This is a genomic window from Sphingobacterium paludis, from assembly GCF_004364125.1.
Taxonomy (GTDB): Bacteria; Bacteroidota; Bacteroidia; order Sphingobacteriales; family Sphingobacteriaceae; genus Sphingobacterium; species Sphingobacterium paludis.
In genome coordinates this window covers 1-57,671 of the sequence record NZ_SNZV01000012.1, presented here as the reverse complement: position 1 = coordinate 57,671, position 57,671 = coordinate 1, and the positions used below count along the sequence as shown (strand labels likewise).

Annotated in this window: 45 protein-coding genes and 3 tRNA genes (1 of these 48 running past the window's edge); 35 read left to right on the top strand and 13 right to left on the bottom strand. The window is 44.0% G+C overall.

The annotated features are described in order from the left end of the window. Positions 1 to 12: the 5' end (the start) of an NAD-dependent epimerase/dehydratase family protein gene (locus B0I21_RS18390; protein WP_133641957.1), read on the bottom strand. The gene continues 945 nt to the left of window position 1, outside the view; the window shows 12 of its 957 coding nt (coding positions 1-12); it begins with the start codon at positions 10 to 12; its stop codon lies off the left edge, out of view. A 434-nt stretch (positions 13 to 446) separates the two neighbouring features. Here B0I21_RS18390 and B0I21_RS18385 point away from each other — a divergent pair, with 434 nt between their 5' ends. Next, positions 447 to 1,436, top strand: a complete 990-nt coding sequence (locus B0I21_RS18385) for an aspartate-semialdehyde dehydrogenase (protein WP_133641956.1) — start codon at positions 447 to 449, stop codon at positions 1,434 to 1,436. A 242-nt stretch (positions 1,437 to 1,678) separates the two neighbouring features. On the opposite strand, the gene B0I21_RS18380 is transcribed toward B0I21_RS18385, so the two are convergent. Together B0I21_RS18380 and B0I21_RS18375 are read right to left on the bottom strand one after the other, a co-directional pair. Further along, entirely contained in the window at positions 1,679 to 2,680 is a 1,002-nt protein-coding gene (locus tag B0I21_RS18380) for a Kelch repeat-containing protein (RefSeq protein WP_133641955.1), read from the bottom strand. A 3-nt stretch (positions 2,681 to 2,683) separates the two neighbouring features. Beyond that, entirely contained in the window at positions 2,684 to 4,105 is a 1,422-nt protein-coding gene (locus B0I21_RS18375) for a DUF4270 family protein (RefSeq protein WP_133641954.1), read from the bottom strand. A 223-nt stretch (positions 4,106 to 4,328) separates the two neighbouring features. On the opposite strand from B0I21_RS18375, the gene B0I21_RS18370 reads away from it, so the two are divergent. The 6 genes from B0I21_RS18370 to B0I21_RS18345 all read left to right on the top strand — a co-directional run bounded on the left by B0I21_RS18370 (position 4,329) and on the right by B0I21_RS18345 (position 11,632). After that, positions 4,329 to 5,753 (top strand): sensor histidine kinase, encoded by a 1,425-nt coding sequence (locus tag B0I21_RS18370; protein ID WP_133641953.1) that lies wholly within the window; start codon positions 4,329 to 4,331, stop codon positions 5,751 to 5,753. 4 nt (positions 5,754 to 5,757) lie between these two features. Beyond that, positions 5,758 to 6,432: a response regulator transcription factor gene (locus B0I21_RS18365; protein ID WP_133641952.1), complete on the top strand. Its 675-nt coding sequence runs from the start codon at positions 5,758 to 5,760 to the stop codon at positions 6,430 to 6,432. A 207-nt stretch (positions 6,433 to 6,639) separates the two neighbouring features. Continuing rightward, positions 6,640 to 7,182, top strand: a complete 543-nt coding sequence (locus tag B0I21_RS18360; protein WP_133641951.1) for a TetR/AcrR family transcriptional regulator — start codon at positions 6,640 to 6,642, stop codon at positions 7,180 to 7,182. Positions 7,183 to 7,270: 88 nt separating this feature from the next. After that, positions 7,271 to 8,974 (top strand): glycoside hydrolase family 3 protein, encoded by a 1,704-nt coding sequence (locus B0I21_RS18355; RefSeq protein WP_133641950.1) that lies wholly within the window; start codon positions 7,271 to 7,273, stop codon positions 8,972 to 8,974. A 277-nt stretch (positions 8,975 to 9,251) separates the two neighbouring features. Further along, positions 9,252 to 10,679, top strand: coding sequence for an L-serine ammonia-lyase (locus tag B0I21_RS18350; protein WP_133641949.1), 1,428 nt, complete (start codon positions 9,252 to 9,254; stop codon positions 10,677 to 10,679). 104 nt (positions 10,680 to 10,783) lie between these two features. Next, positions 10,784 to 11,632, top strand: a complete 849-nt coding sequence (locus tag B0I21_RS18345; protein WP_133641948.1) for an MBL fold metallo-hydrolase — start codon at positions 10,784 to 10,786, stop codon at positions 11,630 to 11,632. Between the two features lie 25 nt (positions 11,633 to 11,657). On the opposite strand, the gene lipB is transcribed toward B0I21_RS18345, so the two are convergent. Further along, complete coding sequence (lipB, locus tag B0I21_RS18340) at positions 11,658 to 12,356, bottom strand: lipoyl(octanoyl) transferase LipB (RefSeq protein ID WP_133641947.1); 699 nt, start codon at positions 12,354 to 12,356, stop codon at positions 11,658 to 11,660. 219 nt (positions 12,357 to 12,575) lie between these two features. On the opposite strand from lipB, the gene hflX reads away from it, so the two are divergent. Then, positions 12,576 to 13,766 (top strand): GTPase HflX, encoded by a 1,191-nt coding sequence (gene hflX, locus B0I21_RS18335; protein WP_133641946.1) that lies wholly within the window; start codon positions 12,576 to 12,578, stop codon positions 13,764 to 13,766. Positions 13,767 to 13,824: 58 nt separating this feature from the next. On the opposite strand, the gene recG is transcribed toward hflX, so the two are convergent. Both recG and B0I21_RS18325 read right to left on the bottom strand, forming a co-directional pair. Next, on the bottom strand, positions 13,825 to 15,930 hold the full coding sequence (gene recG, locus B0I21_RS18330) for an ATP-dependent DNA helicase RecG (protein WP_133641945.1): 2,106 nt from the start codon (positions 15,928 to 15,930) through the stop codon (positions 13,825 to 13,827). 122 nt (positions 15,931 to 16,052) lie between these two features. Then, positions 16,053 to 16,514: a hypothetical protein gene (locus B0I21_RS18325; RefSeq protein WP_133641944.1), complete on the bottom strand. Its 462-nt coding sequence runs from the start codon at positions 16,512 to 16,514 to the stop codon at positions 16,053 to 16,055. Between the two features lie 200 nt (positions 16,515 to 16,714). On the opposite strand from B0I21_RS18325, the gene B0I21_RS18320 reads away from it, so the two are divergent. Further along, positions 16,715 to 16,954 carry a VF530 family protein gene (locus B0I21_RS18320; protein ID WP_208292393.1) on the top strand — a complete coding sequence of 80 codons (240 nt, stop codon included), beginning with the start codon at positions 16,715 to 16,717 and terminating at the stop codon, positions 16,952 to 16,954. Positions 16,955 to 17,153: 199 nt separating this feature from the next. On the opposite strand, the gene B0I21_RS18315 is transcribed toward B0I21_RS18320, so the two are convergent. The 3 genes from B0I21_RS18315 to B0I21_RS20505 all read right to left on the bottom strand — a co-directional run bounded on the left by B0I21_RS18315 (position 17,154) and on the right by B0I21_RS20505 (position 18,700). Further along, positions 17,154 to 18,068: an EamA family transporter gene (locus B0I21_RS18315; protein ID WP_133641943.1), complete on the bottom strand. Its 915-nt coding sequence runs from the start codon at positions 18,066 to 18,068 to the stop codon at positions 17,154 to 17,156. A gap of 2 nt (positions 18,069 to 18,070) precedes the next feature. Then, positions 18,071 to 18,457, bottom strand: a complete 387-nt coding sequence (locus B0I21_RS18310) for a RidA family protein (RefSeq protein ID WP_133641942.1) — start codon at positions 18,455 to 18,457, stop codon at positions 18,071 to 18,073. A gap of 108 nt (positions 18,458 to 18,565) precedes the next feature. Then, entirely contained in the window at positions 18,566 to 18,700 is a 135-nt protein-coding gene (locus B0I21_RS20505) for a DUF6728 family protein (RefSeq protein WP_317130199.1), read from the bottom strand. A 154-nt stretch (positions 18,701 to 18,854) separates the two neighbouring features. Here B0I21_RS20505 and nagA point away from each other — a divergent pair, with 154 nt between their 5' ends. The 17 genes from nagA to B0I21_RS18225 all read left to right on the top strand — a co-directional run bounded on the left by nagA (position 18,855) and on the right by B0I21_RS18225 (position 44,450). Further along, positions 18,855 to 19,970, top strand: a complete 1,116-nt coding sequence (nagA, locus tag B0I21_RS18305; RefSeq protein WP_133641941.1) for an N-acetylglucosamine-6-phosphate deacetylase — start codon at positions 18,855 to 18,857, stop codon at positions 19,968 to 19,970. Positions 19,971 to 20,043: 73 nt separating this feature from the next. Next, positions 20,044 to 21,681 carry a glycoside hydrolase family 10 protein gene (locus tag B0I21_RS18300; protein WP_133641940.1) on the top strand — a complete coding sequence of 546 codons (1,638 nt, stop codon included), beginning with the start codon at positions 20,044 to 20,046 and terminating at the stop codon, positions 21,679 to 21,681. Positions 21,682 to 21,880: 199 nt separating this feature from the next. Next, on the top strand, positions 21,881 to 22,408 hold the full coding sequence (locus tag B0I21_RS18295; RefSeq protein WP_243836245.1) for an N-acetylmuramoyl-L-alanine amidase: 528 nt from the start codon (positions 21,881 to 21,883) through the stop codon (positions 22,406 to 22,408). A 255-nt stretch (positions 22,409 to 22,663) separates the two neighbouring features. Then, the gene (locus B0I21_RS18290) at positions 22,664 to 25,795 is read left to right on the top strand and encodes a SusC/RagA family TonB-linked outer membrane protein (protein WP_133641938.1); all 3,132 of its coding nucleotides are present in this window, start codon (positions 22,664 to 22,666) and stop codon (positions 25,793 to 25,795) included. Between the two features lie 5 nt (positions 25,796 to 25,800). After that, positions 25,801 to 27,441: a SusD/RagB family nutrient-binding outer membrane lipoprotein gene (locus tag B0I21_RS18285; protein ID WP_133641937.1), complete on the top strand. Its 1,641-nt coding sequence runs from the start codon at positions 25,801 to 25,803 to the stop codon at positions 27,439 to 27,441. Positions 27,442 to 28,037: 596 nt separating this feature from the next. Next, complete coding sequence (locus B0I21_RS18280) at positions 28,038 to 31,490, top strand: SusC/RagA family TonB-linked outer membrane protein (protein WP_133641936.1); 3,453 nt, start codon at positions 28,038 to 28,040, stop codon at positions 31,488 to 31,490. Between the two features lie 15 nt (positions 31,491 to 31,505). Then, the gene (locus tag B0I21_RS18275; protein WP_133641935.1) at positions 31,506 to 33,308 is read left to right on the top strand and encodes a RagB/SusD family nutrient uptake outer membrane protein; all 1,803 of its coding nucleotides are present in this window, start codon (positions 31,506 to 31,508) and stop codon (positions 33,306 to 33,308) included. Positions 33,309 to 33,334: 26 nt separating this feature from the next. Then, positions 33,335 to 34,771, top strand: a complete 1,437-nt coding sequence (locus B0I21_RS18270) for a DUF4623 domain-containing protein (protein ID WP_133641934.1) — start codon at positions 33,335 to 33,337, stop codon at positions 34,769 to 34,771. A gap of 72 nt (positions 34,772 to 34,843) precedes the next feature. Further along, positions 34,844 to 36,307: a glycoside hydrolase family 10 protein gene (locus B0I21_RS18265; protein WP_133641933.1), complete on the top strand. Its 1,464-nt coding sequence runs from the start codon at positions 34,844 to 34,846 to the stop codon at positions 36,305 to 36,307. 24 nt (positions 36,308 to 36,331) lie between these two features. Then, positions 36,332 to 38,206 carry an outer membrane protein assembly factor BamB family protein gene (locus tag B0I21_RS18260; protein ID WP_243836243.1) on the top strand — a complete coding sequence of 625 codons (1,875 nt, stop codon included), beginning with the start codon at positions 36,332 to 36,334 and terminating at the stop codon, positions 38,204 to 38,206. Positions 38,207 to 38,547: 341 nt separating this feature from the next. Continuing rightward, positions 38,548 to 39,363 carry an N-acetylmuramic acid 6-phosphate etherase gene (gene murQ, locus B0I21_RS18255; RefSeq protein ID WP_133641932.1) on the top strand — a complete coding sequence of 272 codons (816 nt, stop codon included), beginning with the start codon at positions 38,548 to 38,550 and terminating at the stop codon, positions 39,361 to 39,363. A gap of 48 nt (positions 39,364 to 39,411) precedes the next feature. Next, positions 39,412 to 40,899, top strand: coding sequence for a sodium:solute symporter (locus tag B0I21_RS18250; RefSeq protein ID WP_133641931.1), 1,488 nt, complete (start codon positions 39,412 to 39,414; stop codon positions 40,897 to 40,899). A 73-nt stretch (positions 40,900 to 40,972) separates the two neighbouring features. After that, a tRNA-Val gene (locus tag B0I21_RS18245) sits at positions 40,973 to 41,047 on the top strand. Between the two features lie 251 nt (positions 41,048 to 41,298). After that, on the top strand, positions 41,299 to 42,114 hold the full coding sequence (locus B0I21_RS18240) for a purine-nucleoside phosphorylase (RefSeq protein WP_133641930.1): 816 nt from the start codon (positions 41,299 to 41,301) through the stop codon (positions 42,112 to 42,114). Positions 42,115 to 42,164: 50 nt separating this feature from the next. Then, positions 42,165 to 44,165: a putative porin gene (locus tag B0I21_RS18235; RefSeq protein ID WP_133641929.1), complete on the top strand. Its 2,001-nt coding sequence runs from the start codon at positions 42,165 to 42,167 to the stop codon at positions 44,163 to 44,165. A gap of 123 nt (positions 44,166 to 44,288) precedes the next feature. Further along, a tRNA-Val gene (locus B0I21_RS18230) sits at positions 44,289 to 44,366 on the top strand. 9 nt (positions 44,367 to 44,375) lie between these two features. Continuing rightward, a tRNA-Val gene (locus B0I21_RS18225) sits at positions 44,376 to 44,450 on the top strand. Between the two features lie 64 nt (positions 44,451 to 44,514). Here the strand turns inward: B0I21_RS18225 and B0I21_RS18220 are convergent. Then, positions 44,515 to 44,973, bottom strand: a complete 459-nt coding sequence (locus B0I21_RS18220; protein WP_133641928.1) for an Lrp/AsnC family transcriptional regulator — start codon at positions 44,971 to 44,973, stop codon at positions 44,515 to 44,517. Positions 44,974 to 45,122: 149 nt separating this feature from the next. Between B0I21_RS18220 and B0I21_RS18215 the strand changes: the two genes are divergently transcribed. Further along, complete coding sequence (locus B0I21_RS18215) at positions 45,123 to 46,175, top strand: PLP-dependent cysteine synthase family protein (RefSeq protein ID WP_133641927.1); 1,053 nt, start codon at positions 45,123 to 45,125, stop codon at positions 46,173 to 46,175. Positions 46,176 to 46,351: 176 nt separating this feature from the next. Here the strand turns inward: B0I21_RS18215 and B0I21_RS18210 are convergent, their stop codons facing one another. Next, a complete protein-coding gene (locus B0I21_RS18210) occupies positions 46,352 to 47,074 on the bottom strand; it encodes a 3-keto-disaccharide hydrolase (protein WP_133641926.1) in 723 nt (240 codons plus the stop codon). 207 nt (positions 47,075 to 47,281) lie between these two features. Between B0I21_RS18210 and B0I21_RS20225 the strand changes: the two genes are divergently transcribed. Continuing rightward, a complete protein-coding gene (locus tag B0I21_RS20225) occupies positions 47,282 to 47,437 on the top strand; it encodes a hypothetical protein (protein WP_166637906.1) in 156 nt (51 codons plus the stop codon). Positions 47,438 to 47,567: 130 nt separating this feature from the next. Further along, positions 47,568 to 48,398: a UDP-2,3-diacylglucosamine diphosphatase gene (locus tag B0I21_RS18205; RefSeq protein WP_133641925.1), complete on the top strand. Its 831-nt coding sequence runs from the start codon at positions 47,568 to 47,570 to the stop codon at positions 48,396 to 48,398. Here the strand turns inward: B0I21_RS18205 and B0I21_RS18200 are convergent. Beyond that, positions 48,395 to 48,916 carry an NADPH-dependent FMN reductase gene (locus B0I21_RS18200; protein ID WP_133641924.1) on the bottom strand — a complete coding sequence of 174 codons (522 nt, stop codon included), beginning with the start codon at positions 48,914 to 48,916 and terminating at the stop codon, positions 48,395 to 48,397. The two genes, B0I21_RS18205 and B0I21_RS18200, sit on opposite strands and share 4 nt — an antisense overlap. Before the next feature lie 218 nt (positions 48,917 to 49,134). On the opposite strand from B0I21_RS18200, the gene B0I21_RS18195 reads away from it, so the two are divergent. The 6 genes from B0I21_RS18195 (at position 49,135) to lepB (B0I21_RS18170) (ending at position 55,708) form a co-directional block, all read left to right on the top strand. Then, a complete protein-coding gene (locus B0I21_RS18195; RefSeq protein WP_133641923.1) occupies positions 49,135 to 49,932 on the top strand; it encodes a ParA family protein in 798 nt (265 codons plus the stop codon). Positions 49,933 to 49,935: 3 nt separating this feature from the next. After that, on the top strand, positions 49,936 to 50,853 hold the full coding sequence (locus tag B0I21_RS18190) for a ParB/RepB/Spo0J family partition protein (protein WP_133641922.1): 918 nt from the start codon (positions 49,936 to 49,938) through the stop codon (positions 50,851 to 50,853). Beyond that, entirely contained in the window at positions 50,853 to 51,596 is a 744-nt protein-coding gene (locus B0I21_RS18185; protein ID WP_133641921.1) for a DUF5683 domain-containing protein, read from the top strand. Before B0I21_RS18190 ends, B0I21_RS18185 begins: the two co-directional genes overlap by 1 nt. A gap of 169 nt (positions 51,597 to 51,765) precedes the next feature. Further along, a complete protein-coding gene (gene dapB / locus B0I21_RS18180; RefSeq protein WP_133641920.1) occupies positions 51,766 to 52,503 on the top strand; it encodes a 4-hydroxy-tetrahydrodipicolinate reductase in 738 nt (245 codons plus the stop codon). Between the two features lie 122 nt (positions 52,504 to 52,625). Then, entirely contained in the window at positions 52,626 to 54,128 is a 1,503-nt protein-coding gene (gene lepB, locus B0I21_RS18175; RefSeq protein WP_133641919.1) for a signal peptidase I, read from the top strand. A gap of 155 nt (positions 54,129 to 54,283) precedes the next feature. Beyond that, the gene (lepB, locus tag B0I21_RS18170; protein ID WP_133641918.1) at positions 54,284 to 55,708 is read left to right on the top strand and encodes a signal peptidase I; all 1,425 of its coding nucleotides are present in this window, start codon (positions 54,284 to 54,286) and stop codon (positions 55,706 to 55,708) included. A 121-nt stretch (positions 55,709 to 55,829) separates the two neighbouring features. On the opposite strand, the gene B0I21_RS18165 is transcribed toward lepB (B0I21_RS18170), so the two are convergent. Beyond that, entirely contained in the window at positions 55,830 to 56,549 is a 720-nt protein-coding gene (locus B0I21_RS18165) for a pyridoxine 5'-phosphate synthase (RefSeq protein ID WP_133641917.1), read from the bottom strand. Positions 56,550 to 57,671 lie beyond the last annotated feature (1,122 nt).

Genomic DNA, 57,671 nt, shown 5'->3' with positions numbered 1-57,671 from the left:
ACGCTCTTTCATTGCTGCAAAGATAACTCATTTTTTGATCAAGTTGCTACACAATTTCTACCTCTTTGAAACGATTATATCTTTTATAAGAAGCTGATTATGAGTTGATAAAGACGTGTGTTTCCGACGGCATAAGTAGACACATTTTGCGGCTCTTTTTTTTGAAAATCGCCTATGGCCTATCTCGAGGATGATGAATAGAGCGACCAACCGGTCTGGGTTAGGACATCATGGTTATTATAAAAAACGAAAATAATCAGGGGTATCATTATGGTATTTTCATTCAGAACGGCGCGTCATTGATGACTTTTCAAGATTTTGAACGATCCTTTTCATAAATATTGAAAAATTAATTAGAAAAGGAGCTGCTTATTTCGTATGTTTGATGCCTTGAATAAATCTATAGAAAATTTAATAACAAGTATACAAACAAAATAAGTTTAACTATGAAAGTTGCAGTAGTAGGCGCAACAGGCCTTGTTGGGTCAGAGATCTTGACCGTTTTAGCAGAACGTAATTTCCCGGTAACAGAGTTGGTTCCTGTCGCTTCAGAAAAGAGTAAGGGTAAAGAAATCGAGTTTAAGGGAAAAAAGTATAAGGTCGTGACACCTGCCGAAGCTATTGCATTGAAGCCGCAAGTGGCGCTGTTCTCCGCAGGTGGAAGTACCTCTACGGAATTTGCTCCCTTGTATGCGGAAGCAGGAATCACTGTGGTTGATAATTCATCTGCTTGGCGTATGGATCCGACAAAGAAGCTTGTGGTTCCAGAAGTGAATGGCGATGTATTATCTGCTGATGATAAAATTATCGCTAATCCAAATTGTTCGACGATTCAGATGGTGGTGGTTTTGAAGCCTCTGCATGAAAAATACAAAATTAAGCGTGTGGTCGTTTCCACCTATCAATCGGTAACAGGAACCGGTGTGAAAGCAGTTACTCAGTTGATGGACGAACGGGCTGGTAAAGATGGTGAAAAAGCGTATCCTTATCCGATTGATTTAAACGTGATCCCTCATATCGATGTATTTCAAGACAATGGATACACGAAAGAGGAGATGAAGATGATCAAGGAAACGAATAAGATTATGGGCGATGATTCGATCCGTGTAACAGCGACTACGGTCCGTATTCCAGTTATGGGGGGTCACTCCGAATCCGTAAATATTGAGTTTGAAACTGATTTTGATCTTGATGAAGTTCGCCAACTATTGGCCGCGCAAGAAGGCGTTATCGTGGTTGATGATCCAGCAAACCTCAAATATCCAATGCCGAAAGATGCGCATGGTAAAGATGAGGTGTTGGTTGGTCGTATTCGTCGGGATGAGTCGCAGGATAATACATTGAACCTTTGGGTAGTAGCCGATAACCTTCGGAAGGGAGCTGCAACAAATGCTGTGCAAATTGCTGAGCTATTAAACAAAAAGGGATTGATTTAGCAATCCCAATTATACAACATGTGAAGGCTATTCGTTCGAATAGCCTTTTTTTCTTTATTCCTACCTAACTGATAGGCATGCCTGCGGCGCTATGAGGGTAAACGGCTCGCGTTGCCGCAGTTTTCGCTTATCGCGTCATGATGTAATCATGCGACATGCTTATTGCAGCGGAGATACAGTATATTTTGGATACAAAAAAAGGTGGCCTAGACCACCTTTTCCATTATATAGTATGTCTTTGACTAGCGTACTTGCGTAAACTGCCAAGTGTTATCAAAGTTGAATGCTCCGTTTATACCGGTGCTGATATAGCCCTTTCCATCCAACGCAAAGCCAACCGCTTTTTCGCGGGCATCAGCTGGAAGAGATTGGTGTTTATCAGTCCAAGAGTCGGAACCTGGCTCATATTTCCAAACCGTGCTCGTGATACCGGATCCATTACCTCTTCCACTTACCACATAACCTGCGTTACCAATAACAAATGAGCTAGCATTATATTTTCTAACATCATAAGTATATGCGTCGTCGCTGCGGTTCAAATCAGCTAGCGGCGCCCAGTTTGTGCCATCGAAAGCATAGAAATCTTCGGGCAATGTAGCGCTATTTGCATATCCCCCACCTACGTAAGCTTTATCGCCGATAACAAATGCAAACGCAAATGCCTTCTTGTATCGGAAAGGAACAGGAATTTCGGTCCATGTGTTTGCAACAGGGTCATAGCGGTAAAAATCACTAAATTTAGCTTCCGTTCTTGTTGAGCCTAATCCCACATAAGCATAATTTCCTAACGTAAATGCTACTGCACCGTAACGTGCTCTTCCTGGGAAAGGAGCGATTGCTGTCCAGGTATTTGTTTGTGGATCATAGCTGTAAAAATCTGCTAAATCATCGGTACCTGTAGATCCCGTTCCGATATACCCTTTTCCATTGATCGAAAAACCAACAGCCATCTGGCGAGCTTGGCCCGGGAAATCAGCAATGTCTGTCCACGTAGAGCCGTTGAAGCTAGCGCCATCATTTACCACGCCTTCATTTCTTACAAATCCTCCGACAACATAGGCTTGGTTACTTAGTGTAAAAGAAGCCGCACCATTTCTGGGATCATTTTTAAATACGATTGATCTTACCCATTCCGTTGGTCCGGTATCCGATGTATCTTCGTCGTTATTTTTCTTACAAGAGTTGAATGATGTAAAAGCAATAGCACAGGCTACGATTAGCAATAGCCAATTTTTCTTATTCATAAATTACCTAAATTTAGTGTATAATATATTCAATTTTATTTTTGGTTTCGCATTTTCTGTCGCGATAAATGCGGTATTAAATGTACTCAACGTGTTGATCCTATCTTGCTGCTGCATGACAGCATTTATCTGCGGCGGAACGACAGAACTCACATACAGTGATGTATTATCGTAGGCTGCTGAAGACTTCAAATTTTTCAAGTATAAAACCATGTCGAAGCTATACGTTCCGTTTCTACCTATTTGATTACCACCTGCATAACCAGCTATTTGTAAGCCTCCTGCTTGCTGTCCGTAAGGAACAGGTAGGAAGGATACAGGTATTCCATTGTAATCCGCGATATATACCATTAAGGCTGCAGGTGGCGGATACATCGTGTTTAGTGGTGTACTGGATTCGATGACAAGCTCTGCCTTATTTATGGAAAGATTATCATCCTGCAGAAACTCTTTTAACGATGGGATTTCTAGTTTCGCTACAACACCGGTTCCTGACTGTATATAGCTTACACCAGCTGTCGCAGTGGTGCGCAGTTCGCGGTTTGTTGCGGATAGTCCTTCAAAAGGCGTCCCTGTACGGTCGTAAGCGAAATTGTTGTACTGAAGCCCAGGATCAACAAGTGTCATTATTTTTGAGGCCGATCTTCTAAAACCATCGTTACCTGTGAAACTATAATTGACCTTAACTTGAACGGAGTCTGTGCTAAAGCCCACGACAGCGGTATTGTTCTCATCGGGCACAAGCACGAGTCCCTTAAAGTAATTTGTGAAGTTTTCGTTGGACGATGCACGTACATCATTCGTCCGGATAAGATCAAAAAAGTCTTGGCCTATAGCTTGGCTTAAGCGGATGTTAAGGCTGTCCAGTGAACGCATGTGGGGGTTGAACGTAGCAGAGCCAATTGCCGTAGGGTTGTAATCGAATGTTTGGTCATTAAAAATAGAGGCACCATTGACATAAATAGGCACCGCTGTATTTTGCATGCCTCCGGTAATTGTTTTCGTCTCCAATGCTTGGTTAAGCTGGTGAACGTTTATTTTTTGGACTTTTGTGGTGTCTCCAAAAGAATAGTTCGCGGTATTGGGTCTAATGACCAACGTCAAGGAATCAAAGACGGCATTTTCAGGAATATCATTTGTAATACTGGAAAAGCCAATTCGGAAGTAGGATGTTGATTTCACGGCTCCATAACTGGCATCAACTGCCTTTCCAACCAAAAGAGTACCTGTGCCCGCAGCGGGTAAATTATTCATTTGGACCGTGGAGGTATGTATAGTGAACGAGTCGATAAGCGATACACCGACATTGCTTGTAGCGGAATTATCTAACATCACACTCATATCCTTATCGCAGGCCCCGGCAATAATCAACAGAAAAATGGGTAATACAAAAAAGGAAATACTTCTCTTAATAAGATGATTCATATGTATTGTTTGACGAGCAAAAGTAATCAAATAGAACAGCTAACATGTGTTATATTTTGTTAAAATCCCCTCCCTTACGATGCGCTGTAAGCACCTCTACGTGCTCATGACAGGCTTCCTTGCCACGTTGGGTGCAGAGAACTGTTAATCAGTGTTATATTTTGTTAAAACTAGCCGATTACCTGTGCGAATGCAAATCTACTAATTTAAATTTGTATTAATAATGTTAAAAAAGTATAAAATCCTTCTTGCATTGATTGTGCTTACCGCTACGGGAATCACGCTGGTGCTCTCCTTTTGGCTGTATGGCAGCTATAAAAGCGAGCGGGAATTGTTTCTCGGCCGAGTCGAGCGCGGACTATTCAATGTGCTTCAGAATTATTATCAAAACGACTTTATTGCTTCCGAAAAGAAGGCGAAGAAGGATTCGTCGGACACCGAAAGGCGGCATCGGGGTTTTCTCGCTATGTTAACAAAGGTGTATCCTGATTTGGATGTGGCACCCATGCAAACGTTCCTAGACACGGCGGACTTTCGCCGAGGCCGAAACAGGCGAATGCGTGAAGATGAAGCAGGAAAAGAAGCGCCCAATGAGTTGTTGCCGTTGTATTTGCTCGAAAAAATTGATTTCAACACCCAGTTGCTCGATACATTGGAGATTCGCCTCGAAAAGGCGCTGGCCAAAAACAATATACCCACGACCTTTCAGTTATCTACAGCGATTATCCATAGAGATGACTTCGATGCATATATGCAGTATCGTCGGAAACAAGGTAATCTATATACACGCCCTATCTTAATTAATCCAGAAAGTGAACAATTTTTATTGGCCAAGTTTGATAACCCGTGGTCCTATCTGGGTGTCAGACTAAGTGGGCAACTGTTCTTGTCTTTGCTGTTGCTTACCGCCCTGTTGGGCACGTTTTTATATCTTTTTAAAACAATTAAAAGGCAGAATCAAGAAGCCGTGTTACGGAAAGCTTTTGTCAATAACATGACGCACGAGTTGAAAACCCCGGTGGCCACGGTTATGGCGGCCGTGGAGGCTATACAGCGTTTTGTTGCCAAGGATGATAAGGTGAAGATGAATAAGTATCTTGATCTGTCCAAGACGGAACTGGAGCATCTGAATAACATGATCGAACGGGTGCTGCAATTGGATGTAGATGAAACCCACCGCATTCGCATTTCCAAAAGCGAGTTTGATATGATCCCGCTGATCCACAACTGTCTAGAGTTAACGACTATCAGCGCTACCAAAAAAATAAGGACCGCATTCGATCATGCGGATGGTAAATTACTCGTTATGGCAGATGAGGCGCATCTCAAAAATGTGGTCAGCAATTTGCTTGATAACGCCATCAAATATTCGTCGGATCCAGCTGAAATACATATTGTCTTGAAAGCAGACAAGGATAAGATACATTTGTCTATTTCTGACCGTGGGAAAGGCATTGCTCCAGAGCATTTGCCCCACATCTTTGCTATGTTTTATCGTGTTCCACAAGGCACGCTGCACGAAGTTAAGGGATTTGGTTTAGGCCTTGCCTACGTAAAACATGTCGTCGAACAACACGGCGGAAACATAACCGTAGGGAGTGAGCTCGGAAAAGGAAGTATATTTACAATCGAAATTCCTAAATCGTGAAAACATGGTAGATGTATTGTATGTCGAGGACGAGTTGAGTTTAGCCCTTATTGTAGCTGATAGCTTAGAGGCGCATGGTTTTCAGGTTACACATCGTGAAAACGGCCGGGATGCTGTTATTGCCTTTAAACATAAGAAACCAGATATCGTGGTGCTTGACGTCATGATGCCCTTAATGGATGGTTTCAATGTTGCCACGGAGATCCGTAAAGTTGACTTGAGCACGCCCATTATTTTTCTGACAGCGATGACGCATACAGATGACGTGGTTAAAGGTTTTCATTTGGGTGCTAACGATTATGTGCGAAAGCCTTTTAAAATAGAAGAGTTGATTGTCCGCATAGAGTCGCTTACAAAAAGAGTAGCTGTCGCGCAAGCGATGAAGCAATATAGCATTGGAAGTTTCGTCTTGGATACGGTGAAATCTACGTTAACCTATGGGACCCAGCAGGAGAAGCTTTCTTTCCGGGAAGTGGAGCTATTACGCCGTTTGTTTGAACATAAAGATGAAGTGGTGCCTAGGGAAGAGATTATTCGTGCTTATTGGAATGACGATACTTATTTTACCGGTAGAAGTTTGGACGTTTTCATTAGCCGGATCAGGAAATATTTGTCCAAAGACGAGCGCATCAAAATTACAAATATTCGCAGTGTAGGCTACATGCTAACGATTGACTGATTTGTTCCCTTGAGCAGAACTTGCTGAACCATCCATACGAGTAATTGCCTTTGGTTCCCCAACGGGCAGGGGCAATCGCTGGTCCACTCCTTTTATCCACTTTAGCAAGGTGGTCCTACATATAATATTACGTTGTATATTGCTATCAACCCTATTGATCAGGATGCTGCTTTTGTTGAAAATCGTATCTTTGTAAAAAAGTAATGAATGAAAGATACGACGCTAAGCCGTAAGGAAAAAATAATGAAAGTAGCGCTTTCGCTTTTTGCTACGAAAGGCTACGTGGATACTTCAACCAAGGAAATTTCGATAGAAGCAGGCGTTTCCGAAGCATTGATCTTTAAACATTTTGGAAATAAAGATACCTTATTAGCTCATATCGTTAAAGCAGGATATCGGCGCGTCTTATCGCATCACCGGGGCATGATGACCTATAGAAATCCAAAAGAATTTTTGCAGAACATGATTTTCCTCCCCAGCAAGCTGGTGGCGGAAGAACCCCTTTTTTGGAAGCTGCAAGAGCGACTGTCGCACAATACGTTCTCGAAACAGCAACACGAGCAATTCATGAAACCGGTGCAGCCCATTTTAGTGAAAGCCTTTACCGAGCTTGGTTACAGGGATCCAGAGCTAGAGACACAATTTTTGTTGTTGACGATAGACATGCTTTGGAAACGAGCAGCAAGCGAAGATATTAATAACGGAGAAAACCTCTCGCAACTGTTGGAGGAAAAGTATGATCTTTCGTGATGCGTGTTTGTGCTGTTTTTACAAATATTCATGCATAAGTTTGGGTTTTTCGTTTTTTCATGTATATTAGGGCGGTAAAAAACTAAATATGATCAAGAAAATTCTCCCTGTTTTATTGCTATTGCTGGTCGGCTTATCCGTTCGTGCGCAGAAAAAGCCTGATTTTGTGAAGTTTATCAATAGCAAAAACGCGTGGGTAGACTCCGTATTCAATAAGCTTACGCCAAAGGAACGTATTGCACAGCTCTTTTTAGTTAGGGCGCATACCAATTTGGGTAAGAAATATATCGACTCTGTTGGTCAGGTTATTCAACGCGAACAACTTGGCGGCCTTGTGGTGTTTCAAGGCGGTCCGGTTCGGCATGCGCAAATGTTTAACCAATATCAAAAGCTGGCCAAGGTGCCTCTATTAATCACCTATGATGGCGAATGGGGTTTAGGTATGCGTATGCCTGATTCGACACTTTCCTACCCGTACCAGATGACGCTTGGCGCTGTACAAAACGAACATCTTATCTACGAGATGGGTAAGCAAGTGGCACGGGATTTTTTACGCATTGGCATGCACTTCAATTTTGCTCCTGTCGTAGATATCAATAATAATCCTAAAAACCCTGTCATCAATTTCCGTTCATTTGGTGATAATAAGTATAATGTAACGCGGAAGGCAAAAGCGTATATGGATGGCATGGTGGATGGCGGAATCATTGCCTCCCTTAAACATTTTCCGGGGCATGGGGATACCGAGGTCGATTCGCACCACGATTTGCCACAGCTGAATTTTACGAAGAAACGCTTGGATACATTGGAAATTTTTCCTTTTCGTGCTTTGATCAAAGCGGGCGCTCCAGCGATTATGGTGGCACACATGAATATCCCTTCGTTAGATGCCACGCCCAACATCCCTTCATCCATATCGAGAAAGGTCGTGACAGACCTCTTACGGAAAGAGTTGGGTTTCCAGGGGCTGACGGTGACAGACGCTATGGACATGAATGGGGTGAAGAAATTTTTCCCGAATGGGGAAGCAGATGTGATGGCCATTGAGGCGGGGCATGATCTGCTCGAGGTTTCTGAAAATAGCGCACGCGCCATAGACTTGGTCGCAAAAGCAGTAAAAAGCGGAAGAATAAAGCAAAGCGAACTTGACCAGCGCGTCAAGCGGGTGCTAGCCGCGAAATACTGGGTCGGACTAAATCAATGCCGGCCTGTGCCCATGCAAAACTTAATCGCCGATTTGAACAACAATGCGTCGAAGCAATTGGTACAGCGTTTGGCAGATGCCGCAGTAACCGTGCTTAAAGCCGACCGTCGGATCAAAACATTTGATCGTCGGGAACAAACTGCGATTGTCTCTGTTGGCATCTCGCAGGCGCAAGATTTTGAAAAAGAGCTTGCAGGTCAGCTTACCACGAAAACGCAGTTTTTCATCTCCGGCAAAGAGACGGAGGAGCAGCTGAAAGAGCTGTTGAAGCAAATTCGGGACTTTCGGCAAATTGTCTTGGCCATTCATGATAACCGCTCTCGCCCGCGTAGTGAGTCTGATTTGTCTGAAGCTGTTCGCACATTTGTGGATAAGGTTGCGGGCCGTCGCACCATTACGACGATGTTTACGAACCCTTATATGCTAGACAACCTCTCCATAGATCGGAGCAGCGGAATCATTATGGCTTACCAAAACGACAGCTTTATGCAAAAGGCTGCTGCGAAGGTATTGTTGGGTAAAATTAAAGCCCAAGGGAAGTTGCCGGTAGCCATCAACAAGCGATTCCAATATGGCGATGGCCTTTAACCATAAAAAGGGCGGATCAATAGCATCATCCTAAGCACGAGAATATCATACAGGGCATCCAATTTCGGCAGCGTCGATCTTTCATCATGACGCGGAAGAGGTTGGATGCCTTTTTCCTTTTTTACCTACCTACCGTTTCCCAAAATCGTAATATGATATTACTAACCAAACCTACTAACAGTTAGTAGATTGATAAATCTTTGCCCTAAAAATTAATAGTAATAATGGAGGATATTGCTGTATAAACAATATTTTTGTGAGGGCTTAAATTCTGGAAATGGCAAACGAGCGAATCTCTATTTTTGATATGTTTAAAATTGGTATCGGACCGTCAAGTTCGCATACTTTAGGGCCTTGGCGCGCAGCCCAACGTTTCGTAGCCGTTCTTAAAAACAGGGATCTGCTTAACCAGGTCGTTGGTGTAAACATATTGCTGTATGGTTCTTTAGCAAAAACAGGCATCGGACACGGTACAGATATCGCGGTACTCTTAGGTCTTAGTGGTGATGATCCTGTTTCTTTTGATGTATCGCAGGTGATGCCTAAGGTGCAGGAGATAAAGACATCCGGAAAGATTAATTTGGGAGGGGAGCAGGAAGTCGTGTTCTCGTATACTGCCGATCTTATGTTCCTCTATACCGAAAGTTTGCCCTTCCATCCTAATGCGGTTACGTTTCAGGCCTTCCTAAGCGATGGTAAGGCGGTATCCGAAACATATTATTCCATTGGTGGAGGGTTTGTTGTACAGGAGGATGATGCAGAAAGTGTATGGAGCGAAGTGGAGCTGCCGTTTCCTGTGGATACAGCGCAAGAGCTTATGGTTTGGTGCATGCGTACCGGACTGAAGATTTCGGAGTTGGTTTTAGAGAATGAATTATCTTGGCGAAGTGAAGAACAGACCAAAGAAGGAATCTTACAGATTTTCCACACGTTAAGAGATTGTATTTATAAAGGTTGCCATACGCCAGGCGTACTTCCGGGAGGATTACACGTGGAACGTCGCGCTGCGAAGATGAATAAAAGGCTGTTAGGCGGTAGGGCTTATGCAGATTACGACAGCTGGTTGCATGCCATTCGAGGCGGCGGAAAAGACTTTGGATATATACTGGATTGGGTTAGTTGCTTTGCATTAGCCGTCAATGAAGAGAATGCCTCGTTTGGTCGTGTCGTTACGGCACCTACCAATGGCGCATCCGGCGTTATCCCGGCGGTGTTGCAATATTATATCACCTTCCATGATGGTTACCGGGAAGAAAAAATCATGCAGTTTATTGCTACGGCTTCCGAAATCGGTTCGATTTTTAAAAAAGGAGCAACAATCTCGGCCGCTATGGGTGGCTGCCAGGCAGAAATAGGCGTTTCTTCCGCCATGGCGGCGGCTGCGTTAACAGAATGTTTAGGCGGGTCACAGCGACAAGTACTCATGGCCGCAGAAATTGCCATGGAGCACCACCTTGGTTTGACCTGCGACCCCATTGGCGGCTTAGTGCAAATTCCCTGTATCGAACGCAACACGATGGGCGCGGTAAAGGCGATAACCGCAGCGCAGTTAGCACTAAACTCAAATCCGGATAAAGCAAAGGTCAGCCTTGATGCGGTCGTTAGCACGATGTGGGATACCGCGCAGGATATGAATGCCAAATATAAAGAAACGGCCGATGGGGGCTTGGCTATTAAAGTGCCGTTGAGCTTGCCCGAGTGTTGATGTCAGGAGCAGGTCATGCCTCGCGGCATATTTGGAAGAAAAAAATAAAAGACATAAATTGGCGATTGCTGGATGCGCAGCAAGGGTAGCAGAAAGATCGGAACATGAAATATAGTGCTTTAGCTTCAGGGAGTAATGGAAATTGCTATTATCTAGCAAGTGGTGAAGGGGATGCGATTCTTATCGATGCAGGCATCAATACGAAGCATATCGAACTGCGTATGGCCAAACTCGGGATTGATCCGAGCCATATTTCGGCTATATTTATTACCCACGAGCATAGTGACCATATTCGTGGTCTTTCCGTTTTTTGCAAGCGTTATCAAGTGCCGGTGTACATAACGGCCGGCTCATACAAAGGTTCGCGATTAAATCTCCCTCCCGATCTGGTCCACATTATCCTGCCGAATGCAAAGGTGGAAATCGGGAGTTTATCCGTGTATGGCATTCCAAAATACCACGATGCGAAGGAGCCTTGCAGCTTTCTTGTGAGTGATGGAAAAATCAATATTGGTGTATTGACCGACCTCGGAAGGGCCTGCGACAATGTTAAACATGTCATTAAACACGCTGATGTACTGCTATTAGAAGCAAACTATGACGAAGAAATGCTCGAGAAGGGCAGATATTCGTTTTATTTAAAAAATAGAATAAGAAGCGGTTGGGGACATATTTCAAATAGATTATCGCTAGAAGTTTTTCTTGAAAATCGTAGTCCCCGTTTAAAACACCTTATTCTATCTCACCTTTCCGGGCAAAACAATACGGTGGAACTTGTAGAACAAACATTCGCACCCCACTGTGCAGATCTAACGCTTTCTGTAGCGACCCGTTATCAAGAAACCGAGCTTTTTGATGTCTACCAACTAAAAACTTCAAACGAGGTTGCGATGGCGAAACTGGAACCTACCTATACACAGCAAACCTTATTTCAGGCGGCCAGCGAGGTATAATGCCCTGCCGCGGCGAGCAGCTTATCTAAACAATCTCCATGGCAAAAAGTGCTGCGATGTGCCGTTTTAGGATATCTTTCACTTCCGCCAGATCTAATTCTCGTCCCAGCTCGCGCTGTAGCGAGGTCACATCTTTATCATCTATGCCGCAGGGAATAATATTGTTGAAATAGTCGAGGTCGGCATTCACATTAAACGCAAATCCATGCATGGTCACCCAACGCGATGCCCGTACACCCATGGCACATATTTTTCGGGCCTTTTCATTCTCGGCATCAATCCATACACCCGTGAAGCCCGCATACCTTCCTGCTTTTATCCCAAAATCGGCACAGGTAAGAATGACCGCTTCTTCCAACGTACGCAGATACAAGTGTATATCGGTGAAAAAATTGTCGAGATCTAGGATGGGGTAGCCTACGATTTGCCCCGGACCATGGTAGGTGATATCGCCGCCCCGGTTTATTTTGTAGAATGTCGCATTTTTAGCTTTCAGGCCTTCCTCATCCAGCAATAGATATTCAGGATGCCCACTTTTCCCTAGCGTGTAGACATGTGGGTGCTCTGTGAAAATCAGATGATTCGGTGTGGCGAGCTGCTTGTTTTCCGTGCGGTTTGCATTTTTAATAGCCAATGTGTCTGCAAAAACCTCTTCCTGCATCTTCCACGCATCCTGATAGTCTGTTAAACCCCAATCGACGAACTGTACTTTTTTGTTTTGCATGTGAACGATCTATAACCTCTCATCTTCTAACAAGAAGAATGTAGCATACAAATTTACGGATTTACAGGAGAAATTGTTTCATGGATTATAGAGCCGATGTCAAGAACGGATAAAAACAGCTATCTTTGTATCCTTATTATACATTGAATATCATATTAAAGGCACGAATTTTGAAAATTCAATAGTTTTTAATTTTATAGCGAATAGCTACTACAATACATGGCAAGAACAAAAATTTACGATACAGCGATAAAGCCAGAAACGGCGGTTTTGGTTTCGGTAATTACACCAGACACTACCGAAGCGAAGGCGCATGAATATTTGGAAGAACTCGCCTTTTTGGTGGAGACGGCGGGTGGCGTGAATAAAGGTATATTTACGCAAAAATTGGCCTATCCTGATCGCGCCACCTTTGTGGGCAGCGGAAAGCTGGAAGAGATAAAAGCCTATATTATTGCGGAAGAGGTGGATATGGTCGTTTTTGATGATGAGCTTTCCCCTTCGCAGCTGCGGAATATAGAGAAGGAATTCCAGATCAAAGTATTGGATCGCTCGAATTTGATTTTAGATATTTTCGCGCGACACGCGCAAACGGCACAAGCGAAAACACAGGTCGAATTGGCACAATTGCAATATGTCCTTCCGCGATTGACGCGCATGTGGACCCACTTGGAAAGGCAACGTGGGGGTATCGGTATGCGCGGGCCCGGTGAAAGTCAGATCGAATCCGATAGACGGATGATCCTCAACAAGATATCCTTGTTGAAAGATCGTTTGAAACAGATTGACAAGCAGAATGAAACGCAACGAAAAAACCGAGGTGAATTAATTCGAGCAGCTTTGGTTGGCTACACGAATGTGGGTAAATCCACGATTATGAATATGGTTTCGAAATCTGATGTGCTGATTGAGAACAAACTTTTTGCAACCTTGGATACCACGGTACGTAAAGTGGTGATCGATAATTTGCCCTTTCTCCTTTCCGACACGGTCGGTTTCATTCGCAAGCTACCGCATCATTTAGTGGAATGCTTTAAGTCTACGTTAGACGAGGTTCGTGAGGCGGATATCCTTATCCACGTCGTGGATATCTCACACCCGAACTTTGAAGATCATATCCAGGCGGTAAACGAAACGCTGAAAGAATTGGGTGCTTTGGATAAGCCCGTTATTACGGTGTTCAATAAAATTGATGCGTACAAAGCGCCAGTTTCGGAGACCGAAGAAGGCGAGGAAGTAAAAGTCACGCTTGATGATTTTCGAAACTCGTGGATGGCGAGGAATTCTGATCCAGCTATATTTATATCAGCAACCGATAAAACCAATGTGGAGGAATTTAAAGAGCGCCTGTACAGCATCGTTGTTGACCTGCATAACCAGCGTTATCCTTACAATAATTTATTGTATTAATACTATACTTTCGCTGCAAAGTCGGTTTGTAGAATTTTGCAGCGACTGCTCCCTTCGGCTACGAAATTTTATCCCAAGATATGTTTGGCCCCCGTTGCGCAAGATAGGAAACGAGTAATTTGTTTTCCTCCTGTGTAAGGGAGGGGTCTTGCTTAAAGATCTCGATGACGCTGTTTCTTGCCTCCGTCAGTATGGCCTGGTCAGACGCTAGGTTTGCAATTTTCATTTCCAAAATGCCCGACTGTTGGGTGCCTGAAATATCACCAGGGCCGCGTAACTGCAGGTCTACCTCTGCTATTTCGAAGCCATCGACTGTGCGTACCATGGTTTCGAGGCGCTTCCGGCCTTCTTTGCTTAGTTTATTGCCTGACATTAAAATGCAGAATGACTGCTCTGCGCCTCGGCCCACGCGCCCACGAAGCTGATGCAGCTGTGACAAACCAAATCGTTCTGAATTTTCGATAATCATAACGGATGCATTAGGTACATTGACACCCACTTCGATGACCGTTGTGGCGACCATAATTTGCGTCTCGCCCTTCACAAAGCGCTGCATCTCAAAATCTTTGTCCTTCACGGGCATCTTGCCATGAACAATACTGATCTTGTAAGCAGGCAACGGAAACTCGCGTTGTAGATTTTCTAAACCTGCCTCCAAAAAGAGCAGATCCATCTTTTCACTTTCTTTAATTAATGGATAGACAACATACACCTGTCTTCCTTTTGCGATTTCATCGCGCATAAAACCAAATACACGCAAGCGTTGGTTTTCGAAAAAATGTACCGTTTTTATCGGCTTCCGCCCCGCCGGAAGCTCATCAATGATGGAGATATCCAGATCTCCATACATCGTCATCGCTAAGGTTCGCGGTATTGGTGTAGCGGTCATCACGAGCATATGCGGGGGGATCGCATTTTTGCGCCAGAGCTTAGCGCGTTGCTCCACACCGAAACGATGCTGTTCGTCAATAACGACAAAGCCAATATTTTTAAACTTAACCTTGTCCTCAATCAAGGCGTGTGTACCGATGAGGATATCCAAACTGCCGTCTTCCAGGTCCTGATGAATGCGCCTGCGTTCTTTAGCTGGCGTCGATCCGGTCAGTAGTTTGACACGACACAAATCTTCACCCAATAGACTACTAAGCCCGGTGTAATGCTGCTGGGCTAAGATCTCTGTGGGAGCCATCATACAGGCTTGGTAGCCATTGTCAATCGCTAAAAGCATCGCCATTAAGGCAACGACTGTTTTTCCTGAACCTACATCACCCTGTACCAAGCGATTCATCTGTGCACCGGTATTCGTATCTAAACGGATCTCTTTCACCACACGTTTCTGCGCATTGGTAAGCGGAAAGGGCAGGCGTTCATTAAAAAACGTGTTAAACTTTTCCCCAACCTGGTCGAATCGATGTCCTCGGTATTTCTGTGTATTCAGCTGCTTGTTGCGCAATAGCCTTAGCTGTATAAAGAATAGCTCTTCAAACTTAAGTCGGCGTATCGCCGCGTTTAGTTCGTCAACGTGTTGAGGAAAGTGGATAGCCAGCAACGCCTGCGGGTAGGGCATTAACCGATGTTTCTCAAGCAGATAATCGGGCATGGTATCCCGCAGACTACGGAACACAATTTCCAGCGCTGCTTGTTGCAGCTTTTGAATGCCTTTGCTATCGAGGTTAAATTTTTTTAACTTTTCTGTAGACGAATAAACGGGCTGCATCGTCAAGTTCCCTATTTTTTTCTCCTGCGCCGAATATAGTTCCATTTCGGGGTGCGTAATGGATATTTGGCCGTTAAATTCCGAGGGCTTGCCATAGCAGATATATGCTGCGCCTACTTTTAGACTTTTCTGCAGCCATGTAATGCTTTGAAACCAAACCAGTTCTATGCTTCCCGTGTCATCGCGAAATTGGCCCACCAGCCGGCGGGCACGCTTTTCGCCTACTTCTTGTAGTGACGTGAGGCGACCAAGCACCTGCGCGCCTACCATATCAGGATGTATTTCCCGAAGTTTGTGAAATTTGGTGCGGTCGATATAACGGAAAGGGTAGTGTTGCAGCAAGTCGCCAATGGTAAAAACCTGCAGCTCTTTTTTGAGCACATCAGCCTTCTGCGGACCCACACCCTTCAGATATTCTATCGGAGTTATTACAGATAAATCAGCCATTTTGGAACCGACTAATTTACTAAAATAATCTTAGCGCTCCATATATTTAACGGATAAGGCTGAGCAATTCGTTGTGGTAGCACCCCTTGATCGATAGGCGTGCTATTGCAAACCTGAAAAATCTAATACGTTAATATGGGCCTTTCGTCTCGGCAAGCTATACCTTTAGGCTCCTGATAGGCTATACAGCTAATGCGTGGAGCGATAAGGGGTGCGTAAATCTCAATGACTGCTTCGTAATCGCGAAGTAGACGGCGTAGCTCCGCCTCATCCGCGTTTTGATGATAAACGAGGTGATTGCGTCCGCAAACGCTTTGCATATCCATCATTTTCCATTGTTTCGCATCGGTGCAAGGGACATGTTGAGCGAGCGCGATAATGGCTCCATATTTTTCATTTGCTAACTTTTCCAGCTCAGGCTCGGGAAGGTTGGCATAAGGATTTTCATGCTGTTCCGCCTTGCTACACGCGCTCAGCGCAAGAGAGAGGCAGCACAGTACGATAAAACAAAGTTTCGTGGTGATAGTCATTGGTGAACATTCTTTCATATCTTTTTTAAGCTCTTTGGGTTTGATATATATCATACGTAGAAGATTTAAATAGCGCGACAGGTTGGGGAGATTAATTTATTGCGCGTGATGCGTACAGGCACTGCTGTACCGTATCGCCGTCGTATATCATGTCTTAACATAGCATCCCATGATTTCACCTGAATCTATAATAATTTTTTAAAAGCTTTTCTGGTCAATCCCAAATATTCCAGGCATAGTGCTACCTTTAAACCATGATGGAAAATTCAAAAGATCCGTTGCACGGGAAGCGGCTGGATGCGATTTTGGAAGAGCTGCTGGAATACTTCGGGAGTTTCGATGAACTTGGTGAGCAAATCAAGATCAAGTGCTTTACAGACAATCCTAGCATAAACTCATCGCTTAAGTTTTTACGAAAAACACCTTGGGCGAGAGCCAAGGTGGAGAGTTTGTATCTGTATATGTTACGACAGAAAAAGAAAAGCGGCTTATAGAAAAGGAAGTAGAGCCGCTAATTAACTTTTGAACACAACGATCTGTTAGCAGGGAGATATCGAGCGAAGAGTACGCGAATACGGAGCTACGCCTCAGGCCTTAGTGCCTTGCGAACGCAACAGACCGACCCGTGCGCGTATCACAGTTATCGACACTACGAAATAAGAAAGGGGCAACATGCTCTTGGCTGATCATTATTTATCGGCGTATCATGCTGCGCAACGTTGTGGAGTTAAACAGCATGATGGCCACGATCAAAATACCATAGGCCATATATTTATGGGGGTCTACCTCTTCTTTAAAAAAAAATATAGCGAGTAGGAAGGCGATAATAGGATTCACATAAAGTAACACGCCCGTCGTGCTTGAAGAAATTTTTGATAGTGCGTACATGCTGAGAAATAACGGGATGATCGTGAAAACCACTGCAATCAAAATGATGGATGTCCAAAACGTAGTCCCGTGAGGCAAAGGATGTCCCTGAATAAATAGGATTGGGATGATAAATAGCGAACAGATGGCCAGTTGTACAGCAAGTACATTGAGTTTGTCGAAGCCCTGCAAGACACGTTGGCTGATCAGATAGAACGCGTACAACGATGCGATACCTAAAGACCACAAACCGTCTATTAGCGAGCCGCTGGCTAACAACCCTACACTAACAAGGGCTAAAGCTAAAGCAATCCACTTGATGACCGAAAGCTGCTCCTTTAGGATGATAAATGCGGCGAAGGTGGTAATCAATGGACAGATCATATACCCGAAGGCGGCCGATTGTACGCTGATATTATTAATGGCGTAAATGTAAGTATACCAGTTGCCAAAGATGCATATAGAGGCAAATAGTGTCAGCCCGACAGCGTTTCGCTTTCCCCGGGCTTCCAGTTCGCGAAAATGATGGAGGTCTTGTTTGAGCGCTTTGCGCCTAAAGACTAAAATATAGCCCCACAGCATTAACAAACCGGAGAGGATGCGGTAATTCAAAATGTCGTCAGCGGACCAGTCCCTTACCCAGCGTACTGGTATAGACATAAACCCCCAAATGAGGGGTGCCAAAAAAGCCGCAAGAAAATAAGTTCTGCGGCTTTCCGTATTTTCAATTTTCTCTGCCACGATTAATCTTTCCAAGCGATTACGGAAATTTCGACGTTTACATTTTTCGGTAAGGTTTTGACGGCGACGCACTCACGAGCGGGCTGATTGTCCGTAAAATACTGCGCATAAACCTCATTGATGGTCGCGAAATCAACCATGTCGTTTATGAAAATACTGGCTTTCACCACATCGTTGAAGCTATAGCCTGCATGTTCCAGAATGGCATGTACATTTTTCAAGACCTGATGCGTTTCATCAGCAACACCTGAGCTAATAAGTTCCATGCTGCCCGGTATCAAGGGAATCTGACCGGAGACGTATAACGTGTGTCCGGCCTTCACCGCTTGGTTATATGGACCAATAGCTGCCGGAGCATTTTCTGTATTTAAAATTTGTTTTTCTGCCATATTGCATCATGTTTATTGTAAAAATGGAATGGTCAATACACCATCTGCCCAGCCGGGTGTTAACGCTTTTGCTTTGCTCCAGAACAAGCAGACGTAGCGATATTGCGGCTATTTCGCGAAAAATACTTTATAGATAATCGCGAGGATAAAAACCGAGATCGCTATAATATTCATCGTCCGCATCGCCCTTAGATTAAATCGAGAGGACTTAGACAGTTCGGGTTGATGGTGTTTCGACTTCATCAGGCTAATTTACAATCCCTAATCTAAAATAGCAATGATGAATTGAACATAAAGCACGAACCTTAATTTTTCCATTCGTTCAAAATTCATTAAATTGTCGGTTTGGACGGGTAGGATGGATTGCAGCTCGTCCGTAAGATAGAAACCTTCGATTATGCAAAAGCAGAAAACAGCGCTCGTCAATGGGCGAATCTTCAATGGTGACGATAGCTTTTTGGGTCATGCTCTACTTTTAGAGGGAGACAGGATTCACGGAATATTCCCCCAGCACGCTATTCCCGAAGACTATATACAATTAGATGTCGATAATGGAAATATCTGTGCAGGGCTTATCGATTTGCAGATTTACGGCACCGGCGATGACCTCTTTTCCGCACAATTGAGTGCGGAGTCGCTGCACAAGATAGAACAGCAAATATTGGCTCAGGGCTGTACTTCTTTTATGATGACCTTAGCCACCAACACCTTATCGGTGTTTAAGGAAGCGATCCGGATTTTCGAAGCTGCCCAGCCGAAAATTGCTTTAGGCTTGCATCTAGAGGGGCCCTTCCTGAATGTGAACAAGAGGGGAGCACATCCGGCAGCGCTGATCTTACCGCCAACGCCAGAAAACATAGATCGGCTGTTGGAAGAAAATCAAGGATCGGTAAAAATGATGACGGTGGCTCCTGAGCTTATCGACAAAGACGCCATAGATTCCTTACTGGAAAGAGGTATTCTATTAAGTGCAGGTCATAGTGCGGCCACTTTCGCCGAAGCTACGGCAGGTTTTCATCGTGGAATAAAGACTACCACCCATCTTTGGAATGCGATGTCTCCATTGCATCACCGCGAGACCGGGCTCCCCGGTGCCACAGTTCAGCACCAAACGACCATGGCTTCCATTATTGTGGATGGTATACACGTGGATTATGAGGCTGTAAAAATCAGTAAACAGCTTATGCAAGACCGCTTGTTTCTTATTACGGATGCGGTTGGGGGCTGTAATGAGGGGGTGTATCAACATGTGCGAAACAACGATCATTATACATTGCCGGATGGTACGCTGAGTGGCTCAGCCCTAACCATGTTGGGCGCTGTAAAAAATTGTGTAGAGCAAGCGGGGATTCCCCTTGAGGAAGCGATCCGCATGGCAACAACATATCCGGCGAGATTAATCGACAGAGAAGATCTCGGAAATTTAAACAGCGCTTCAGTGGCCAACGTATTGGTCTTTGACGCCCATTATAATGTTCAATCTGTTTTTTTTGAGGGCGTTAAGCGTGTGTGATAAATCCCTGCGAGCAGATGAATATTTGGCCAACTTTCGTTAGGTAGGCGTAAAAAGTGTAGTTTTGCAATCTATGAATTTAAAACCGATAAAAAGTACGGTCGCAATGGCGCTCGTCATGTCTGTTGTATTCTTTTCTTGTGCATCGCGTAAGCATAAAAAAGCGGCAAAGGAGTTAAAATCTCCGGCAGTGGAGGTCGTAAAGACGGATAGTGTGCAAGTCAACAAGCCGTTGCCGGCACCTGTTAACAGCCCCGCGGTTAAAAAGTCCGAAAAACCGGCTATTGAAGCACCGCTACGGGTAACACTACCAACCGTGAGTAGGGAATTTCGTGGTGCTTGGGTGGCGACAGTTGCCAACATCAATTGGCCTACACGCGGAAACTATTCCACGGAATCGCAGAAGCGGGAAGCCATTCAACTATTGGATCTTTTAAAGGAAAATAATTTCAATGCCGTAATCTTTCAAGTAAGGCCTTCAGGGGATGCCATGTATGATAGTCCCTATGAACCATGGTCCTACTTCTTGACGGGCACCACAGGCAAACAGCCTTCCCCATACTATGATCCGCTCAGTTTTTGGGTGGAAGAAGCGCATAAGCGTGGGTTGGAGCTTCACGTGTGGATTAATCCTTATCGTGCACATCACGCCAGTGGAGGATCGGTAACGAGTGAGTCCATCGTCAAGAAAGCGCCAGAACTGATGCTGCGTCTACGCAATGGTATGTATTGGTTTGATCCGGCGAATCCGAAAACACAGGATCACGCTGCACGCGTGGTGTTGGATATCGTGAAACGTTATGATATTGATGCTGTGCATTTCGATGATTATTTCTACCCGTATGCGGAATACAATGGTGGCGCTGACTTTCCGGATGATGCGTCGTGGAGCGCTTACCGCAAATCCGGCGGTACGCTGTCACGCCCAGACTGGCGCCGAGATCATGTAAATAAGTTTATCGAACGTGTTTATAAAGGTATCAAGGCCGAAAAAAACTACGTTAAATTTGGCATCAGTCCTTTCGGCATCTGGAAACCGGGCTATCCAGCGGGTATCACAGGTTCTTCGCAATATGATGAATTATATGCAGACGCGAAGTTGTGGCTTAACAAAGGTTGGATCGATTACTTTACACCACAGCTTTACTGGCCTATCCAGCCGGCAAGACAGAGTTTTACGGCCCTTTTACGGTGGTGGGAATCTGAAAATACACAAAAACGGCACCTGTGGCCAGGCTTAAATACAGTGGAAATCCGCTCGCCGAATAAACCGCAGGAAATTGTTAACCAGATCGAAGCCGCCCGCCAGATCGTGCCTAATAGCATGGGCGTGGCACATTGGAGTATCGCTGGATTGACAAAAAACCCTTCCATGCTAAAAGCTATTAAAGAAGGTCCTTACCAACAGAAAGCACTTGTTCCTCGGACACCATGGCTGCAGGCGAATCCGCTATTAGCGCCGACACTCTTATTGACGAATGAGACAAGCAGTGTGTTCGCGAAATGGCTACATAAACAGCCAGACCAAGTGTTTCAATGGATCGCTTATGCCCAATATGGAGATACATGGGAATATGAAATCTTAGATGTGCAGCAAAGCGAAAAAAGCTTTCCAAAAGTAAAAAATGGGAAAAATTTGAAAGCAATAGCCGTAAAAGCCGTCGATCGCTTGAGCAATGAAAGTGATTACATTGCAAAAAAAGCGATGTAGGTTGTATAACGAATAATTTTCTGGAACTGCCTGATTTTTTAAAGGAGTTTTGGTTTTAATGGGAATGAGGATATTAGGATTATTTGTGGTTTTTGTGCTGTGCAATGTGTGCCTTCGTGTGTCAGCACAAGACAGACCTTATATTGTTCAAAAACCAATCCTTTGGGATGCTGAGCGCGACTCCTTATCATTAGAATATATGAGGAACAGGCACGGCATTGAAAATCCATCCGTTGAAATCGTTCCGAAAATGGTAGTCGTCCATTGGACAGACGTATTATCTGTGAATAAAACGATCCGCACGTTTAACCCGGTATATCTCCCCGGCCGGCCTAGCCTGCGCAAAGCAAGTGCGCTCAATGTTTCTGCACACTTTGTTATTGGGCGAGACGGTACGATATTTCAATTGTTGCCAGAGACAACATTTGCAAGACACACCATTGGTTTAAACTATTGCGCTATAGGCATTGAAAACATAGGCTCTGCTCGTTACCCTCTCACGGATGCACAGCTTCAGGCCAATACGCAATTGGTGAAATATCTTATGGCGAAGTATGCCATACAGTATGTCATTGGCCATCATGAATACCAAATATTCAAGAACACCGAATGGTGGAAAGAGACGGACCCCGATTATGTCACCAAAAAATCTGATCCCGGCGACGAGTTTATGGGCCAGTTACGAATTAACCTAGGGCTACAGGGCGATGTCTTTGGCGGAAAGTAATGTGTAGGCCAGATTTTATTGGGCTCCATTGTTTCATAGGTCGTCTGTTGTAGCCGAATGCGACATTTTGTGCGTTTTTGTCCTTGTTTTATGTCTTCGAGGCCCTTTCGGCGCCCTTTTTAGCGAAAATTGTATTTTTTTTGTTTCGTTTTGTTAAAAAAACAGCGTAAAGTTGCAACTGTAACGAAAAAGAGTTAGTATTGCTGAATATAACATCTGGTATTCCTTTTTCCAGATCTAACTAACACAATCGATATGCATAAAGCTCTTCTTTTGACAGTGGCTTTAGGATGTGCAGGCCACAGTTCTTACGCAAATACTGCCACCACAGATTCGGTCATAGCACCCCGTGAATCTCCTAAAACAAGCATTGTCTATCAAAATCAGATTTCCGGGATGGTCAGCGATGCCTCCGGTCCATTAGCAGGGGTCACCGTGACGGTTGTCGGAACATCGATAACTGGTCAGACCGGAGCAGATGGGAAATTTATGATCACAGCACCGGCAGGGAGCACGTTGCGGTTTTCTGCAATAGGTTTCAAGCCCAAGGATGTGACAGCGTCTAATAATCAACTCACGGTTTTTTTGGAAAATGATGACACCTCATTGGATGAGGTCATTGTAACGGCATTAGGGATTAAACGTGAGAAAAGAGCCTTGGGATATGCCGCGCAGGATATTAAAGCTGACGAACTTATGAAAAATAAGAATCCCAATATTATCAATTCCTTAAATGGTAAAATCGCGGGGGTTAATGTCACCAACTCGGGTGGTGCTCCGGGCGCCTCAGCAAATATTATTATTCGGGGCGGTACTTCCTTAGAACGGGATAATCAACCGCTGTTTGTGATCGATGGCGTGCCGATGGATAATTCGACGGGGCAGGGCGATAACTCAGCTTTTGATGGCAATACCAACGCATCCACGACGAATAGCAACAGGGCCATGGATATCAACCCCGAAGACATCGAATCCATTTCGGTGTTAAAAGGGCCTTCGGCCGCAGCCCTGTATGGTTTGCGAGCAGCCGCCGGTGCCGTTATTATCACGACGAAAAAAGGTAAGGATGGAGCTACACAAGCGAGTATAAGCTCTCGTTTTGGCGTAAATTGGGTCAATAAGCTGCCGGAACAGCAATCGATGTTTAAGCAGGGCTCGTATTACAATGGGTCTTTGGTAACCCAGACATTCGAATCGTGGGGAGATCCGTTTGGCGCGAACGAACAACGGTATGATAACATGCGGGATTTCTATGAGCTGGCCAGTTCGTACGACAACTCCTTCAATATTTCGGGTGGTTCTCCAAATGGTAACTTTTATCTTTCTGGATCGAACATCTATCAAACAGGCGTCGTTCCAACAACAGATTTCAACCGCTCGACGGTTCGTTTCAATGGCGAGCAAAAGTTGGGGAGAGTGACCATGGGAGCTAACGTGTCGTATTCGATGAGTGATACCCGGAAAACGTTAACGGGCTCTGGCTTATGGGGATCGGGTGGTAATGGCTATATGGAGGGTGTGTTGCTCTGGCCGGGAAATGATAACATGAAGGATTACTTGAATCCTGACGGATCAAACAAATTGTTACTTCCCGAAATTGCACTAGAGAATAATACGGACAACCCATATTGGCTCATTAATAAAAATCCGCAAAACGATAAGACCGATCGTATTGTCGGAAACGTCTATACCCATATCGATGTTGCGGATTGGTTTGATATTACCTATAGATTAGGGATTGATAATTACACGACGCAGTTTAGCTCGTTAACTTCCGCAGGTTCTAGTGTCAAATTGGAGTGGCAGGATGGGATGATGTCGAATACGGACAAGAAATACCAATACCTGAACAGCAATTTAATGCTGAATTTTAAAAAGCAGATCAATGATTGGGATCTAGGCTTATTACTCGGTACAACGGCAGAAGATACCAAGGTTAAATCCACTTCTGTACGCGGTGAGGGATTCGAGATCAAAGGCTTTGAAAGTATAGAAAACTTTGCTCCAGCCAATAAGTATTATAGACAGGTGTATGACAATAATAGACTTGTGGGGGTCTACGGCGATCTGCGCGTTGGCTATAAAAACTTAGCATTTTTGAACTTTACAGGGCGTAACGACTGGTCATCTACATTACCTTTGGCCAACCGTTCGTTTTTCTACCCATCCGTTTCCACTTCCTTGATTTTTACTGAACTCTTTGAGAAAAACTCCATATTATCTTATGGTAAACTTCGTGCGTCTTGGGCTTCTGTAGGTAAAGATACTCGGCCATACGTCACCAACACCTATTTATTTGGACCGGAATTAACTATTGGGGGCGGTTTCCGAAATCACTGGACCCGCGGCAACGATATCCTTTTACCGGAAAAAACAAATGCTTTTGAGGTTGGTACCGACCTCCGCTTCTTAAACGATCGGATAGGGCTGGAATTTACGTATTACCAAACGAATTCCATTAACCAGATTTTGCAACCACGTGTCTCCAATGCCACCGGCTATATTTTGACCTACTACAACATTGGAGAATTAAATAACCGAGGTGTGGAGTTTACGTTGAATGCAACACCAATAAAACGAGAAAATTTCACATGGAACACCATGCTGAACGTCTCCCATAACACCGGGCGCGTATCTGAATTAATAGGAGGTTTAGACATTTTATATGTTACCGATGTACAAGTCGGTAATGGAAAGGCGGCTTCTTACAACAATGGTGATTTTATGGCTATTAGCGGCTCGGTGTGGCAAACCGATGATGCCGGAAATTTATTGTTGGACTATAATACAGGCAGACCATTGGTAAAGACCACCACAACGGATTATGTGGGTAATAGGGAGCCCGATTTTATTGGCGGATGGAATAATACCTTCAATTACAAAAATTGGGAGTTGTCATTTCTATTTGATTTCAGAAAAGGGGGCGATATCTATAATGCCTCTGATTACCTGATGACCGTTTACGGAACGAGTCAAAGAACGGCGTCTCGGGGCGAGACCATCAGCTTTACGGGAAGTGCACTCAACCCGGCAACACAAGCTTACGAAATGATTACGCGCGATGTGGTGGCTGATGAAGCCTTCTACAAAGACGTCTATAGCAGACATACGCCACATTTTGTGGAGAATGTAAACTGGTGGCGGCTGCGCGCCGTTTCCTTAAGCTATTCGCTGCCTCGCGATCTGCTGGCGCGGACGAAGTTTATAAAGGGCGCGACCTTTAACGCTACGGGAAATAATTTGTGGCTGTTAACGAATTATTCTGGTGTGGATCCGGAGACGAGCGCGGCTGGTGCTGGTGTGGTAGGATCGGGGTCTGCTGGTATAGACTACGCCGGTGTACCAGCAACAGCAGGGTTTACAGTTGGTGTTAATTTAAGATTTTAAAAACCATGAAAAAAATACTTTATATCGTAGCTGCTTCTGCAACATTGATGTTGGGAGCGTGTGATAAATGGCTGGATGTCAATGATAACCCCAATAGTGCCAACGCATCGGTACCCTTGCCGGAGCAGCGATTACCACCCATATTAGCACAATTCGCCGATGGTTATGAAAGTGCGGGCACACGGGCCGTTCATGTAACGCACCAGTTGGCTAATGTATACAGCGCCACCGCGCGTAACTACCTGCTGACCCGCTGGTATTCCGATGCTGCGGCAGCAAACTGGCCTTGGCAAGCTTGGTATGTTAATACAGCCGTCAATATACAACCCATGATCGATAAGGCAGAAGAGCTGGGTGCCTACCATTATATAGGCGTAGGAAAGATTATGAAAGCTTGGGGATTCGGTTATCTAGCGGACTTCTACGGTATTTTGCCCTATCAAGAATTTGATAATCCCGATATCATCAGCCCGGCTTTTGACGATGCCGAATACATTTATGGACAAATTATACCCTTATTAGATGAAGCTGTTGTCGAACTGCAGAAAAACCAAGAAGCGACAGCACCTGCGCTGGCACTGGGTGATACCTACAATGGTGGAAAGGTCGAAAATTGGATCAAACTTGCTTATGGATTGAAGGCACGCTTTCTATCGCATCTAAATAAGAAATCTATTTACAACGAAGACGCCATCTTAGCGGCGCTGGCCAATGCTCCGCAAAGTGAGGAAGAGTCTACCATATTTCAGTATGTGGACCAAACCGAAACTACGGCAGCTACTGTGCAATCTGCATTGCAGTATGTAAATACGTCTGCTTCAACGCGCGTATCGAAACTGTATATCGATTACATTTTAAATCGTTATACCGGTGCGCCTACCGGTTCTCAAAATATGCAAGATCCACGATTTGTGTTGTTAGTCCCACATGCACAGGAACCTGACGGCACTATGCGGGCGACTATTGGTGTAGATTTTTCCTCGCCAGTGGTCCTTAATGGCCCAGCGGCTTATAGTTATTCCGCGGCCACGAACACCTTCAGCAACAGGGATTCCGTATATGTGCAGCTCCGCGAAGCGGTAGCCAACAATGGAAGGGTGTTGTCAACCGGTACGTGGTACAATCACAAAGACTCCAAAGGGCTCTTACTGACTGGCGCGGAAATGAAATTTATTGAGGCGGAGGTTCGCCTACGCCGCGGAGAATCAAGTTTAGCACTTGCTGCCTATAAAAGCGGCATGCGCATACATATGCAAATTATGGACATTGATGCCGCTACGATCGAAAATTTCCTGAATAGCACGTCCGTCGTGCAAAATGCCAGTGCGCTTACGCTAAGTCATGTTATGATCCAGAAATATATCGCGCTGTCATATTCGCCCGAACAATGGGTAGACATGCGTAGGTTGGACTACTGCCTAGACGCGTCAGGAAACTATAATGAAGCGACAGGAGTCTACAAAGGTTATAGAAGGCCGGCGCATGTTTATGCGGATTCTTACCCAACCGCCACGAGTTGGCCGCGCCGTTTTGCAATGGCCAGCTATGAGGTGAATTTTAATAGCGGGCAACTGCGCTTAGCAGCACCGACCTATGATTTGCCGACGTACATCAGTGAACCTGTTTGGTGGGATCGTGCTGACTAAACGGGTCATTTAAAAGATTATTTAACATCCCGAGAGCTCGCTCTCGGGATTTTTTTATGCATAGTAATTCGTTTTAAGCATGGATTTATACCTGTAATCTGTGTATGATACGCTCTCTTTCATCCTTCAAAATGGATGTTTACTATTCGTTTTTATGCTGTTTTATGAAGGAAGGAACTTTCTTTAACTGCGAAATTAAATTGAAAATCGTCACCAATCTTCCGCTAACCCATTGAATTTCGTGGTTTTCTGCTCAAAGTTGCCCTAGATTCCCCGATTTGTCGATCTAAGATTGTTTGCAATAGTTACAAAATTGATTGTTTAAGCTCGAAATGCAACTTTTTTTGAATGTTGTGATCGAATTTATGATATATAAATTTTGTTCAGATTGCACAAAACGGTTTAGCTTGCTCATATTTGCGTTTTTGTTTTTATTTTAAGATAAAATCATTATAAAAGTGCATAAATGTTTGTGATCTTGCTTTTCTTAACTATATTAGTGCAGGTTTTAGCGTGTAGCAATTTTTGTAGTGTGTAAAAACGCAACTAACCAACCTTAATTTGTTTGACCATTTCAATAATTAACTAATCAACCAATGAGAAAATCAATACTATTTTCTTTTGCAATGGGTTTTGTATTATGCACAGATACAAACTTCGCTCGCGCACGAGAACATGTTACTTTTCTTCCGAGTTATCCTTTTGCGCAGCAGGAAACGGTGCGCGGAACAGTTCGGGATGCGCAGGGACCGATTTTTGGAGTCACCGTAACTGTCGTCGGTACGAACACATCAGCAATGACCGGAACAGATGGGAAATTTTCGATCACTGCACCGGAGAAGGCAATTCTGCGATTTACTTCTGTGGGGTATAAAAGCCAAGAGGTAAGAATAACCAAGGACGATCTTGAAATTGTTTTGGAAGCTGATGATAACTCACTCGAACAAGTCGTTGTCGTCGGTTATGGACAACAGAAGAAAGCAAACTTGACGGGGGCAGTTTCATCTGTGGACGTTGAAAAAACATTAGGAAGTAGACCGATCCCCGATTTTGCCCGAGGATTGCAGGGAGCCATCCCGGGGTTGTCTATCCAAATACCTAGCGGCGAGGTTGGGTCTAACCCGGTCATGCGTATACGTGGACAAATCGCATCACAAAATGGATCCAGTAACCCTTTGGTCTTGGTAGATAACGTGGAAGTGCCGAATGTTCAGGTTGTCAATCCTGACGACATAGAGACAATTACTGTGTTGAAAGACGCGGCAGCCAGTTCAATATACGGGGCAAAGGCAGCGTTTGGTGTAATCTTAATTACGACAAAAAAGGGTGCAAAAAGTGATCGGACAGACGTAACCTATTCGGGGAACTACTCCTTACAATCACCTTTTACAGATATACAATTGGCTGGGGTCGAGGGGCTGCAGTACACGTTGGATGCTCACGACAATATGAAACAAGCCGGGCCTGCAGGTGGGTTTTGGAGGCTCAATTGGGAGAGTTTTGAAAAGATTAAGCAATGGCAAGAAAAATATGGCGGTACAGTGAAAAATAGTGATCCTGTTGTTTACGGCCGAGATTGGTACTTTGATGGAGTCGATAAATACGGCTATCGTGTCTACGATGCGGCAGATGCCATGATCAAAGACCGAGCTTTCTCCCATCTACATAATGTTGGATTGAATGGTAAACGAGGAGATACCCAATATAATTTTTCAGTGGGGTATCTTGGACAAGAAGGGATGATGAAACCTGCGCAACACGATGACTATACGCGATTAACATCGAACCTCAATGTGTCAACAAAGGTTTCCGATTTTCTTACGTTACGAGGTGGCGCTAGATATGCCGATGGAACCAAAAGGTATCCCAATTCTACGAATTCAGGTGGTTTTACTGCTGACCCATGGCTTTACTTATATCGTTGGAGTTCACTCTTTCCAATAGGGGTCAAAGAAAACGGAGTTGACCTGCGTGATCCAGCTACGGACGCTTCCTTGGCGCATACCACAGACAAACGCGACCGTTTCATCAATCTTAATCTGGGAACAACCGTGCAGCTGGCAAAAAATTGGGATGTACAGGCTGATTATGCCTATACCTCCCAAATTAATACCTTGTTTCGTTCGCAGCCCACTATTACTGCTGCAGAGCCGTGGTACAACCCCGTCATATGGAATGATGAACTTGGTAATCGCATCTTTGTCGATGAAAATGGCAATCCGACCGATAATGGTGGTTTGCCAGGCTATAAATTTCCTTTAGTCAATTATGGTACTAAAGCAAACTCTTACGTATATCGCGATGCCTTCGACGCACAAAAGCATACGTTCAACGCATTCACTACGTTTCAAAAAAGCTTCGCGGATGCCCATGATCTTAAGATTATGTTGGGAACCAATATTGTTGCGGACAATCAACAATCAAACTGGTCGAACAGAACGGAGCTTATCAATAACGACAACCCACAATTTAATTTTGCGACGGGCGTGCAAACATCGGGCGGTACAGCTGACTGGCAGTCACAGTTTGGTGTTTTTGGTCGTGTAAACTATGCGTTCAAGGACAAATATTTGCTCGAAGGAAACTTACGCTACGACGGTACTTCCCTCTTCCCGGAGCGTCTCCGTTGGAGATGGTATCCATCGGCATCTGCGGGTTGGGTTGCTAGTAATGAGTCGTTCATGGAGCCGCTAAATCCAGTATTAAGTTTCTTGAAATTTAGAGGATCGTATGGGGTCATAGGTGATCAGTCGGTGTCCAACGGACTTTACTGGGCGCGGATGGCTATAACCCAAAATAATTGGCTGACATCCGATGGACAAAAGTTTTTTCAATTGGGAACGCCGAATCTTATATCCGATGGGATAGGATGGCAAAACATTGAACACCTGAATTTAGGAGCTGATGTACGGTTATTCAACAACAAATTAGGCTTTGTCTTCGAATGGTACCAACGCTCGACAAAAGATATGATTACCGGCGGCGACGCACTGCCCGCAACCTTAGGTGCATCAGCGCCCAATGGAAATTACGGCGACTTACGTACACGAGGTTGGGAAATTGCGGCGGATTATAGTCACCAATTTGCGAGTGGTCTTCGCTTAACCGTGAATGCTAATCTTGCCGATGCTGTAACCATGATTACAAGGGCTGCAGACCAAAATACGCCATTTGAAAATAGAAATATTCACAACACCTGGGTTACGGGCAAGCGTTATGGCGATGTGTACGGTTATGTAACGGATCGACTGTATCAAAAAGAAGATTTTATATATGACGCGAACGGTAATTTCACGCAGACCACCATTGTTTTTGACGGTAACGCCAAGCGAACCAATATGCTTGCAGGTGACAACCCCATCTATCAAACATTTTTCGAAGACGGCAACCAAATATTGTTGATGTCTCCGGGCGACGTGAAATTCGTTGATGTAAATGGAGATGGTTATATCACACCGGGGAACAACACCTTTGGTAACATGGGCGATCAAGTTGTTATCGGCAACACCACTCCTCGTTATGATTTTGGGTTTAGATTGGGCGCAGATTACAAAGGATTTGATTTGGCAGTCTTCGTACAAGGAATTGGCGAAAGAAAAATTTGGGGCGATGGCCAACTTGCTATCCCAGGCTATTTTGCCAAGGAAGGAGGGATGCCTAAAGTTTTTGCCACCGACTATTGGCGTGAAGATCGCACGGATGCTTTTTATCCACGAGCTTGGAACTACAATGGGTCAAATTCGAGTTTCGTGATGCGGCCACAAACAAAGTATATGTTGGATATGGCATACGTTAGAATCAAGAATATCACTTTCGGTTACACTGTGCCCTCACAACTGCTGAATAGAATTCACCTTTCGAAAGCTAGAATATATGTATCGTTAGAAAACATGTTCACATTCGATAATCTTCGTGGTTTGCCGATTGACCCGGAGACAATCTCGGGAAGTTCAATGTTGTTGTCTGGCGGGAATTATAACCTTGGCCGAACCGGTACGGCAAATCCGGCGTTCAAATCGGCGTCCATGGGTATTCAGATTGGTTTATAGTAAAATTGAAGAAAAATGAAATTATCAAAGATAACATATGCTATCGTAGCGCTATCCACCTTGTTAACAAGCTGCGATAAATTTTTAGACAGACCGCCATTGACTACAGAACAGGACGAGACAGCCTGGGTAACGGAAGACAACGTCAGGCTGTATGCCAATAAGTTCCTGCCTGATTTCTTTGTAGGCTACAACACGGGCTTCACCACGACTTCAGCTCCTTTACTAGGTTTTTCTTTTAGTGACGATATGCTTTCACTTGGTAACCAAAGTAATTTTACACGATCGGTACCGATAAGTTCAATTTGGAGTTATACCAATGTTCGGTCGTTGAATGTGATGATTGACCGTGTAGAAAATAGAATGGCCACCGTTTTGTCGGACGAAGCCAAGCAACATTGGTTAGGGGTCGCTAGGTTTTACCGAGCTTGGCGCTATGCGCAGTTGGTGTTTAGTTACGGTGATGTGCCTTATTATGATTATCCGGTTAGCGATACGGATTTAGATGCACTCTTTAAACCCAGAGATCCGCGCGATGTTGTTATGGATGCCGTGTTTGACGACCTAACCTTCGCTCTTGAAAATGTCAGACTAAATGATGGGGATCAAAACCTTAATAGATACGTTGTCGCTGGTATGATCACACGTTTAGCCTTGCAGGAGGGAACATGGCAGAAATATCACTATGAAAATAATGCGAGGGCACAAAAATTTCTGGAACTCGCTGTTTCGGCTGCCAATTTCCTTATGAATAGTGGCAGGTATGATATCGTCACGGAATACCGTACACTGTTCACCTCAGAAAGTCTTAAGGATAATAAAGATTGTGTATTTTACCGTCATTATGATGAGGCTATCGGCGTGCAGCATGCTATCGCTACATACTCCAATTTGAGAGAGACCCTTGCAATCGGAGCAACGACAGATCTTTTTAAGTCGTATTTATGTACCGATGGTCGCGTTTGGGAAAACTCTTCACTAAATGATGCTGCTAAATTTGACTTGGCCAGTATGATAAAGACCCGAGATCCACGCTTCGAAGCAACTTTTCATCGGAATCCGTCGGCGCTGAACAGAGCTTCCTTATTTTATGTAACGAAATTCCTGCCTCGGAATATTGAAACCATACATGAAAACCCAGCAAACGCACCGGTCGTCAATTTTACTTCCAATCGCAATACAACAGATTATCCCGTGCTGCGTTATGCAGAGGTTTTGCTAAACTGGGTTGAAGCGAAATTTGAATTATCCACTTTAGGAAGTGCTGCCGTGACACAAGATGATATTGACAAGAGCATTAACAAAATTAGGCAACGTCCTATTGCTGCAGAGGCCGCGGCCAGAGGCGTACAAAAAACCGCTGCTCTATCACTAGGAGCTATTCCATCTGATCCGCAGCGCGATATTACGGTCGCGGCATTGCTTTGGGAGATACGCAGAGAACGGCGGATGGAATTTGCTTTTGAATACTCCCGGCTTGCCGATTTAGAGCGCTGGAAGAAACTAGAATATATGGATACACAGTTAAATCCAGATTTGCTTTCCGGTGGTTGGGTTAATTTTCAAGCGCAGCTCCCAGCGCTTATAAATGCCGATCTTGGTGTTGTATCCCTCAATGGCACTTATGTACCTTACAACGGGTCAAATGCAGCGCTCATGAGTGGATTCTACAGGCATCGCAGCAATGCCGATAGATTACCATTTTTAAACCAAACGAATATTAATCCGTATCTCTCTCCGGTAGGACGAAACCAGATCGATGACTATCAGGCGCGAGGCTATGCACTTCAACAAACTCAGGGCTGGCCTCAGAACTAAATACAGAATTATTAAACCGAATGAAGATGAAAAATTATATTCTAAAACGCCGTGGCATAGCTTATGGATGGCTGCTATTGAGCATAATAACGCTATTCTTGAACGGCTGTAAGGATGATTTTCCGCAGAATGTAGCATCGAGCAACTATACGGAACTTTCTACGATAAAAATAATGAATGCAGGCTCCAACGGGTCCACGGTGGTGGAAGGCGTCATTGATGAAGATCGTAAAACAATTTCTTTTCCAAGATTAGATCCGGAGACTGACTTTTCAAATATCCGTTTTGAAGCAACGCTATCCGATGGTGCAAAGTTGGATAGGGAAAATTATGTTTTTCCCTTCGTAGAAGGAGATTCTGAAAAGACTATTGTCGTCAAGGTGACTAATGCAGCTCGATTTAAAGAGTACTTTGTCACGTTACGCTTACGTATACCTGTTTTTGGCGCGGATGTTTCTAAAAGAAAAGTGTTCGATTTTACGAACAATGAGTTGGGAAATCCTATTTACGAGACCTTTGTATCTGCATTGACTAGAGGCTCGGGCTTTGACGGCGAACATGTTTTAATTGTCACGCGACATGCTGCTGGTTCACATTTATTGAAAGTCAGTGATTTACGTGATGGTGTTGCCAACAAAATCCCACTTAACATGACTGGTGTATCGCAAGGAACCTTCGCTGTATCGACGGGAGATATTGTCAATGGGCACACATACATTGCAAATTTGTCTGGGAATACGGCAGCCAGTCCGTTGAAAATCTATCATTGGACAAATCCTGCTGTTGCACCAGAGGTGATAGCGAATATCAATGTTGGACAGATTGCAGGTGCTGGCGTACGGCATGGTGATAACTTCACTATCAATTTGGATGATTCGGGTAATGGCTTTATTTTTCTCGGTGATAATGCTGGTACGAAGGTGTTGAGGCTTCGTGTGTCCAATTACACAACGGTCGGTAATCCCCTCGTTATCACATCAACGATCAACGTGGGTTCTTGGAGTTCATTCACACAGGTGGGGAATACGGATAACTACCTGTTCACGGGCCACGATGCGCCGATTATGGTTGTAAATAGCGCCGGTGCCCTGACCCACACCCTAGGCAGAACCGCTATTCCCATTCGGAGTTCAGCCGCGCGGGTAGTTGAGTTTAATGGTGAGCGTTATTTACTAACAACAACTGCCGCCCGTACCGGATCTGAAGGCACGGTAATGTATCTGTATGATATTACGCGTGGGACTGGAATTGTTGATGCTTTAACCGCTTTCGAGCAATCCGAGCGAAGACCGCTGTTGGAATACTCGTTCCTTGGCCCAGCAAATACTTCGCCTTCCACACAGACAGGATGGGCTGTAATAAAAGATGAAGAAGGGAAGGACGAAACCCTGTTACTTTATTCAGGAGCTAGCGATGCAGGGTTTGTCGTAATGGAATTACCGAAAAAAGAACCAGAAGACTAAATTAAAAATGGTAAGCACTTAACGAATGTGTGGTGCTTACCTTATCATATTAAACCTAATAGATCAAAAGCGATGTACACTACTGTAAAAAGAAAAGCAGCAATATTTGCCTGTTTCTTAGGTGCTTTGTTGGTAAGCGCGTGTAGCAAAAGTAGCGATGCTCCAGCTCCGGAGCCGATGCCTCCAACAGGTGTGGAGCAACTATTGTTCCCCAAGAAGGAAATGCGAGCCGTGTGGATCACTACTGCATGGGGACTGGATTGGCCATTGAATGATTACACGCAGGTAGGGCAGAAACAGAAATATATCCAGTATTTAGATAAATTTCAAGAAATGGGTATCAATGCTGTTTTTTTTCAAGTCCGCGCGATGGGTGATGCCTATTACACCTCGGCCTATGAGCCTTGGAGCGCTTCATTAACCGGGGTTAGAGGAAATAATCCTGGATATGACGTTATGAAGTTTTTAATTGATGAGGCACATGCACGAGGCATTGAATTTCATGCTTGGATGAACCCGTATCGCATTGCCACCCGTTCGGGAACAGGGACTGCCTATCCTGCCTTACACAATTCCATAAACGCTAGTTGGGTCGTAAGTCATGAAAAAATACAGATCTATAACCCGGCACGTCCAGAAGTACGCGAGCGTATCGCAAACATCGTGAAGGAATTGATATCTAACTATCAAGTAGATGGTGTGCATTTAGACGATTATTTCTACCCAGATCCTGCTTCTGCAGGTACTATGGTTTCGGATCAGCAAGATTACCAGACGTACGGATCTGCGTTTAGTAGTATTCAAGCATGGAGACGTGATAACGTAGATAAAGCGATTGAAGGAATACATAAGATGATCGTGAGTACGAAACCGAACGTAGTCTTTTCTATATCGCCGGCAGCGAACAAAGATTACAATTACAACACCCTGTATGCTGATTTAGGGAAGTGGTGTCAACAGGGTTGGGTAGACCTTTTAATTCCGCAGCTTTATCAAGAGATTGGGAATGCCTCAAATAATTTCCAAACCAATCTGGGTATTTGGGCACAATATAATTACACTGCAGCATTGGTTATCGGTCATGGGTTGTACAAATTTGGAGACCCGACACAACCTGCAGCTTTTCAGAATACACAGGAACTGGAGAAGCAATTTAATTTAACAAAGTTGAATAAAAAATCGGTGGGCAGCGCAATGTATAGTGCACGTTATATTCTTGATAATAAAATCGGCATTGCAGATAAGCTGGCTAGCTTGTATGCCAACCCCGGAGTAATGCCATTTATGGGCAGAAGTGTCGCTCCTGCGCCTGCGGTTCCTGGAAATCTGCGTTTGGAGGCAAATACCTTACATTGGTCAAATAACTCTGGAAGATCCGTAATATACAGGTTTACAGATCTCAAGGCAGAGGGGCAAGTGTTTGCCATAACCACTGAAAACAGTGTGTTATTAACCCAACAGGGGTTTTATGTCGTCACTGCCTTGAACGAAGATAATCAAGAAAGTACAGGTACAAATCCTTTGGAAAGAAAGTAGGTTTAACAACATAACTATAGGAGTTTGATTAAGATAAATCTTTCGTGTACGATCAAAAGCATTTGCTTTGGCTTATTGCTATGTCCGATTTTTTCGTTTGCCCAGCAATCCTTCAAGTTTGCGCAAGTGACGGATACACATGTGGGTGGAGCTACCGGTGCTGACGATTTACGGCGAACGGTGGAAGATCTCAACAAACAGACAGATATTGACTTCGTCATACTTTCAGGCGATGTGACAGAGTTTGGGGCAGATGATGAGTTGCACTTGGCCAAGCAAATTTTGGATAGCCTACAGCTTCCATTATATGTTATTCCTGGAAACCACGATAGCAATTGGTCGGAAAGTGGCGCTAATTCATTCCGCAAGGTGTTTGGTAGCGAAACGTTTTTCTTTCGGCACAAAGGCTATATGTTTATGGGAACGACGTCGGGGCCTAACATGCGTATGGGGCCAGGGCAGATTCCACGTGAAAACCTGGTGTGGATGGACTCAGTGTTCGCTGCTAATCCAGATGTGGAGACACCCCTTATTTACATCAATCATTATCCACAAGATTCTTCGCTGAATAACTGGTATGAAGCAATCGATCGATTGAAAAAGCGCAATGTGCAGCTGATGATGTGCGGGCACGGGCATATTAACAAAGTATACGATTGGGAAGGGATCCCGGGCGTGATGGGGCGATCCAACTTGCGCGCGAAAGATGCGGTTGGCGGATATAACGTTATTCAGATAGCAGATGGCGAAGCCCGATATGAGGTTCGTAAACCGCAGGCGCTGGAGCGAGTAACTTGGGCAAAGATACCTTTGCTGAATCATCATTTTGAGAAAGAAACGGAACACTTTAAAAGGCCTAACTATGACGTTAATAATGTATCAGCAGCGCGTGTTGAAGAGGTTTGGCGGTATCAAGATGTCGCTGATTTAGGAGCCGGGTTCGCACACTATAAAAAATTATTGATCACAGGTAATACTGCGGGAACCGTTTTCGCTATCCATTCCGATGACGGAAAGAAAATGTGGTCTTTCCAAACGGGAGGTAAAATTTACTCTACGCCGGCAGTTTGGAAGAATACCGTTGTCGTTGGTTCGTCCGATGGGCATATCTATGGGCTCGATGCCCGTAGCGGTGCCGAACGATGGCGGTTAAAGACTGCGAAAGCTGTATTAGGAAGTCCTGTTATAGCGAACGGCATCGCTTTCATTGGCGCTTCAGATGGCGTGTTTCGAGCAGTAGATGTGGCATCTGGGCAAGTCAAATGGCTTTTTGATCAAGTCAGTGGCTACGTATCCGCGCGGCCTACTTTGTCTCGCGATTTCGTGATTTTCGGCTCTTGGGGCAATGGGTTTTACGCTTTAAATCAGAAAACGGGAGCGTTGGAATGGAGCTGGAATAATGGGAATAGCAATCGCATGTTTTCTGCGGCAGCCTGCTATCCCATTGCCGTGCACGATCGTATTTTCGTCGTGGCGCCTGATCGTTACATGACTTGCTTAAATGCCGAAAATGGAAAGGTAATTTGGCGGGAAAAAAGAGATAGCATCCGTGTGCGAGAGTCGATGGGACTATCCGCTGATAAACGTTATGTCTACGTAAAAACGATGGATGGGAATGTTCTTGGCATGGATTCAAAAAGTTCGAAGATGCATGTTGGCTGGCAATCCGCATTACAGCTTCCTTATGAGCTTAATCCATCCGCTATAGCTACCCTAGGCAAACAGGTGCTTGTGCCAAGCCATGCAGGTGTTATTTCCGGGGTTGACAACTTTAGCGGCGACGTTTTGTGGCAATATAAACTGTCCAACGCGCTGATCAACCCGCTTTTGGTGACAAGAAAGGATGATATTGTGGTGTCAGCAATGGATGGCGTTATCGTAAAATTAAAGATCCATTAACCGCAGGTGATCCGTCTTCAGAACGCTCAACCTCGGTCAATGCATACGCCCGTTTTTAACGAGCGTTTAGTAACCCTGGTAAAAAATGGTAACAAAAAAATTACTTTTTTTTCCAAGCGCATTCAAAATACATATTAAAATATCTATGTTTGACGTTTAGTAAAGGGGTGATTTGCAAATTGAGGGGAAATCAAATCTTTTTGAATGATATTTTATCGCCTGCATATGGGGGTGGTATTAAGGGAGAGGAAAGCGAAAAAAACGTTGCGTTTTTGTGCGTGTTTCTATTTGAAATTTGCATATTTGTATAATCGAATAAGTATAGATTTTTGCTGTAACATATGATACGAATTACGGAAAAGGAGTCAAATTATCAAGACTTAGATAAAATGTCTGTTCATGATCTTTTAACGAATATGAACAACGAAGATAAAACAGTTCCCCAAGCGGTGGAGCAGGCTATTCCGCAATTGGAAGCATTAGTCGCTGTTACGGTTGAAAACATGAAGCAGGGAGGACGTTTGTTCTACATTGGGGCAGGCACTAGTGGCCGCTTGGGCATCCTGGATGCTTCAGAATGCCCGCCTACCTTTGGTGTTCCATTTGATTGGGTTATCGGACTCATTGCTGGTGGCGATACGGCCATTCGGAAAGCCGTGGAATTTGCGGAAGATGATACCGAGCAGGCCTGGAAAGATATGCAAGAGTATGGTATGAGCAAGCATGACGTCGTTATCGGTATTGCCGCGTCGGGAACGACACCTTATGTTGTGGGGGGCTTAAAACGCGCAAATGAAGAGGGCTTGGTTACGGGCTGTATTGTTTGCAATAGCGGTTCTCCAATCGCAGAAGTAGCGCAGTATCCTGTCGAAGTAGTTGTCGGTCCTGAATTTGTAACAGGCTCTACACGGATGAAGTCGGGCACGGCGCAAAAGCTGATTTTAAACATGCTGAGTACCTCGGTGATGATCCAGATGGGGCGCGTCAAAGGAAATAAGATGGTGGATATGCAGCTGTCAAATATTAAACTTGTGGCGCGTGGTGTGCGGATGGTTATGGATGAGACCGGCGCAGATGAAGAGACCGCTACGGCCTTACTGGAACGTTACGGAAATGTCCGCGAAGCGATAGAAAATAGTAAAGCTTTTAAAGAGTAGTGGCTATCCACTACTCGCTAACCCATACTTACTTTTCAGTTATTAACGATGTCACCACTTATACTCCTCGCCTTTTTATTCGTTTATTTTGGAATGCTGCTCAGTGTTTCTTACTTCACATCAAGAAACACCTCCGATAATTCCACGTTCTTCGTCGCAAACAGAAATTCCAAATGGTACATGGTTGCCTTTGGGATGATTGGAACTGCGCTATCTGGCGTTACTTTTATCTCTGTTCCCGGTGCCGTTGGCACATCCAATTTTAGCTATTTCCAGTTTGTGCTGGGGAACGCGCTTGGCTTCCTAGTCATAGCCTACGTGTTATTGCCACTATATTACCGCATGAACTTAACCTCCATCTATACCTATCTAGAGGAGCGATTAGGGCACAAAAGCTATAAGACGGGTGCCATGATTTTTTTGGTTTCCCGAACTATTGGATCAGCCTTTCGGCTTTACCTTGTGGCTATTATCCTGCAAAAGTTCATCTTTGATGCATGGAGCGTTCCTTTTGGAGTTACCGTCGCGGGATGTTTAATCTTAATCTGGCTCTACACGAATAAGGGTGGATTAAAGACGATTATCATTACCGACACCTTACAAACATTTTGTTTGCTATTGGCGGTGCTCCTGTCTATCTATTTCATGGCTGATGGTCTTGGCCTTACTGTTTTGCAAGCCTTCGAACGCGTTAAAGATAGCTCCTACGCACAGATATTTGTTTGGGAGGATTTTTTAGGGAATAAAAGCCATTTTTGGAAACATGTAATCGGCGGCGCATTTGTGACGATAGCCATGACAGGTTTGGATCAAGATCTTATGCAGAAGAACTTGAGCATGCGCACCATTGGTGAGGCGCAAAAGAATATGTTGACATTCACCAGCGTTTTTGTCGTTATCAACCTCTTTTTCCTGGCTGTAGGCGCTTTGTTGTATATCTACGTAGGTGATAAGGGTATTGATATCTCGATGCTGCGCACCCCTGATTATTTGTATCCGGAGATCGCGTTGAATAGCCTTTCGGTAGCTGCAGGTATCGTTTTCATGATGGGGTTAACAGCAGCGACATTCGCTACCACAGACTCGGCGTTGACCGCCTTGACAACTTCGTACTGCGTCGATTTTCTGAACTTCAATAAAAAAGAAAACCCGAACGACCCCGCCTTGGTGCGACAACGAAATGTCGTTCACTTTGTATTCAGTGTCGTGATGCTGATTGTTATCCTGCTTTTCCGCTTAATCAATGACGACTCAGTCGTGACCGCCATCTTTACCGCCGCTAGTTACACCTATGGTCCGTTATTGGGGCTATTTGCTTTTGGTATTCTTACCCGATACGCCGTGAATGACAAATTGGTGCCGTATTTTTGCTTGATCTCGCCAACGATTTGGTTTGTTTTAAATACGTACTATATCATTCCGCATACATCGTATCGCATAGGCTTTGAGCTTATTGTATACAATGCGCTGACGATCATCCTGATGCTATTTGCTACCTCTCCTGGTAGGCTAGCGAAGGGAGCACATAAATTTTAAAATTATTTTAGCAAGAATTTCTTCGGGACTGATCAAAAAAATTATCTTTGTGCATCCTGAAGAAATTTAATGCGGGAAATTAGCTCAGCTGGTTTAGAGCACTACCTCGACAAGGTAGGGGTCACTGGTTCGAACCCAGTATTTCCCACGCAAAAAAGTCCGATCAAATTAAGGTCGGACTTTTATATTATAACGCTCTCCTCTTTCTATTCACTGTATAGCGATACGATCACCAGAAGCTTCTATCCACTTTTTACAAAAAAAGGCAAGCTAATAGGCATATAAATGAGGTTTTGCTTTTTACCCCGTTAATCTATGTTAAAGAGAATACCGCGCCTTCTCTCAAGCTTGTGGGACAAAAAAAAATAAGTTATGTTTGAATAAAAACATTAACATCCCATGTATCACTTCATTATAGAGACGGTCAGTGCAATTCGCCGCAAAATTGGCGATTTCAACCCTGAGTTTGGTATTATACTGGGCACGGGCTTAGGAAAATTGGTAGACGAAATCGAGATAGCGTACCAGCTTATGTATTCCAATGTGCCCAACTTCCCAATTTCTACGGTGGAGTTTCATACCGGCAAGCTTATTTTTGGTAAGCTTAATGGTAGAAATGTCGTCGCGATGCAGGGGCGACTACACTATTACGAGGGCTATAACATGCAGGAGATTACGTTTCCCGTCCGTGTGATGAAAGCTTTAGGGATACAAAAATTATTTGTATCGAATGCATCCGGCTCGCTCAATCCAAGCATTCTGAAAGGCGATATAGGTATTATAGACGATCATATAAATTTGCTTCCCGATAATCCGTTGCGGGGGCCAAACGATGAAGATTTTGGCCCGCGATTTCCGGATATGAGCCAACCTTATAATCAAGAAATGGTCCGTCAGGCGCTTGATATCGCTGAACGATTGGACATTAGAGCGCACAAAGTGGTCTACGTTTCTGCGCCGGGTCCTAATTTGGAAACACGTGCAGAATACCGCTATATGCGCATTATCGGGGGGGATATCGTTGGGATGAGTACTGTGCCGGAAGTTATTGTCGCCAACCACATGGGGATTCCTGTGTTCGCCATATCGGTGATAACAGATGAGGGATTCCACACCGATCTGAAGCCCGTCTCCTTGGCCGAGATTGTGGAGGTAGCGGCCGCGGCTGAGCCTAAAATGACAAAGATTTTAAAAGAATTGATCGCATTGCAATAAATGAAAATTTTAGCCTTATTTTTGGCAATATTTTAAGAACAAAGGCATTGATGAATAGGTATGTAAAGCAGCTTTTACTCTTTTTTGTACTGGTAGTAGCTGGCGTAACGCACAGTGCAGCGCAAACAGAAGAGGAGTTTAGTAGTGCGCTGGATTCGGCTCGGGCGAAGGAAGATAATAAAAAAGACTCGGTCGTTTTCACCGCGAAATATGTTCGCTATACGACCTTGGCCATGATGAAGCAAGCGACGCGCACGGTGCAAATCGATACATCCCATGTCAACTTTCAGTATTACAATAAGCAAAACCTTCCATGGAATCCGTCTATAAATCTGGGGTCTTATGGATTGGCAACACGGGATTTACTGTTTAATCCGAACAAAAAAATAGGTTTCCAGCCAGGCTTTTACGCGTTGGAACGCTATCTCTTGCATCCCGACTCCGTGCAGTATTTCCGGGCACGTGCGCGCTATTCTGAGCTCTATACGGTGGGCTTTTTCTTTGACGACCAAGTCTTTAGGGCCCGTTTAGCTCAAAACATCACCCCGCAATGGAATATCGGGGTGGAGTACCACGCAACAAATACGGATGGTTACTACAGGAACCAAGACTATAGTGATCGGAAAGCGGCTGTATTCAGTTGGTATGAGTCGAAGGATAAGCGTTATAACTTATTAGTCAACGGAACGTTCAACAACCTTGATGCGCCTGAAAATGGCTCTGTTGTGGATGAACGGATTGTTGGCGGCGACGTCTTTCAAGATACTTCGGGTACGGCCAATATGGGCTATCTTACTCGCTTAAGTGGAATAAATGCAAATCGGCCGTATAGCAGGTGGCGAGATAACGGCATGTTCCTTCGGCAGTCGTACTTTCTGGGGCGCCTAGATACCGTCAATAAAGGCCTGCCAGAGATGGAGATCCATCCGACGAACGCTGTAGCACACAATTCCTCCATCAGGCAGCGAAAGTTTATCTTCTTTAAAAATGAACCCGATCTATATGGCGCTTTTCCACTGGGCGATATTGAACGTGTAGACGATACGACGAACATCACGACAATATCCAACGAGTTTATCTATAGCTTTTACCTGCGCGGCAAGGGTGTGTTTAAAAATGAGGCTAAACTTGATCTCGCATTTCAGAATGACCTGATCTGGTATAGCGATAGTCTGACCTCCAGCTTCTATCAAAACAGCATGTTGAAGGGAAACTTGGGTTACAAGTTTAGTGATCGGATTGATGTGCGCGCGCTGGTGAACCAAATTGTCGTAGGCGCGCAAGCTGGTGATTTTTTGTATGAGGCTAATGCAGATATCATGTTAAGCGAAAACGCAGGCAAGATAAGTCTGGGGGCATATTCGCAGAATAAATCTCCAGAAATGGTGTTTAACCGCATGAATTACACCTTCCATCAGTGGGAAAACAATTTTAATAAGACCAAAACGCAGAATCTATCTTTCGCTTACCAAAATAAGAAAATAGGCTTTTCGGGCAAAGCGGAGTACTTTCTGATGGATAACTATTTGTACTTCAGAGAAGTGGATAATCCGGGAAATGACGAAGCCCTGTTAAGACGCATCACGCCAGCCCAATCCGGAAATTTAAACCTGCTGAAGGTCTCCGTTTGGCAGAATTTCCGACTTGGTCGTTTCCACCTTGATAATATGGTGGTGTATCAAAAAACAGATGCAGAAGCGATATTGGCTACGCCGGAATTTTATACTTGGCATAGCTTCTACTATACCAACAAGCTGTACAACGTGATGGACTTTCGCCTAGGGATGGACGTGCGTTTCAATACGCCTTTTCGATCACCGTCCTATGCGATTAATGCCGGTCAATTTTACAACGACAACGTGGGCATTAACTATTCCACATACCCAATCGGCGATGTGTGGTTTACGGGGAATATCGACCGGGTAAACCTTTTTCTCTCGTACAATTTCTTCAATCAGTTTGCCTATCCCAAAGGGTACTACACTGTTCGTCGATACCCGATGAATGATGCGAATTTCCGCTTTGGCGTATCTTGGAAATTCTATGATTAAAGGATGCAAATTTATTTGATTGACAATAAGCGTATTGCTGAGAGGACAAATAAAAAGTGTAAAAATAATTTTGCAAGTCGGATTTTAGACCTATATTTGCACACGCAATAAGCGAAAAAGCAAGGAGAATTAGCTCAGCTGGTTCAGAGCATCTGCCTTACAAGCAGAGGGTCACTGGTTCGAACCCAGTATTCTCCACCATATACAGAAGGAGGCTTAGCTCAGCTGGTTCAGAGCATCTGCCTTACAAGCAGAGGGTCACTGGTTCGAATCCAGTAGCCTCCACATAGAGCATCGGAATTCCGATGCTTTTTGATTTTATAAGCTTTTATTAGGTTTTTTTCTATTCTTATATCGGATAGGCTGTTTCATTTTTTGTTTCCGATAATACAAAATATGTCTGCACCGTATTTACCTGTGGGAGCACTGCTAGTTTGTGGCGTAAAAAAATATGGTAGGCCTCCATATCCTTCGTGGCGATGCGCAACATAAAATCATAGGATCCCGCCATTTGATAACATTCCATCACTTCAGGGAATTTTGCTACCTCACGTTCAAATTCGTTCAGGACTTCTGCCGTATGTGCCTTTAAAAACACTTGGGAAAAAGAAATCAAATCAATACCCACACGCTTCCGGTCAAGTATAGCTACCGTTCGTTTGATATAGCCATTTGCTTTAAGCTTTTTAACCCGCTCATGTACCGCTGCAATCGATTTGTTTAAATGATAGGAAAGCTCTTTGTTGCTGAGTGACGCGTCCTTCTGCAACAGCCGCAATAGTTTCATATCAACCTGATCCAGCTCCATACTATCTTTTTTTGATTCAGGTCAAAAATAAGAAAGTAAATCGGTATATTTTCAGATATACGGAAGATTTCAATAAAATTTATTGAAATTGATATTATATGTTGAATAATATATCGCATAGAAGCAATTTTGTAAGATATTTTTATCATATGATTGCAACAGAATTTAGTGCATGTCTTTCACCGAGTCTTGATAGTAAGTTTAAACACCTGTGGTGTTTGGTTGGTAACACCCCCATGTTGGAATTGCAGTATACCTTCCACGGTAAAGCCCGACAGATCTATGTAAAATGTGAGCATTACAACTTGACCGGCAGCATTAAAGACCGTATGGCTTTGTATATCCTCTACAAGGCGTATATGCATTGTGCAATCCGTCCGTCGGATACCATTATTGAAGCAACGAGCGGCAATACAGGGATTGCGTTTTCCGCCATTGGTAAAGCGTTAGGCCATCCTGTAAAAATCATTATGCCCAATTGGTTGAGTAAAGAACGCATCGATATCATAAAAAGTATGGGAGCCGATATTCAGTTGGTCAGCAAAGAAGCAGGGGGCTTTTTAGGGAGCATTCGCTTGAGCGAGGAGCTTGCTACGGAGGGCGGTGTGTTCTTGCCACGACAGTTTGAAAATCAATACAATGCGGAGGCACATGAGCTGACCACCGGACCTGAAATTGTTGAGCAGTTGCGGGTGGTCGGGAAGTTGCCAGATGCTTTTGTTGCCGGAGTTGGTACGGGGGGTACCGTGATGGGCGTTGGAAACCATTTACGCAAGATAAATCCTTTTGTCAAAATTCATCCGTTGGAGCCGGCAGAGAGCCCTACGCTTACCACGGGCTATAAAGTAGGCTCTCATCGTATTCAAGGTATATCGGATGAATTTATTCCCGCTTTGGTCAAACTCGATCAATTGGATGAAGTCATTCAAGCCTCCGATGGAGATTCCATTTTGATGGCGCAAAAGCTCGCCAAACAGCTTGGCCTAGCGGTTGGAATATCCTCTGGAGCAAACGTTATTGGAGCCATGAAGCTCAAAGAGCAGCTCGGTGAAGATGCAACGGTAGTTACGCTTTTGTGTGATGACAATAAGAAATACCTGAGTACAGATTTAGTGAAAGATGAACCTGTAAAAGATGGCTTCATTTCTACAGCGGTAGACTTTCAAGGGTTTCACCCCATTGGACGGGTTGCTACAAAGTAAAAAGTAAAAAAACAAAAGTCAAAAGGAATAGGTCGAACTTAAAAATTCAAAAGGGGAAAGTCAGCATTCGAAAAGATAAAGTGTCTAGATTTATTGTTTAGTGTTCAAGATAAGGAGCGGCCCACTCGGGCTGCTCTTTTGGTTTCTGAGGATAAACGAAATGTCTCAGCGAATTATCAGAGCCTTATTATTTTGATATTTCTGAATGATACGCTATCGGTATGGTTCTGTAGTGCAATCTGTCCGGATGGATATTTCGCAAAGTCGGGATAGGCCTTCATGCCGCTACTTGCTATCATTTGTTTGAAATCGTCGGTTTGGGTTTGCCGTTCGAAGGTTAGTTTGTTATTTAACCAGAAGCTCACTTTTCCGTTTTTTTGTACAATACGACTTGTATTCCAATGGCCATGTGGATTAGGGTACGAATTCTGCGCGATACAATCCACCGCATACAGACATCCTGCCCAATGCGTAGAGTCCGTTTGATGCCTCGCCTCCGCATTGCTGTTATCCAGCAGTTGCATTTCTAGGCCAGTCGCAAAAGTTGCGGCATAGCTGCTATCTTCTTTCACATTAATAAATACGCCGCTATTGCCGCCCTTGGTTACCTTCCATTCCAACTGCAGATCAAAATTTTCGTAAACACTATCTGTTATCAGATCGCCGAAGATTCCCTCTTTTTTGGTTGGATCACATAACAGTTCGCCATTGTTAACCGTCCACTTTGAATCCATATTGCCCTTGTTGTATACGTGCCAGCCGGATAACGTTTTTCCGTCAAATAGCAAATGCCAGCCAGCTTCCTGCTCTTCAGTGGTCAGTTGATTTTGTTCTTCTTGTGATGAACAGGCCATTAAGAAAAGGCTGACAGCTAGTAAAATGCTTGATTGTATTTTCATAGTCCCAGATGTTTGTGATTACGAATATAAGGTTTGTTAATGAAGTATTGCGTAGTGGGAAATGTATTAGAGCTTAGTATCTAGTAGGTAGAAATATGAAGGACCTCTTCATAGCAGTGAGTAATGCGATAGATCGTTGTATGTAGTACTTCGTATGTAGACCTAATATATTTCTGCGATTATTGCTTCTACCCTAATTAACAGGAGATGTCGCATCGAAAGCTTTGCGATATGCAGCAATATGCCATCCCGCAAACCATCCCTGCAAAGGTTTCCAGCGACGGGCTTTTGCTACTTTTGGCCTACAAAAGTACGGCCCTGTCCTGGCTAAGGACGGAAGGGATGTGGGTTGGACAATCCTAAAAAACTGTAATCTACAAGTAGTGCCTTGCTGCGGCAGGCAATATCACCTTAATCATCATAAAATTGACAATTATTTAATCTACTGACAATCTTCTATTCATATTAAACAGGTTACTTTGAAAAAACGAATATGAAGCGAGAAGTTGAATTAGTCGTTATCTCCGATGTGCATCTCGGAACATATGGATGTCGCTCCGATGAGCTGTTGAGCTACCTATCATCCATTAATCCCCGCAAACTTATTCTCAATGGCGATATTATCGACATTTGGCAGTTTCGGAAAAGCTATTTCCCAGAATCCCATCTCCGGGTGCTAAAATATATTTTAGACCTTGCTTACCAGGGTTGTGAAGTCACCTATATTACTGGAAACCATGACGAAATGTTGCGCAAATTCGGGAAAATGCAGTTTGGTCATATCACCTTAACCAACAGATTATTGCTGGATTTAGATGGTAAAAAAAGTTGGATTTTCCACGGCGACGTATTCGATGCTTCCATACAGCACACGAAGTGGCTTGCAAAGTTAGGTGGCTGGGGCTACGACCGGTTGATACAACTCAATAACGTCGTGAATTGGGGGTTGACAAAGTTGGGTCGAGAGAAGTATTCGCTTTCTAAACAGATAAAAAACTCTGTAAAAAAAGCCATAAAATTTATTTCAGATTTTGAAGAGACGGCATCGCACTTGGCGATTGAAAATAGGTATGACTATGTTATTTGCGGACACATACACCAGCCCCAGATACGCAAAATAGAAACAAAAAAGGGCAGTTGTATATACATGAATTCCGGTGATTGGATCGAAAATTTAACAGCGTTGGAATATGACAACGGCACCTGGGAAATGTTCAGCTACGAAGAGAAAAAAGCAGCACTTATACAGTATCCTGCGGAGTCTATGAAATTCAGAAATAACCTTGACGAGCTGCTCGAGAACATCATTAAGGGAACGATCTAAAACCGAATAATTTCTTCGATCTGTTCGTGCACGAAATTGCTTGTCAATTCCTCTTTGAGTTGGCCATCGGTACTGAGTTCGTCTTGGATTTTTGCCAAATGAATCTTCAAAGGCAATACGTGCATCCGTAAATAGTTGCATACGCCCGTGAAGTGATCCACACCGCGGATATTACCATATTTGCCGCTTGAAAGGCCTACCAAGGCCGCTTTTTTGTGATGGAAAGATGCGGGAAAGGCACAGGCATCTATAAAAACTTTCAGGATGCCGGGAAAGCTGCCATTGTATTCCGGGATAATAAAAATAAATTTTTGTGCATCGGAAACAGCTGCTTGAATGGGCTCAAAAAGTTGGCTGCGTTTTCCGTACAGGTCCGTAGAGTTGATCTCGGGCGGCAGATCTGTTAAGGATAAAATTCCCCACGATTCTCCCTTCCGTTCCAACTCCTGCTGATAGTATTGCGCAATTTTTAACGAGTTGCTACGCTCCCGATTTGTTCCTGATATGATTAAATTCATGCAAATAATTCTGTGACAAAAAGCGCCAAAATCTTTATCCGGTCATAACGCTATTTTTCGTATCTTAGCACCCTTAGCCGCTGGTTAAGAGCTTTTGCCAAAAATACTAATTTTAACATCATTTAAGCATTTCCTTCACAAAGGGATTGTAAATTTGCGGTACTTTTGAGCAATATCTATAGCATCGGTATTTAGGTTTTAGAAAGGATTTCACTCTCATGGGAAAAATTATAGCAATTGCTAATCAAAAAGGTGGCGTAGGAAAAACAACAACTTCGATTAATTTGGCTGCGAGTTTAGCTGTTCTCGAACATAAAACGTTGTTGGTGGATGCGGATCCGCAAGCAAACTCGACTTCAGGAATAGGTTTCGATCCGCGCGGAATAAAGGCGAGTGTCTATGAATGTTTGGTAAATGACCTAGATCCACGTGACGCTATTCAACATACGGATACACCCAATTTAGATCTGTTACCGGCACACATCGATTTGGTGGGTGCAGAGATCGAAATGATCAATATGCACGAGCGGGAATTTAAGATGTTAAAAATGTTGGAGGTGATTAAAGACGATTACGATTTTATTATCGTCGATTGCTCACCATCGCTTGGTCTTATTACTATCAATGCGTTGACGGCGTCAAATTCTGTTATCATTCCTGTACAGTGTGAGTATTTTGCCTTGGAGGGATTGGGGAAATTGTTGAATACAATCAAAATTGTGCAAACGCGCTTAAATACGAACTTAGAAATCGAAGGCATTCTACTGACGATGTATGACGTGCGCCTGCGCTTGTCGAATCAAGTCGTGGACGAAGTGCGTACCCACTTCAGTGAGCTTGTTTTTGATACGATTATCCAGCGGAACACGCGTTTAAGCGAGGCACCAAGTTTTGGTATCTCGGTTATTATGCATGATGCGTCCTGTAAAGGTGCAGTAAACTACCTAAATTTGGCGCGAGAGATCTTACAGAAGAATGGATTGGTTATAAAAGATACGCAAACAGCGACAGTATAAAGTATGGCATTACAGAGAAAAACAGGTTTAGGGAAAGGGCTGGGCGCTTTGTTACAAAGCGAAGATGTTCAAATGCCCCAGAGTTCAGCAGGAAACAACGCTGTCGCAAAAGAAGGTTCGAACGCTACGGCAGGCAGTATCAATTTTATTAAAATAGAACATATCGCGGTCAACCCATTCCAGCCCCGTACAGATTTTGATGAACAAGCCCTACGTGAGCTAGCCGATTCCATCGAAACGCAAGGTTTGATTCAACCGATCACGGTTAGGCAGTTAAGCAAAAACGAATACCAGCTCATCAGTGGCGAACGCCGCTTACGCGCATCCAAACTTGCAGGTATTGATGAAATACCGGCGTATGTGCGTACCGCAAACGACCAGCAAATGCTGGAGATGGCCTTGATCGAAAATATACAGCGTGAAAACTTAAATGCGATTGAGGTAGCCTTAAGCTTTCAGCGGATGATTGAAGAGTGTAACCTGAAACAGGAGCAACTGGGCGAACGTGTCAGTAAAAATCGCTCTACGGTAACGAACTACTTACGTTTGCTGAAATTGCCGCCGGCTATTCAGGCAGGTATTCGCGATGGGGAAATCTCGATGGGCCACGCCCGCGCACTGATTAATGTTGGAGAAGTGGAGAAGCAGCTTTTCGTCTTTCAGGAAATTATAGACAAGGGGCTGTCTGTTCGTATGACGGAAATCCTGGTCCGCAATATACAACAACAGACGAAGCCGCAGAAGGCGCCAGTAGGCAAGCAGCTTGACTTTCAATATCAAAAAATTGAGGACGACTTAGCCTCTCGGTTTTCTACGCGTGTACGCGTGAATTTAAAAAATAGCAAAGGCAAAGGCGCTATTGAAATTCCTTTCGATAGTGAGGATGATTTAAGCCGTATTCTTGAACTATTAGATTGGTAATGCGATATATCCTTCTAGCGCTTTTTTTGTTTAGTATCTCCGCAAGTCTTTACGCGCAACAGCAGGACTCTACGAAGAATGGCTCCTTGAAAGAAAAAATGCAAGTGGCCGATTCTATTGCGGCAGCGCAAGATACCGTCAAGAAGGAGGAGACGAGAAAAGAGCGTAAGGAGCGGGAGCGTGCAGAGAAAGAACGGGATAAATACTATTACAAAGGTATAAAGAAAGATTCTGCCCGCTTAGAGATCGAACATGTGTCGCGCGTAGCTTGGAAGCGCTCCCTGATACTTCCTGGATGGGGACAGTATACCAATGGTGGCCTATGGTGGGTAAAAGTTCCCATTATCTATGGCGGCTTGGTAACAGGTTATTTGGTTTTTGACTATTGGCAATGGTATTATAAGAAATTTCTCGACGAGCTAGCTTATCGTGTAGAAACAAATGGGCAAGGCGATGCGGGCGATCCCGATCTTCAATTTTATGAAACGCAGGGGCTTGTTACTCAGAAAGATTACGGCCGTAGAAACCGCGATTTAACGATACTAATTACGGTAGGCTTTTGGGGGCTTAATGCCATTGAGGCCTATGTTGACTCCATGCTTAAAAACCGTTGGAATATCGGCCCGAATACGACGATGAAAATCGGCCCGACACTGATGCCAACCTATGGGATAGCGGGCGGGCGCGCACTGGGGGGCTATGGCTTTACCCCAGGCATCAAGCTAACAATGAATATGAATTAGTTAGACCGATCGGCAAGGGTTTGGTTGTTTTTTCTTAGACCATATATCCTGCCGTTAATTATGTATATTCACAGGTTGTAATAGTAAAGAACATATAATTTGCGTTGTGCATGGCAGTTAAAGGAGCTTAGGTTGTGCATAAAAACAGGCGCATAAAAACAATATATAGATGAAAATAATACTGTTAGGTTATGGAAAGATGGGGCAGCAGATTGAGAAATTTGCGCTAAAGCGGGGCCATGAAATCCAACTAATTGTGGATAAGGATAATCGAGAGTCTATTACGGCAGCTTCGCTAAGCGGAGCAGATGTCGCGATCGACTTTAGTGAGCCGGCAGCGGCAATAAACAACATCAGTCTCTGTTTCGAAGCAAACCTACCGATTGTAGTGGGCACAACGGGCTGGTATGAGCATCTTGAAGAAATCAAAGCTGTTTGCCTTGATGCAAACCAGTCTTTACTTTATGGATCCAATTTTAGTATAGGGGTAAATGTATTCTTTCATGTAAACCGGCTGTTGGCCAAAGCCATGAGCCCCTATAAACAGTATGATGTACAGGTTGAGGAGATCCATCATATTCATAAACTGGATTCGCCGAGCGGAACGGCCATCACGATTGCCGAAGGGATACTGGATGGGGTCGAGGGAAAAACACAGTGGATTAATAATCTTGTTGGCGAGGATGAAGAGCGTATTCCGAAAGCAGATGAATTATTAATCGAAAGCCATCGAATTGAAGAAGTTCCTGGCACACATACGGTACTTTATAGCTCTGAGGTGGATCAGATCGAATTTAAACATACGGCACATAGCCGCGCTGGTTTTGCACTGGGCGCCGTCATTGCTGCAGAATGGTTGCAGGGCCGGAAAGGCTTTTATCAAGTAACCGAAATGTTTGCGTTTTAAAGCGAATTTTGAAGTTGCTATCGGGAATTCTCATCGTATTGCCGCTAGATGTTGCTCTTCAAACTTTTAACTTTTAAATTCTTACTTTTAACTTTTGAATTTTTTACTTTTTACTTTTCAACATGTGGTATATCATCTTTATAGTCTTTACTATATCCGCGCTATACGGATTATGGTTGCTGTATAAGAAAGCGGGCAAACAGGGCTGGGAATCAATCGTCCCGTTCTACCGAGAATATGTGATGGCTCAGTTAACGGCCAGACCAACATGGTGGGTGTTTTTATTGCTCGTGCCTATTGTTAATATCTTTATATTCTACGGTTTATATTTAGATTTATTGAAAAGCTTTGGCAAGCGGAGGTTTTGGGAAACAGCGGTGGCCATTTTGTTGCCCTTTATTTTCCTACCCCTATGGGGGCGAGATCCTTCGGTTAACTATTTAGGGCCTTCCAATACGGAAGAATTCCATAAGAAATATCCTTATAGAAAGACGGTAGCACGTGAATGGGCCGATGCGATTATCTTCGCTACGGTGGCTGCCACATTAATTCGCGGCTTTCTGTTGGAAGCCTACATGATCCCTACGGGATCCATGGAACGGAGCTTGCTGATAGGCGATTTTCTGTTTGTAAGCAAGCTTAACTATGGTCCGAGAGTGCCCATGACGCCGATAGCTTTCCCATTCGCGCACCACACTATGCCTGTCACCGGAGGTAAAGCCTATTCTGAGCTTATTCAGTTGCCTTACAAGCGATTACCAGGATTTCAAAAAATTGAACGGAATGATGTCGTCGTCTTTAATTTTCCGGCGGGAGATACGGTGGTTCTTGAGCATCAAGAGCAAACCTATGCCGATATGGTACGCTATATGGGTAAAGATGTGGTGCACAACCAGTTCACCGTAGTCACCCGACCGATCGACAAACGTGAAAACTATATAAAACGTTGTGTCGGCTTGCCTGGCGATGTTGTTTCTATGGAAAATGCGCAGTTGATCGTCAATGGTGAGGCTGGGTTTGTCCCGCCGGAAATGCAAATGGACTATGTGGTACTTACCGATGAATCGGGCTTAAATCCACAACGGATGAAAGACCTTCGACTGGAATATTTTCCGCTGGAAAACCCTGGGATGTTTCGTGTTTTTATGACGGCAGACGAAGCACAAGTGGTAAAAAGCTGGGGTAATGTAAAAGCGGTGGAAATGGCTGTGCTCGATAAATCGCAAGCCATGGGCGATACGTATCCACATGAAAGACACTATACTTGGAATTTCGATAATTTCGGCCCTATCACCATTCCTGCGGAGGGCTGGACGGTTACGCTTGACTCCCTTTCGGCGCCTATGTATGCCCGCGCCATACGCGACTATGAAGGCAACAGTTTTGAACATAAAGCCGATGGGTACTATGTGAATGGCGCTAAAGCCACAAGCTACACCTTTAAACAAAACTATTACTGGATGATGGGTGATAATCGTCATAATTCGTTGGATTCTAGAGCTTGGGGCTTTGTTCCGGAAGACCATATCGTCGGCAAAGCGCTGTTTACCTGGATGAGTTACGATAAGGACGGTAGCTTCTTGTCTAGCATACGCTGGAACAGAATATTTAAGGGAATTAAGTAGTATTGAGTACTTAGTAGTTAGATTATTGAATTCGAGTTTTTAATTAAGGGTATAGTACTGATTACTTCGTAGTTAGCGTATTGAGTTCAAGTTGCTAACTTTTGACTTCTAACTTTTGAATTTTTACTTTTTACTTTTGAATTTCACTTTTCAACATGTGGTATAGCATTATAGCAATATGGACAATAGCCAGCATTTACGGATTATGGCTTTTATTTAAGAAAGCCGGACGTGAGGGTTGGGAAGCTGCTGTTCCATTTTACCGGGAGTTTGTCATGGCCAAATTAACAGGTCGACCAACTTGGTGGATTGCACTATTGCTCGTCCCGATTGTCAATATTTTTGTTTTCTACGCGCTGTATCTGGATCTTTTAAAAAGTTTCGGCAAGCGCCGATTTTGGGAAACGGTAGTGGGCATCGTATTGCCTTTTATTTTCTTGCCCATGTGGGGCCATGATGTCAACGTCAAATACTTGGGTGCCGCAAACAGCGATGCCTTCCGCAGCAAATACCCCTATAAAAAATCTATTTTACGCGAGTGGGCGGATGCTATTGTGTTTGCCACCGTTGCTGCAACGCTTATTCGCGGTTTTCTGTTGGAAGCGTATATGATTCCAACGGGGTCTATGGAGCGAAGACTGCTTATTGGCGATTTCCTTTTTGTGAGCAAGCTCAATTATGGTCCACGCGTGCCTATGACGCCGCTTGCTTTTCCATTTGCTCATCACACTATGCCGATAACGGGCGGCAAAGCCTATTCTGAATGGATAAAGCTTCCCTATACAAGGTTACCGGGATTCCAAGCGTTAAAGAGAAATGACGTTGTTGTATTTAATCTTCCTACAGAGGCTGATCCACCGTATAGCCGACCGATTGATAAGCGCGAGAACTATATCAAGCGTGCGGTAGGTATCCCGGGCGATAAGGTCGAAATGCGTAAAGGTGAGCTACGCATCAATGGTCAGGACAGTTATGATTCGAATGATCTGCAACAAGCCTATTTGGTCTATACAGATGGCACCGGTCTCAATGTGGAGCGATTAGTGGATAAAAGGATTGATTATGCGAAAGACCCGGCGAATGGCCTTCCTTTTGCAGAGCCATATTTGTTGTACGTCACAGCGGAAGAGATTGCAGAGCTGGCCACCTGGCCCAATATTAAAGAAGTTTTACCTTACGAAAATAGCGGATCCGCTTTCCCGCACGACGCCAATACGAAGTGGAATTATCACAATTTTGGACCTTTCGTCGTCCCGAAAAAAGGCGACCACATTTCACTTAACACCCAAAGTTTGCCGTTGTATGATCGAATTATCCGCGTATACGAAGGAAATACATTGGAAAGCCGTGCCGACGGCATTTACATCAATGATGTGAAGACGGCCGATTACGAAGTAAAGATGAATTACTACTGGATGATGGGCGACAATAGGGATAACTCAGCAGACTCTCGGGAGTTTGGTTTTGTACCGGAAGACCATATTGTGGGCAAGGCCCTATTTACCTGGATGAGTTACGATGTAGATGGTTCCTTCCTGACAAAAATACGCTGGAATAGGATCTTTAAAGGGATTGAATAGTAGATCGTATTTAGTACTTAGATAATAGATTTTAGTTGGAAGATTATTGTGGTTTTACCTTGGTATCCTAACTTCCATTTTTTTAGCATCCTTACTTTTTTAACTTTTTACTTTAAAATTACTACGCCTTCAGCGCAGCTAGATAGCGTTTTATCGTCTCTTCTAAGCCTAGATACAGCGCATCGGCAATTAACGCATGGCCGATACTTACTTCGAGTAAGCCCGGTATATGTTCATTAAAATACTTGAGGTTGTTTAGATCAAGGTCGTGCCCGGCGTTTAGTCCCAATCCGACTTCTTCTGCCTTCTTTGCCGCTTTGTAGTAAGGCGCGACAGCCTTTGCACTGTCAAAGCCAAATTCAGCCGCAAATGCCTCTGTGTACAATTCGATACGATCGGTTCCTGTTTCGGCGGCAGCCTCGACCATATCCTCGTCTGGATCGACAAAGATCGAAACGCGGATGCCTTGGTCCTTAAATAACTTGACCATGTCCTGTAAATAGCTGCGATGTTTCACCGTATCCCAGCCATGGTTGGACGTAATCTGGTTTAGCGCGTCAGGCACCAAAGTAACCTGCGTAGGCTTATTCGCCAGTACAAGATCAATAAATTTTTGCTCCTGGCAGTTGCCCTCAATATTAAATTCGGTGCTTATTTCGGCTTTTAAATCGTAAACGTCTTGGTAGCGTATGTGGCGTTCATCTGGTCTAGGATGCACGGTGATCCCTTCGGCGCCGAAACGTTCACAGGCCAATGCCGTTGCCAATACATTAGGTACATTTCCGCCTCGCGAATTGCGCAGCGTAGCAATTTTATTGATGTTTACAGATAGCTTTGTCATGGTGCACTCGCTTGTTACGCTACAAACATAGATAAATTTGAGGGGATAAAAAACTAAATTAGGACGGCATAGAACTATACCTGAGGCTCTGTTCGTGATTCGTCACCACTGCATGTTGCGCTGCTTTCCAGGTGGGCTCAATTTTTAAAATACGGAATTCCAAAACAGTAGCATACGCGTAAATCCCTCACGCTCCACTGGCGATCTATCGGTGAGAAATTATCACAATAACATAGAATAAGAACGTAGTAAAAAATCTACATACGAAATATTGTTTTTCCATTCTATCATATTTTTTAATAAATATTTATCTATATTAGATCTGTTGTTAAACTATGAGATTTATAATGAATGTATTAACCTCGATGAACTTAAAAAACTTTCGTTAGTCAAATTCACGTAATCCCGCGTTTGAATGGAACAATTTTCCAAGCCAGCTATTACATTCCAGCTATTATGAATTTTACAAAACATATCATTGATCATACGATTTCATGGCACTGAATCGTGCATATGAGCTATGATAATTTATGCATTATAACAATAAAAGTAATGAACATACATTCATGATTTTGCAAGCTGTAAACGTATTCAGTAAGGCTCAACAGAAACAAATCAAAGGAAGCGGATCAGGTCGTGCTAAAATGAATGACATAGCATGTTGGTATAGAGCTCCAGATTTGATTAATCTCCATTCTTTTCGAAAGAATGATTATATGTCGATGGAGCTATGATTGCCCATCACTGATCTTAGTATATGAAAAATATAACACTTATAATTCTGGTCTTCTTATTTTTTTCCTGTAACGGAAGAAGTCATAAAGAAGCAAATTCAGGTGATCAAACGCAAGATAGCACTGCACGACTTCGAGATAGTAGTATAGTGTTCAGCATGAAGAACACGGATATAATTTGGCTAAATATGGACACTGATATTTTTAGTGATCCGGATTTGCTGGCCCTGGATACGGAGAAAACACCCACAAAAACAATTATCGCAAGGGACACCGTTTATGCAAGTGCGGGGGAGACTGTAACGCGAACTGTGTCAATGGAATAATTTGATAAGATTATTTATATTTAATTATTCAAACGATACGGTCATGAAACAACAGACCCCAT

Excerpts from the sequence above, each read along its gene's own strand:
- B0I21_RS18385 (WP_133641956.1), top strand. The coding sequence starts at position 447 with ATGAAAGTTGCAGTAGTAGGCGCAACAGGCCTTGTTGGGTCAGAGATC.
- B0I21_RS18380 (WP_133641955.1), bottom strand. The coding sequence starts at position 2,680 with ATGAATAAGAAAAATTGGCTATTGCTAATCGTAGCCTGTGCTATTGCT.
- B0I21_RS18375 (WP_133641954.1), bottom strand. The coding sequence starts at position 4,105 with ATGAATCATCTTATTAAGAGAAGTATTTCCTTTTTTGTATTACCCATT.
- B0I21_RS18370 (WP_133641953.1), top strand. The coding sequence starts at position 4,329 with ATGTTAAAAAAGTATAAAATCCTTCTTGCATTGATTGTGCTTACCGCT.
- B0I21_RS18365 (WP_133641952.1), top strand. The coding sequence starts at position 5,758 with ATGGTAGATGTATTGTATGTCGAGGACGAGTTGAGTTTAGCCCTTATT.
- B0I21_RS18360 (WP_133641951.1), top strand. The coding sequence starts at position 6,640 with ATGAAAGATACGACGCTAAGCCGTAAGGAAAAAATAATGAAAGTAGCG.
- B0I21_RS18355 (WP_133641950.1), top strand. The coding sequence starts at position 7,271 with ATGATCAAGAAAATTCTCCCTGTTTTATTGCTATTGCTGGTCGGCTTA.
- B0I21_RS18350 (WP_133641949.1), top strand. The coding sequence starts at position 9,252 with ATGGCAAACGAGCGAATCTCTATTTTTGATATGTTTAAAATTGGTATC.
- B0I21_RS18345 (WP_133641948.1), top strand. The coding sequence starts at position 10,784 with ATGAAATATAGTGCTTTAGCTTCAGGGAGTAATGGAAATTGCTATTAT.
- lipB (WP_133641947.1), bottom strand. The coding sequence starts at position 12,356 with ATGCAAAACAAAAAAGTACAGTTCGTCGATTGGGGTTTAACAGACTAT.
- hflX (WP_133641946.1), top strand. The coding sequence starts at position 12,576 with ATGGCAAGAACAAAAATTTACGATACAGCGATAAAGCCAGAAACGGCG.
- recG (WP_133641945.1), bottom strand. The coding sequence starts at position 15,930 with ATGGCTGATTTATCTGTAATAACTCCGATAGAATATCTGAAGGGTGTG.
- B0I21_RS18325 (WP_133641944.1), bottom strand. The coding sequence starts at position 16,514 with ATGATATATATCAAACCCAAAGAGCTTAAAAAAGATATGAAAGAATGT.
- B0I21_RS18320 (WP_208292393.1), top strand. The coding sequence starts at position 16,715 with ATGATGGAAAATTCAAAAGATCCGTTGCACGGGAAGCGGCTGGATGCG.
- B0I21_RS18310 (WP_133641942.1), bottom strand. The coding sequence starts at position 18,457 with ATGGCAGAAAAACAAATTTTAAATACAGAAAATGCTCCGGCAGCTATT.
- B0I21_RS20505 (WP_317130199.1), bottom strand. The coding sequence starts at position 18,700 with ATGAAGTCGAAACACCATCAACCCGAACTGTCTAAGTCCTCTCGATTT.
- nagA (WP_133641941.1), top strand. The coding sequence starts at position 18,855 with ATGCAAAAGCAGAAAACAGCGCTCGTCAATGGGCGAATCTTCAATGGT.
- B0I21_RS18300 (WP_133641940.1), top strand. The coding sequence starts at position 20,044 with ATGAATTTAAAACCGATAAAAAGTACGGTCGCAATGGCGCTCGTCATG.
- B0I21_RS18295 (WP_243836245.1), top strand. The coding sequence starts at position 21,881 with ATGAGGAACAGGCACGGCATTGAAAATCCATCCGTTGAAATCGTTCCG.
- B0I21_RS18290 (WP_133641938.1), top strand. The coding sequence starts at position 22,664 with ATGCATAAAGCTCTTCTTTTGACAGTGGCTTTAGGATGTGCAGGCCAC.
- B0I21_RS18285 (WP_133641937.1), top strand. The coding sequence starts at position 25,801 with ATGAAAAAAATACTTTATATCGTAGCTGCTTCTGCAACATTGATGTTG.
- B0I21_RS18280 (WP_133641936.1), top strand. The coding sequence starts at position 28,038 with ATGAGAAAATCAATACTATTTTCTTTTGCAATGGGTTTTGTATTATGC.
- B0I21_RS18275 (WP_133641935.1), top strand. The coding sequence starts at position 31,506 with ATGAAATTATCAAAGATAACATATGCTATCGTAGCGCTATCCACCTTG.
- B0I21_RS18270 (WP_133641934.1), top strand. The coding sequence starts at position 33,335 with ATGAAAAATTATATTCTAAAACGCCGTGGCATAGCTTATGGATGGCTG.
- B0I21_RS18265 (WP_133641933.1), top strand. The coding sequence starts at position 34,844 with ATGTACACTACTGTAAAAAGAAAAGCAGCAATATTTGCCTGTTTCTTA.
- murQ (WP_133641932.1), top strand. The coding sequence starts at position 38,548 with ATGATACGAATTACGGAAAAGGAGTCAAATTATCAAGACTTAGATAAA.
- B0I21_RS18250 (WP_133641931.1), top strand. The coding sequence starts at position 39,412 with ATGTCACCACTTATACTCCTCGCCTTTTTATTCGTTTATTTTGGAATG.
- B0I21_RS18240 (WP_133641930.1), top strand. The coding sequence starts at position 41,299 with ATGTATCACTTCATTATAGAGACGGTCAGTGCAATTCGCCGCAAAATT.
- B0I21_RS18235 (WP_133641929.1), top strand. The coding sequence starts at position 42,165 with ATGAATAGGTATGTAAAGCAGCTTTTACTCTTTTTTGTACTGGTAGTA.
- B0I21_RS18220 (WP_133641928.1), bottom strand. The coding sequence starts at position 44,973 with ATGGAGCTGGATCAGGTTGATATGAAACTATTGCGGCTGTTGCAGAAG.
- B0I21_RS18215 (WP_133641927.1), top strand. The coding sequence starts at position 45,123 with ATGATTGCAACAGAATTTAGTGCATGTCTTTCACCGAGTCTTGATAGT.
- B0I21_RS18210 (WP_133641926.1), bottom strand. The coding sequence starts at position 47,074 with ATGAAAATACAATCAAGCATTTTACTAGCTGTCAGCCTTTTCTTAATG.
- B0I21_RS20225 (WP_166637906.1), top strand. The coding sequence starts at position 47,282 with ATGTCGCATCGAAAGCTTTGCGATATGCAGCAATATGCCATCCCGCAA.
- B0I21_RS18205 (WP_133641925.1), top strand. The coding sequence starts at position 47,568 with ATGAAGCGAGAAGTTGAATTAGTCGTTATCTCCGATGTGCATCTCGGA.
- B0I21_RS18200 (WP_133641924.1), bottom strand. The coding sequence starts at position 48,916 with ATGAATTTAATCATATCAGGAACAAATCGGGAGCGTAGCAACTCGTTA.
- B0I21_RS18195 (WP_133641923.1), top strand. The coding sequence starts at position 49,135 with ATGGGAAAAATTATAGCAATTGCTAATCAAAAAGGTGGCGTAGGAAAA.
- B0I21_RS18190 (WP_133641922.1), top strand. The coding sequence starts at position 49,936 with ATGGCATTACAGAGAAAAACAGGTTTAGGGAAAGGGCTGGGCGCTTTG.
- B0I21_RS18185 (WP_133641921.1), top strand. The coding sequence starts at position 50,853 with ATGCGATATATCCTTCTAGCGCTTTTTTTGTTTAGTATCTCCGCAAGT.
- dapB (WP_133641920.1), top strand. The coding sequence starts at position 51,766 with ATGAAAATAATACTGTTAGGTTATGGAAAGATGGGGCAGCAGATTGAG.
- lepB (WP_133641919.1), top strand. The coding sequence starts at position 52,626 with ATGTGGTATATCATCTTTATAGTCTTTACTATATCCGCGCTATACGGA.
- lepB (WP_133641918.1), top strand. The coding sequence starts at position 54,284 with ATGTGGTATAGCATTATAGCAATATGGACAATAGCCAGCATTTACGGA.
- B0I21_RS18165 (WP_133641917.1), bottom strand. The coding sequence starts at position 56,549 with ATGACAAAGCTATCTGTAAACATCAATAAAATTGCTACGCTGCGCAAT.